Raw genomic sequence first — 56,520 nt, 5'->3', positions numbered from 1 at the left:
GATCACCTTGATCTCACCACGGTACCCGGCGTCGACCGTCCCCGGGGCGTTCACCAGTGCAACGCCGCACCGGGCCGCGAGGCCGGAACGCGGGTGCACGAAGGCGGCGTAGCCGTCGGGCAGGGCGATCGCCATGCCCGTCGGCAGCACGGCACGCTCGCCCGGGGCCAGCTCGGCGTCCTCGGTGGTGCGCAGGTCGGCGCCGGCGTCGCCGGGGTGCTCGTACGCGGGGAGGGGGAGCTCCGGGTCGAGCCTGGTGATCAGGACGTCTACCGGCGGGCGGGCGGTGGTGCTCACGGGTTCACCTCAAGGGCTCGGGCGCGTTTGAACAGGTCCGGGTCGTCCATGGCCTTCTTGATGTCCTCGGGACGACCGTGCGTTGTGAAGTGTTCCAGCTTCACCTGGATGAAGAGTGCCTGGGCGCGTATCGCGACCGGTCCGTCAGGTCCGCCGATCCGGCCCTCGGCGGCGCTGTAGATCTTGCGTCCGTGCACGCCGGTGACCCGGGCGTGGATGTGCAGCTCGGAGTCGACGGGCACCGGGCGGACGAAGTCGCACTCCAGCCGGCCGGTCACGGCGGGGGCGTTCAGCAGCCAGTTGAGGGTGCCGATGGTCTCGTCCATGGCGGTCATCAGGACGCCCCCGTGGGCCAGTCCCGGGCCGCCCTGGTGGCTGGGGCGGACGGTGAACGTGGCGGTGACCTCCAGGCCCTCCCCGGCCACCGCGTCGAGCTGGAGGCCCTGGGGGTGCTGCGGGCCGCAGCCGAAGCAGTGGTCGTAGTGCGAGCCGAGGTGGGTGCCCGGCGCCGGCGCCTCGGGGGCGCGGGGCGGCAGCACAGCCTCGGCGGGCGGGGTGGTGGGCGGCAGCGCCGGTGGGGCGGGTGCCGCGGTGGGGGTGTCGGTGGAGGCGTTCACGCCCGCGACCCTACCGGCGGGTAGCTTTCGGCGCACGGGGTTGTCCGCCGTCGCAGGCAGGGGCGCACGGGAGCCCCTGGGAGGGCCCTCGCGGGGCCCCCGCGGGCCTCGGGCGGCGTCGGCGCACCCACAATGGAGCCATGTACGACGAACGCCTCACCGTCCCGCGCAGCTGGTGGCTGCTGCCCGTCGCGCTCGGCCTCACGCTGGGCCTGATCATGATCCGGTTCGACGCCGTCGCGGCACTGGTCGCGCTGGTGATCGGCCTGGTGATCGGAGCGGCCGCGCTGAGCAGCTACGGCTCCGCCCGGATCCGGGTGGTGCAGGGCTCGCTGGTGGCCGGGCAGGCCCGGATCCCGGCCGAGGCGCTGGGCACCGCGCACGTGCTGAACCCCGCCGAGACGGTCGCCTGGCGGACCAGCAAGGCCGATCCGCGCGCCTTCATGCTGCTGCGCAGCTACGTCCCGACGGCGTTGCGGGTCGAGGTGACCGACCCGGCCGACCCGACGCCGTACGTCTACCTGTCGACCCGCTCGCCGCAGAAGCTGGCCGACGCGCTGGCCGACGCCCGCCGGATCGGGCGCACCAAGTAGGCACACGCCGAGCGGGCGCGCGCCGAACGGGCCCGTGCCGAACGGTGCCCGGAACGGAGGAGGGACGGCTCCGCGTGGTGTCACGCGGGACCGTCCCTGTGTTCCGGTACTGCTGCGGCCCGGCCGGAAGGACCGGCCGTGCTGCGGTGCGGGCGCGGCTGCCGGAGCGGCCGCTGCTGCTGCCTCCGGCCTTGCTGCCCAAGGCCGGGCGGGGTGGTGTGCCGGGCCGGCGGAGACCGTCGGACCCGGGCCGTTCCCGCTCGGGCTCAGGCGCCGCAGTCCACGCAGATGGGCTGGCCGTTCTTCTCGCCGGCCAGCTGGCTGCGGTGGTGCACCAGGAAGCAGCTCATGCAGGTGAACTCGTCGGCCTGGCGCGGCAGCACCCGGACCGAGAGCTCCTCGTTGGACAGGTCGGCGCCGGGAAGCTCCAGGCCCTCGTTGGCGTCGAACTCGTCGACGTCCACCGAGCTGCCGGACTTCTCGTTCCGGCGAGCCTTGAGCTCCTCGATGCTGTCTTCGTTGACGTCGTCGTCAGTCTTGCGTGGGGTGTCGTAGTCCGTTGCCATTGTTCGCTCTCCCCCTTTGGGTGTGTGCGGGTATCTCCAGCGCACGTAACGCATGGGGGGCCGGTCTTGTGCCCGACCCGAGGCCGAGAGTTTGCCTTACTTCAAGCCCTGTTACTCAATCGACACCCTCAAACGGCCCCCTCGGGTGCGTCCGAGGGGGCTGTCGGAGGTTCACGGAGAGCTCCTGCCGTCAGTCCGGCAGGGCACTCGAGCGGCCACGCTGGGTAGCCACCCCCGGAGGGGTGATTCGTCAACTCGCCTGCAACGCCATGGGTTTGACGCTACGTCGACAATCACTGCCGCCCGGCGTGCCGTCACCCTGCGAAGTCGGTTCACCCGCATCGGTGATCACCAAGAGAGATCATCCGAACGGGTCGACCAGGTGAATGTGATATCAGTCACAGTCTGAACTTTTCGGGCAAATCCCGAAGAATCCACCTGCCCCGAGACTACTTCCGGGCCGCCGCGGCGGCCCGGCGCGCGAGCAGCGCGGCCTGCCGCTCGTCGAACTTGGTGGCCTGCGCGTCGAGGCCGTCCAGGAAGGCGCCGAGCTCCTGCTGGGCGAGCAGACCCTCGGGGCCGAGGCCGCCGATCTCCATCACCTTGAGGTGGCGCAGCACCGGCTGCAGCACGTCGTCGTGGTGGATCCGCAGGTTGTAGACGCCGCCGATCGCGATCTGGGCCGCCGCGCGCTCGAAGCCGGGGATGCCGTGGCCGGGCATCCGGAAGTTGATCACCACGTCGGCGACGGCCCGCATGGCCTGGTCCGGGGCGATCTCCAGGGCGGCCTTGAGCAGGTTCCGGTAGAAGATCATGTGCAGGTTCTCGTCGTTCGCGATCTTCGCCAGCAGCTGGTCGGCGAGCGGCTCGCCGGCGGACTTGCCGGTGTTGCGGTGCGAGATCCGGGTGGCGAGCTCCTGGAAGGCCACATAGGCCACCGAGTGCAGCATGCTGTGCGCGTTGTCGGACTCGAAGCCCTCACCCATGTGCGACATCCGGGCCCGCTCCAGCTCCACCGGGTCGACCGCGCGGGTGGCCAGCAGGTAGTCACGGATGGCTATCCCGTGCCGGCCCTCCTCGGCCGTCCAGCGGTGCACCCAGGTGCCCCAGGCGCCCTCGCGGCCGAACATGGACGCGATCTCGTGGTGGTAGCTGGGGAGGTTGTCCTCGGTCAGCAGGTTGACCACCAGCGAGACCCGGCCGAGCGGGGTCACCTGGGACTGGTCCAGCGACCAGGCCTCGCCGCCCAGCACGCCGTCGAAGTCCCGGCCCTGGCTCCAGGGCACGTACTCGTGCGGCATCCACTCCTTGGCCACCTTCAGGTGCCGGTTCAGCTCGGTCTCCACGACCTCCTCGAGCGCCATGATCAGTCGCGCGTCGGTCCAGCCGGCAGTGGCGAGCGGGGCGGCGGCGGGGGCGGCGACGGTGCGCTGCTCGGGTGCGATGGTCACGGCGGTGCTCCTGACGGGCGGGGCAGGGACGACGGCGGTCGCGGTCGGGCCTGGGTGGCTGCGACCAACCTTACGGCTGCGTAGGTTACGACACCGTAAGTTCTTCCGGCGGCAAAAGACAAGCCGCCCCCGCCAGGGCATATGTCGGCTGACTTGCCTGGCGGGGGCGGCTGTTGGGCGATCGTGGACGTAACGGACTGCTCCGGACACGGAGCGAGGCGGAGGCGGGCGGCGCCGGGGCCGGGGTCGGCTCGGGGCTGCGGTCAGGCGCCGGGGATCCGGACCCGGATGGTCAGCCCTCCCCCGGGGCGCGCGGTGGCCTCGATGGCGCCTCCGTGCGCTCTGACGACCGACCTGACGATGGAGAGGCCGAGGCCGACCCCCTTGTCGCTCCTGGTCCGGTCCGCGCCCTTGACCCGGCGGAACGGCTCGAAGATGTGCTCCAGCTCGTAGCCGGGCACCACCGGACCGGTGTTGCTGACGGTCAGCTCTCCGCCGCCGCCCGGGGCGGGGGCGGTGGTGATCTCCACCCAGCCGCCGGGGGTGTTGTAGCGGATGGCGTTCTGCAGCAGGTTGAGCGCGATCCGCTCCAGCAGCACGCCGTTGCCGCCGACCACGGCGGGGTGCAGCTGGGAGCGCACCTCCACCTCGCGCCCGGCCGCCTCCGGCTTGGTCACCTGCACCGCCCGCTGGGCCACCTCGGACAGCTCGACCGGGCGGCGCTCGGTCAGCTCGTTGTCGCTGCGGGCCAGCAGCAGCAGGCCCTCGACCAGCTGCTCGCTGCGCTCGTTGGTGGCCAGCAGGGTCTTGCCGAGCTGCTGGAGGTCGGGCGAGGCCGCCGGATCGGAGAGCTGGACCTCCAGCAGGGTGCGGTTGATCGCCAGCGGTGTCCTCAGCTCGTGCGAGGCGTTGGCGACGAACCTCCGCTGGGAGTCGAAGGCCCGGTCCAGCCGTTCCAGCATCTCGTCGAAGGTGTCGGCGAGTTCCTTGAGCTCGTCGTCCGGGCCGTCCATGTCGATCCGGCGGTGCAGGTCGGAGCCGACCACCTCACGGGCGGTGCGGGTGATCCGGTTGAGCGGCTGGAGCACCCGGCCGGCCAGCGCGTAGCCGAGGATGAAGGCGATCACGGCCAGGCAGACCATGACCGTCAGCGACTTGCGCAGCAGGGTGGTGAGCGAGGCCGCGGACTCCTGCTGCTGGAACTCCCGGATCTGCTGGTTGAACGTGCCCTCGGTGGCCACCTGGCCGTTCGGCAGCACGACCTGGACGTTCGGCCCGAGCTTGATGTACGGCAGCGAGGCGTCGTGGAAGGCCTGCTGGACGAAGTAGTACATGAGCAGCAGCAGCACCACGCCGGCCATCAGGAACATCCCGCCGTACAGCAGGGTGAGCCGGATCCGGATGGTCGGGCGCAGCTGGAGCCAGCCGAACAGGCCGCCGCCCCGCACCGGGTCGGACGGCGACGGCGACGGAGCCGGGGCGACGGCCGGGGGCCCGGTCGGGCGCGGCGGTACCGGGGTGCCTCCGGGCGCGCCGGAGGCCCCGCCGGGCGAGGGCGGGGTGGTCATGGCTGTCCTCTCGGGTGCGGTCCGGGGCCGAGGTGGTCCGGGGCCTGTGGTGGGTGGGGCCGACTGGCCTGACGTGGTGTCAGATCCGGTAGCCGGAACCGGGGACGGTGACGATGACGGCCGGGTCGCCGAGCTTGCGGCGCAGCGTCATCACCGTCACCCGGACCACGTTGGTGAACGGGTCGGTGTGCTCGTCCCAGGCCTTCTCCAGCAGCTGCTCGGCCGAGACCACGGCGCCGCCGGCCCGCATCAGGACCTCCAGCACGGCGAACTCCTTGGGGGCCAGCTGGATCGGCCGGTCGTCCCGGAGCACCTCGCGGCGGCCCGGGTCCAGGGAGATGCCGGCCCGCTCGAGCACCGGCGGCAGCGGGACGGTGGCCCGGCGGCCGAGGGCCCTGACCCGGGCCACCAGCTCGCTGAAGGCGAAGGGCTTGGGCAGGTAGTCGTCGGCGCCGATCTCCAGGCCCTCGACCCGGTCGCTGATGTCGCCGGAGGCGGTCAGCATGATCACCCGGGTGGCCAGGCCCTGCTCCACGATGCTGCGGCAGACGTCGTCGCCGTGGACCAGTGGCAGGTCGCGGTCGAGCACCACCACGTCGTAGTCGTTGACCGCGATGCGCTGGAGCGCGGCCTCCCCGTCGTAGACCACGTCGACTGCCATGGCCTCCCGGCGCAGGCCGGTGGCCACTGCTTCGGCGAGCAGCTGCTCGTCCTCCACGACGAGAACCCGCACGGTGGTTGTCCCTTCTACGGCTTGGCTACGGCCCACCGTGCGCGAGCCCGGGCGGGCCGTGCTGCGGCCGGGCGCGGACACCGGCCCGGGCTCCGGCCTGCCTTGCGGCGGCTGGGCCGGGCACAGCGGTCCGACGGTGCCCCCATCCTGCCTGGTCCGGTGGTAAAGCAGCGATAAGCCAGGGCACGTCAGGTCGTACGGTTCCGTGTGCGGACTGTGACGCGGGCAACTTTCCGGGCGCGTCAGGTTTCCCCGCGCCGGTGGCGGGGAGGACAGGTGCACACCCACGATGGCGCCGAGCGCCGATCGTGGTCACCACCCGCCGTGCGTTCATCCGCACCGGTCAGGGTTTTCGGAGTCACATCGGGCGGCCGCAGGCCGTTGTCGCACCAGCCGGGGGAGCAGGGAGCCCGGCTGGGGCGTTTCCGTTGGCGCCGTCACCCGATCGGGGAACGCCGGACCGTGCCCGTCCGACACCGTAAGGGGGCCCGAATGGACGCCTTCACCGCCGGGATCATCCAGCGCATAAGGAACGCCGAGGAAGACCTGCACCGCGCTCTCGCCTCCGGGGACGAGTTCCTCGCCGAGGTCGAGCAGTCCGAGCTCGACGACCTCCGCCGGCTCGCCGCCGAACACGGCGTCGACCCGGTGCAGGAGCTGCACCGCTCCGCCGCCTGACCCAGCACCACCCGCGCCACCAGCACCACCCGCGCGACCCGCACAGACCGAGCCCTGGCACCCCCCGTGTGCCAGGGCTTCGTGCTGCCCCGGCACACGGGGAGGACCCGGTACCCGCGGCGGAGCCGGTCAGGCGCCGAGCTCGGCCAGCCGGGCGGTCAGCCGCTCGAAGGTGGCCGGGGGCGCGGCCACGGTGAGCGCGTCGCCGGCCGGTTCGCCGGGGCGGCCGCCGGAGAGGCCGCCGGCCTCGGCGACGACCAGCAGTCCGGCGGCCCGGTCCCAGGCGTGCAGGCCGCGCTCGTAGAAGGCGTCCAGCCGGCCGGCCGCCAGGTCGCAGAGGTCCACCGCGGCGGCGCCGCCCCGGCGGATGTCCCGGACCTCCGGGAGCAGGCCGAGCAGCACCCGGGCCTGCTCCTCCCGGACGGCCTGCACGTAGTTGAAGCCGGTGGAGACCAGCGCCTGGCCCCAGGGCGGCGCCGGGCGGCAGTGGATCGGGGCGCCGTCCAGGTACGCGCCGCGGCCGAGCACGGCGTGGAAGAGCTCCCGGCGGGCCGGGACGGCGACCACGCCGACCACCGCGTGCCCGTCCAGTTCGGCGGCCACGCTGACGCCCCAGGAGGGCAGCCCGTAGAGGTAGTTGACGGTGCCGTCGAGCGGGTCGACCACCCAGCGGACCCCGCTGGTGCCGGGGCGGTCGGCGCCCTCCTCGCCGAGGTAGCCGTCCTGGGGGCGGCGGGTGCCGATCAGCTCCAGGACGAGCTTCTCGGAGGCGAGGTCCATCTCGGTCACCACGTCCACCGGGCTGCTCTTGGTGGCGGCCACCCCGAGGTCGGCCGGGCGGCCGTCGTGCAGCAGGGCGCCGGCCTTGGTGGCGGCCTCCAGTGCCACGTCGAGGAGTTCGTCGAGCAGGGCGGGATCGGGCACGGGGTTTCCTTCCGACGGTCCGTCAGTTCGATCCGGCGTCAGCTGACGCCGGGTCAGTTCAGCGCTCGGCGGCGGCCGGACGCGGGGCGCGCGGGTTGGGGCAGCAGGCGACGGCGCACACGTCGTGGCTGGGGCCGAGCGCCCCGAGCGCACAACGGTCGGGGCGCGCCCCGCGTTCGGTGGCCGCGCGCTCCAGCACCAGCTCGCGCACGGCGGCGGTGAAGCGGGGGTCGGCGCCGACCGTGGCGGCCCGGGTGACCGGGAGCTCCAGCTCGGCGGCCTTGGCGGTGGCCTCGGTGTCGAGGTCGTACTTGACCTCCATGTGGTCGGAGACGAAGCCGATCGGCACCATCACGGCGGCCGGGGCCCCGGCCGCCTTCAGGCCCTCCAGGTGGTCGCAGATGTCGGGCTCCAGCCACGGGATGTGCGGAGCGCCGCTGCGGCTCTGGTAGACCAGCTGCCACGGCCGCTCCGCGACCCCGGTCCGCTCGGCCACGGCCTCGGTGACCAGCCGGGCCACCTCCAAATGCTGGGCCACGTACGCGCCGCCGGGCTCGCCGCGGGCCGGGTCGCCGGGGGCGCCGGAGCTCTCGGCCATCGCGTCCGGGATGGAGTGGGTGGTGAAGGCGAGGTGGGCGCCGTCGCGGACCTCGCCGGGCAGCGCCTCCAGGGCGGCCAGGGTGGCGTCCACCATCGGCCGGACGAAGCCGGGGTGGTTGTAGAAGTGGCGCAGCTTGTCCACGCTCAGGCCGGTGACGCCCTCGGCCTCCAGGGTGGCCAGCGCGTCGGCCAGGTTCTCCCGGTACTGGCGGCAGCCCGAGTAGCCGGCGTAGGCGCTGGTGGCCAGCACCAGCACCCGGCGGTGACCGTCGGCGGCGAGCTCGCGCAGGGTGTCGGTCAGGTAGGGCGCCCAGTTCCGGTTGCCCCAGTAGACCGGCAGGTCCAGGCCGTGGTCGGCGAAGTCCTTGCGGAGGGCGGCCAGCAGCTCCCGGTTCTGCTCGTTGATCGGGCTGACCCCGCCGAACAGGAAGTAGTGCTTGCCGACCTCGGCCAGCCGCTCCTTCGGGATGCCCCGGCCCCGGGTGACGTTCTCCAGGAAGGGGACCACGTCCTCGGGGGCCTCCGGGCCGCCGAAGGAGAGCAGCAGCAGGGCGTCGTACGGGGCCGGGCCGGAGCCGGGCGTGAGGGTGCGCGAGTCGGGCATGGCACCGATCCTGCCACCAAAGGGCCCGCGCCCCGGTACGGGTCCACAGAACGGAAATATCGGTTGCCCAGGCTCGTAAGCTGTGTATGCGATCCGTGTTCCTTACCCCACCAGCGGAGCTCCCCCGTGCTGTCCAGCTACCGCCAGATCTTCGCCGCCCCCGGCACCCTGGCCTTCTCCTTCTCCGGCTTCATAGCCCGGATGCCGATCTCGATGACCGGGATCGGCATCGTCACCATGCTGTCCCAGCTGCGCGGCTCCTACGGGCTGGCCAGCGCGGTCTCGGCCGCCATGGCCGTCTCGGCGGCCGTACTCGGCCCCCAGGTCTCCCGGCTGGTCGACCGGTACGGGCAGCGGCGGATCACCCTGCCCGCGACGGCGGTCACCGTCGCCGCGGCGGTGACCCTGCTGCTGCTCGCCCGGGCCGGGGCGCCCAGCTGGACGCTCTTCCTGCCCGCGGTCGGCATGGGCGTGATGCCCAGCGCCGGTTCGATGGTCCGGGCCCGCTGGGCCAACCTCTACAGCTCGGCCCCGCCGAAGCTGCACACCGCGTACTCCTTCGAGGCGGTGGTGGACGAGGTCTGCTTCATCATCGGCCCGATCCTCTCCGTCACGCTGGCCACCAGCGTCTTCCCGGAGGCCGGCGTGCTGCTGGCCGGGGTCTTCCTGACCATCGGCGTGCTGCTCTTCACCGCCCAGCGGCGGACCGAGCCGCCGGTGCGGACGGATGAGCACCGGGCCGGCCGGTCGGCGATCTTCTCCAAGGGGCTCCAGGTGCTGGTGGCCACCTTCGTGGCGACCGGCGCGGTCTTCGGCTCGGTCGAGGTGGTCACCCTGGCCTACGCCGAGGCCGAGGGGCACAAGAGCCTGACCGGTGTGGTGCTGGCGGTCTACGCGCTCGGCTCCTGCCTGGCCGGGGTGGTGTTCGGCACGCTGAAGCTCACCGGCTCGATGGCCACCCGCTTCCTGGTCGGGGTGGCGGTGATGGCGGCCAGCATGGTGCCGCTGGTGGTGGTCGGCTCCCTGGTGCACGGCACCGCCGGGCTGGTCGCGATCAGCGCCGCGCTGTTCGTGGCCGGCATCTCCATCTCGCCGACCCTGATCACCGCGATGGCGCTGGTCGAGCGGCTGGTCCCGGCCAACCAGCTGACCGAGGGGATGACCTGGACCACCACCGGCCTGGCCCTGGGCGTGGCGCTCGGCTCCTCGGCCGGCGGCCTGGTGGTGGACGCGGCCGGTGCCTCGGCCGGGTACTGGGTACCCGTGGCCTCCGCAGCCTTCGGCGCGCTGGTCGCCCTCGGCGGGTTCCGGCGCCTGCGCGCCGGGCTGCCCGCCCCCGAGGCGCAGCACCCCGTGGCGGTCTGACCCGCCGTCACCCGCCCCGCCGCCACCCGCCGGCAGGATGATCGCCGAGCTGCCCCGGACCTCTGTTTTCCGGGGCGCCCGGCGACTACGCTCCCCCTACCCACCGGTACGGAACGGGCCGAGGCCCGGAGCGGAGGCACCCCCATGCCCCAGGCCACCTGGCGGAACTGGGCCGGCAACCAGAGCGCCCGGCCGAGCCGGACCGCGACGCCGCGCTCGGTCGAGGAGCTGTCGGCCCTGATCGGCCACGCCGCCGGGCAGGGCCGGACGGTGAAGGCGGTCGGCTCCGGCCACTCCTTCACCTCGATCGCCTCCGCCGGGGACGGCCTGCTGATCCACCCCGACGGCCTCTCCGCGCTGCGCGGCATCGACCGCGAGGCCGGCACCGTCACGGTCGAGTCCGGCTTCCCGCTCTGGAAGCTCAACCGGACCCTGGAGGCGGCCGGCCTGTCGCTGACCAACATGGGCGACATCGAGGTGCAGACCGCCGCCGGGGCGACCAGTACAGGCACCCACGGCACCGGCCGGGACTCCGGCTCGCTGGCCGCGCAGCTGCGGGCCGTGGAGATCGTGCTGGCCGACGGTTCGGTGCGGCACTGCTCGGCCGAGCAGGACCCTGAGCTGTACCAGGGCGCCCGGCTGGGTCTGGGCGCGCTCGGCGTGGTCAGCGCGCTGACCTTCGCGGTGGAACCGCTCTTCCTGCTCACCGCGCACGAGCGGCCGATGGGCTTCGAGGAGGTGCTCGGCTCCTTCGAGGAACTGGCGGCCGTCAACGAGCACTTCGAGTTCTACTGGTTCCCGCACACCGACAACTGCTCGGTGAAGCGGAACAACCGCAGCCAGGGCCCGGCCGCCCCGCTGCCCCGCTTCAAGGCCTGGCTGGACGACGAGTTCCTCTCCAACACCGTCTGGGAGGGCGCCTGCCGGGTCGGCCGCCGCTTCCCCGCCTCGATCCCCACCATCGCGCAACTGGCCAGCCGCGCCTGGTCCGAGCGGACCTACACCGATGTGGCGTACCGGGTGTACACCAGCCCGCGCACGGTGCGTTTCACCGAGATGGAGTACGCCGTCCCGCGCGCGGCGGCCACCACCGTGCTCCGCGAGCTGAAGGCGCTGGTCGAGCGCTCCGACTGGAAGGTCAGCTTCCCGGTCGAGGTGCGGGTGGCGCCCGCCGACGACCTCTGGCTCTCCACCGCGAACGGGCGGGACAGCGTCTACATAGCCGTCCACCTCTACCGGGGCACCCGGGAGCAGGGCTACTTCACCGAGGTGGAGAAGCTGATGACCGCTCACCAGGGCCGCCCGCACTGGGGGAAGCTGCACACCAGGGACGCGGAGTACCTGTCCTCGGTCTATCCGCACTTCGGCGACTTCACCGCGCTGCGCGACAAGGTGGACCCGGGCCGGCTGTTCGCCAACGACTACCTGCGCCGGGTGCTCGGGGACTGACGGCCGGTCAGGGCGAGGGGCTGCCGGACGGGACGCCCGCGGCCGGCTCCCCGGAGGGCGAGGTGCTCGGGGGCGTCGGCGACGGCGAGGTGCTCGGACTGGAGCTCGGGCTCGGTGACGGGCTCCCCGACGGACTTCCCGACGGCGAGGACGACGGGCTGCCGGACGGCGACGGGGAAGGACTGCCCGACGGCTTCCCGCTCGGCGTCGCGGACGGGCTGCCGCTCGGGGTGGCCTTCGGCTGCTCCTCCTGGGAGGAGGTGTCGGGCGGCGGCGTGGACTTCTGGACCGTGCCGCCGAGGGAGGTGCCGTTCCCCTGCTCCCCCTTGACGGTGGCCGCCACCGGCTTCCCGGTGATCAGCTCGAAGGACACGATCGGCACCATCGCCAGCACGAACATCAGTCCCGACGCGGCCAGGTACGTCTTCCAGGTCCAGCGCCGCCTGGCCCGCACCGTGGTCGGCTCGTTCCACTCCCCCGAGACCTCGGTGGTCTCCGGCAGCGGCTCCTGGTTCAACCCCTGGGTGCGGTCCACGACCTGACGGAGTTGCTCCCCGCCGCGCCGGAACCAGTGCTGGAAGACCGCGCTGCCGGTGGTGGCCCCGACCGAGACCACCGCCGCGCCGAGGATGGTGCCGTAGACACCCAGCTCGGAGGCGAGCAGTGCCCCGACGATCGCCGCCAGTGCGCCGGCGGCCACCTGAGCCACACTCAGGTCGATCCGCCGTCGCTCGGTGCGCTGCTGGGGCATCGACATCCCTCTGTCGGTACGGCTGTTCATCCGGAAAAGTCCCTCCATCTTGCACAAAGGAGGACACAAGGGGCCAAAATCTGGTTCTCGGCCGCCGATATATGTGAAGATGATCACCGCGCACTGACCGACCGTCGGCTGTTGGAGCGCTCACCCTTGAGAATCCCCTGAATCGGGGGAGACTTGAGCGGCGAGCCGCCCCTCCGGATGCCACGAATGGAGTACTGTTCGTGGAGCCTGAGCCTCGGTCATCAGTGTCGGCTGTCCAGCGGACGGCGGCCGGGGACCCCGGGCGCGACGTCGACCGGCGACGTGGCAAACAGGCAACCGTGCCACAACGGTGCGTCAGGGCCAAAGCCCGACACGCCGAGTAACTCTGCAAGGTTGTGGCCAGTCGTGAGTGGGCAGGCCACACTCAGTACGGGAGCAGCGACGCAGGTGACGTCGGCAGGCACCACCCGGGAGGTAACCGTGCCCGAACTGCGCGTCGTGGCCGTCAGCAACGACGGCACACGGCTGGTGCTCAAGGCTGCCGACAGCACGGAGTACACCCTCCCCATCGACGAGCGGCTGCGCGCCGCCATCCGCGGTGACCGCCCGCGTCTCGGCCAGATCGAGATCGAGGTCGAGAGCCACCTGCGCCCGCGTGACATCCAGGCGCGGATACGAGCCGGTGCCTCCGCTGAGGAGGTCGCGCAGGCGGCCGGCATCTCGGTGGACCGGGTGCGCCGCTTCGAGGGCCCGGTGCTGGCCGAGCGCGCGTTCATGGCCGAGCGCGCCCGCAAGACCGCGATCCGCCGGCACGGCGAGACCACCGGCCCGCAGCTCGGCGAGGCCGTCGCCGAGCGCCTCGCGCTGCGCGGGGCGGAGAAGGACACCGAGCGCTGGGACTCCTGGCGGCGCGACGACGGCACCTGGGAGGTCATCCTCGCCTACCGGGCCGACGGCGAGGGCCGCAGCGCCAGTTGGACCTACGACCCGCCGCGTCGGCTGGTGCAGCCGAACGACGACGAGGCTCGGGCGCTGATCGGCGAGAGCGTCGAGCGGGAAGAGGACTCCGTCTTCCCGTTCATCCCGAGGATCGCCCGGCTGCCCCAGGACCGTCCGTCCCGCCCGATGATCGAGCGGCCCTCGGCCGACCGGATCATGGCCCGGGAGGTGCGCGAGGTCCGGGAGGTCACCGCCGCGGCGGCCACCGCCGAAGTCCGGGACCCGCTGACCAGCCTGCTGGACGTGGTGCCCTCGTTCGTTCCGGCCATCGAGCCGGTGGTGGCGGCCGAGAGCGAGCCGGACGAGGTGGAGGAGGCCGCTCCGGCGGCCAGCGTCGGCGCCGGTTCGGCGTACGCGGACATCCTGATGCCGCGGGCGGTCTCACCGCACCGCGAGCGGCTGGTCGGCACCACCGACCGGCAGGCCGAGGCGGACGGGGTCCGGCCCGGGCGCCGGGCCACGGTGCCGAGCTGGGACGAGATCGTCTTCGGTTCGCGCCGCAAGAAGCAGGACTGACCGGCCGTCAGGCCGGTGGAGGGGTGGGGCCCGTGACGGGCTCCACCCCTCCGGCGTCTCAGGCGCCGGTCGCGGCCGGGTTGGCCGGGTCGGCGGACCACTCGCTCCAGGAGCCCGGGTAGAGCGCGGCCCCGGGGTGGCCGGCCACCGTGAGGGCCAGCAGCTCGTGCGCGGCGGTGACGCCGGAGCCGCAGTAGACCGCCACCCCGGCGGCCTCGCCGACGCCGAGCGCGCGGAACCGCGCGGCCAGCTCGGCGGCCGGCCGGAAGCGCCCGTCGGCGGCCAGGTTCTCGGTGGTCGGGGCGGAGACCGCGCCGGGGACGTGCCCGGCCCTCGGGTCCACCGGCTCTACCTCGCCCCGGTAGCGCTCCCCCGCCCGGGCGTCCAACAGCAGCCCGGTGCGGGCGAGTTCGGCCGCACCGGCGGCGTCCACGGTGGGCAGCGCGCCCGGCTCGGGCTTGAAGTCGCCGCCGCCGTCGGCCGGCGCCTCGGTGGTCAGCGGGCGGCCCGCCGCCGCCCAGGCGGCCAGGCCGCCGTCGAGCACCCGGACGTCCTGGTGGCCGGCCCAGCGCAGCAGCCACCAGGCCCGGGCGGCCGAGGTGGCCGGCCCGGCGTCGTAGACCACCACGGGGCGGTCGGCGCGCACCCCGGCGCGGCGCAGCGCGGCGGCGAACACCTCCGGGTCGGGCAGCGGGTGCCGCCCGGCCGGGCCGGGCGGGGCGGCCAACTCCCGGTCCAGGTCCACGTAGTGGGCGCCGGGCAGGTGGCCGGCCGCGTACTCCTCGGCGCCGGGCGGGCCGCCGAGGGCCCAGCGGACGTCCAGCAGGGCGGGCGCGGTCCCGGAGCCGAGGGCCGCGGCCAGCTCCTCGACGTCGATCAGGGGGGAAGGGGTGCTCATGCGCGCCATTCTTCCTCCGAAACTCCCTCCTTTGTACGGTCTTTGCGCGGCTCGCCGGGGCATGTACACCACGACTCCGCCCTCGCGGTGGAACCATTCCCCTGCGACCGGAGCACTCCGAGGAGGACCGCCATGACCGCGGTGAAGGCACGGCTTGCCCAGGGCACGCCCTGCTGGGTGAGCCTGATGACGGGCGATCCGGAGGGCGCGCAGGAGTTCTACCGCGCCCTGCTGGGTTGGGAGTTCGAGCCGGGGCCGGCTCCGTTCGGCGGCTATGTGCGGGCCACCCTGGGCGGGGCCCGGGTAGCCGGGCTGGGCGTCACCCCGCCCGGCTCGGGGCACGGGGTGGAGTGGACCACGTACTTCGCGGTCGACCACGCGGACGACGTGGCGCAGCGGATCCGGGAGTGCGGCGGCACCGTGGCGGTCGGCCCGGTGCAGGCCGAGCGGGCCGGGCGGGTGGCGATCGCGGCGGACGTGACGGGTGCGGTGTTCGGCCTCTGGCAGGGCGAGGAGCACACCGGGTGGGAGCTGGTCGGCGTGCCGGGCGCCCCGGCCCGGGTGGAGCTGCTGACGCCGGACCGGGAGGGCGCCGGGTACTTCTACGACGCGGTCTTCGGGACCGGGCCGGAGCGGACCTACCGGGGCGGCGAGGAGCTGCGGGACGGGCCGCCGCGTTGGCGGGTCCACTTCGGCGTCACCGACCCGGACCTGACGGCCCTTCGGGCCGAGCGGCTGGGCGGCCGGGTGCTGGTCTCCCCGCACGACACCGAGCACGGGCGGGTGGCCCGGCTGGCCGATCCGCAGGGCGCGCGCTTCTCGGTGATCGCGGTCTCCTGAGCCCGGCCTCCTGGAACAGGTCTCTGACGGAGCCTCAGCGGCCGGGCGGCTCAGCCCTGTTGGGCGCCGGCCTCGCCGAAGGGCAGCACGTCGGGCGAGAGCACCGAGACACGGGCGGTGGCGGCGGTCAGCCGGCGCCGGTGGTGGCGGCGGCAGAGCACCTCGTAGCCGACCTCGGCCTCGCTCTTGGCGATGTCGCCGACCACCACTTGGGCGCCCTCGACCACCATCACGCCGCCGACCGTGCGGGCGTTGTGGGTGGCCCGGGCGCCGCACCAGCAGAGCGCCTCGACCTGGAGCACCTCGACCCGGTCGGCCAGCTCGATCAGGCGCTGCGAACCGGGGAACAGCCGGGTGCGGAAGTCGGTGGTGATCCCGAAGGTGAAGACGTCGATGGAGAGCTCGTCCACCACCCGGGCCAGCTGGTCGACCTGCTCGGCGGTGTAGAAGTTGGCCTCGTCGCAGATCAGGTAGTCGACCTTGCCGCCGGCCGACAGCAGGTGCACCACGTGGGCGTGGAAGTCGAAGCCGTCGGCCACCTCCTGGGCCTCGGCGCGCAGGCCGAGCCGGCTGGAGATGGTGGAGGCGCCGGCCCGGTCGTGCCGGGAGAAGATGATGCCCCGTCGGCCCCGGGCGGCGTGGTTGTGGTCGAGTTGGAGCGCGAGCGTCGACTTGCCGCAGTCCATCGTGCCCGAGAAGAACACCAGGTCAGCCATGGGTGGAACGGGGGCCTTTCGGTCGGAAGGGGTCGGTCAGCTGCGGACTTCGAGCAGCGGCACGATCTGCTCGACCGAGGTCATCGAACCGTGCAGGCCGATCATCGAGGACTCGCCGGGCTCGCTGCGCGAGGCGGTCACCGCGACGTCGTCCCGGGCGGCCGCCACCACGTCGCCGATCCGGTGGTACACCCGGTCCTCGACCACGGGGCCGAACCAGCCCGCCGCGATGGCCTGGTCCCGGGTGGCCACCCAGAACCTGTCCCCCAGCACCTCGCTCCAGACCGTGAAGACGTCGCCGGCCGCGCCGGGCACCGCGTACACGTGCCGGGCCCGGCCCTCGCCGCCGAGCAGGGCGACGCCCGCGCTCAGCTCCCAGTCCTCGTCGTAGTCGATCCGGTTCTCCGGGGTGACGTCGATCATGCCGTGGTCGGCGGTGACGTACATCGCCGAGCGCGGCGGCAGCTGCTCGGCGAGGCGCTTGGCCAGCCGGTCCACCGCGAACAGCGTCATCCGCCAGTCGTCCGAGTCCACCCCGAAGCGGTGCCCGGCGCCGTCCAGCTCGCTGACGTACGTGTAGACCAGCGCCCGGTCGTGCTCGGCCAGCCACTGGGCGGCCAGGTCCATCCGCTCCTCGCCGGTGGTGCGGCCGAGGAAGGTGCCGCCGGAGAGCGCCACCTGGGTGAGCGGCGTCTGGGCGAACAGCGGGGAGGAGACCTGCGCGGTCGCCACGCCCGCCTGGTGCACCCGCTCGAAGACGGTGGGGTGCGGCTGCCACTCGCGCGGCGGCACCGGGGGCTGCCAACGCAGCTGGTTCATCAGCTGGTTGCGCCCCGGCACCGCCACCGTGTACCCGGCGAGGCCGTGCGCGCCGGGCGGCAGGCCGGTGCCGACCGAGGCCAGCGAGGTGGCGGTGGTGGACGGGAAGCCGCAGGTGACCGAACGCCCGCCGGCCGCGATCAGCCCGTTCAGGAAGGGCGCGTAGTCCGGGTGACGCTTGATCAGCTCGAACCCCATGCCGTCGACCAGGAAGACGCAGACCCGGTCGGCCGGCTCCAGGGCCAGGCCGTTCCCGAAGCCGGCCAGGCCGAAGCCGGCCGCCACGGAGGGCAACAGGTCGGCCAGCGATCCCGTCCCGTAGTGCGGCACGGGGGCGTCGGAGGGGTCGAGGATCTCGAAGTCGTCGTACCCGAGGTGCGTGGTCATGAAGGTGCGTCAGCCCCGGTTGGCGATGGTGGCCTCGGACAGCGCCCGGGCGAAGACCAGCGACTGCGCCACCGTCTCCGGGCCGTCGCCGGCCTCGCTGACCCGCAGCGAGAGGTCGTCGGCGGTGGCCGAGCCGGTGTAGCCGTGGTCGGCCTCGCAGTTCGGGTCCGAGCAGCCGGCCGGCTCCAGGTCGATCCGCTGGACGGCGCCCCAGCCGATGGTGAGCACCACCTCGCGCGGCAGGGTGCCGGGGGTGTACGTCTCCGGGTTGGCGACCATCCGGGAGAGCACCACGGAGTTGATCCGGTCGATCCGGACGCACTCGGTGGAGGTGGTGGCGTACGGCACCGGGTTGGTCCCGTCGGCGTTCTGCTCGTCGGTGTGGCTGACCACGAACCGGCTGGGCGTCAGCACCAGGACGGTCACGTGACGGCGCACCTCGTTGGAGTCGAAGGTGGTCTCCTGGTGGACCAGGTAGGAGACGATCGGCTCGGGGCCCACCGCGGACTCCACGGCCTCCGACACCAGCGCCGGGTAGTACCCGCTGCGCTCGATCGCCGACCGCAGGTCCTGAGTGGTGGTGGTACCGGTCTTCGCCATAGCTCCATCCTGGCATGTCCCGCCGACGAAGCGGGCGGCACTGCGCCGAGCTTCTGGCCTTCTCGCGTCCGGAGTCGGACACAACCAAGGAAGGTTACAGGGTGCTCATGGCGCGCGGCCCCAGATCGCTGCGGACCGGCAGCGGCGCGATCCGCACCCGGGCCGCCAGCACGGCCAGTCCGTGCGGGGCCACCACCACCGGGTCGAGGTCCACCGAGGCCACCTCCGGCAGGTCGTCCACCAGCCGGGACACCCGCAGCAGCAGCTCCTCCAGCGCCCCGGTGTCCACCGGCTCGGCACCCCGCCAGCCGAACAGCAGAGGGGCCGCCCGGACCTCCCGGACCAGCGCCGAAACGTCCTGGTCGGTGGCCGGAACCAGCCGGTGCGCGACGTCCCCGAGCAGCTGGGACGGGGCGCCGGCCAGGCCGAAGGAGAGGATCGCGCCGACCGCCGGGTCGACCGTGGCGCCGATCACGGTGTCCACCCCGCGCGGTGCGAGGCGCTGCACCACCAGCTGGGCCGTGGCCGCACCGCCCAGCAGCGCGTCCAACTCCCGGAAGGCGCGCCGCAGTCCGGGCTCCCCGGTGAGGTCCAGGCGGACGCTGCCGAGGTCGGCGCGGTGGCGCAGGTGCTCGGCGGTGGCCTTGAGCGCGACGGGGTAGCCGAGCGCGGCGGCGGCCCGCAGCGCGCTCTCCTCGTCGAACGCGGGCAGCGCCGGGTGCACGTCGATGCCGTAGTGGCCGAGCAGCTCGGCGGTCTGCCGGTCGGAGAGCGGGATCCGCGCGCCGCCGGGCTGGGTCCGGGCCGCCACCGCCACCCTGGTCCGCAGCGCGGACTCCACCAGCGCGCGGGCCTCGCGCTCGGCGATCCGGTCCAGCTCGGGCACCCGGGCGGTCTGCTCGGCCTCGGTGGTGCGGCGGCGCCAGTCGGCGTAGCCGACCGCCCGGGCCAGCGCGTGGACGGCCCGCTCGGGGGCCGGGTAGGCCGGGATCCGGGCGGCCTTGAGCCGCTCGGGCAGGTCGGTCAGCGCCAAGTGCGCGAGCAGCAGCGGCTTGCCCAACTCCCTTGCCCTTCCCGCCACTTCGATCAGGGCGTCGGCGAACTCCGGCTCCTGGGCGCCCCGTTCGGTCGGCGGCCGGTGGGTGGCGATCGGCGGGATGGTCACCGCGATCACCGAGTCCACCGCCGGGTCGGCCAGCGCGGTGTCCAGGGCGATCCGGAAGTTCTCGCCGGTGGCGGCGGTGGTCAGGTCCACCGGGGTGCCGGGGCGCAGGCCCGCGCTCAGACAGGCGTCGTGGGTGAGCAGCCCGAGCGAGTCCGAGTTGCCCACCACCGCGACCCGGTCGCCGGCCGGGAGCGGCTGGAAGGCCAGCAGCTCCCCGGTGTCGAACAGCTCGGTGATGGTCTCCACCCGGACCACCCCGGCCTGCTGGAACAGCGCGTCCACGGTCTCGTCCCGCAGCCCGGTGGAGGCCGGCTGGACGGCGTGGCCGGGAGGCAGGCTGCCGGTGTGCCGGGCCCCCTTGACCACCACCACCGGCTTGCTGCCGGCCAGCCGCCGGGCGATCCGGGTGAACTTCCGCGGGTTGCCGAAGGACTCCAGGTAGAGCAGCACCACCTCGGTGGCCGGATCGTCCTCCCAGTACTGCAGCCAGTCGTTGCCGGAGACGTCGGCGCGGTTGCCGACCGAGGCGAAGGAGGAGACGCCGAGGCCGCGGCGGTGCGCGGTCTCCAGCAGCGCCACCCCGATCGCGCCGGACTGGCAGAACAGGCCGAACGGGCCCCGGCCGGGCAGCGCCGGCGAGAGCGAGGCGTTCAGCGGCCGCTCCGGGTCGGTGTTCACCAGCCCGAAGGCGTTCGGCCCGATCACCCGCATCCCCGCCGCCCGGGCCTGCCGCACCAGCGCCCGCTGGCGGTCCCGCCCCTCCGGGCCGGTCTCCGCGTACCCGGCGGTGACCACCACCAGGCCCTGCACGCCGTGCGCCCCGCACTCCGCGACGGCCTGCGGCACGGCGGGCGCCGGGACGGCGATCACCGCCAGGTCGACCGGGCCGGGGATCTCCAGCACCGAACGGTGACTGGGCACGCCGTCGATCACCGTGCCCGGCTCCGCGTTCCGGTTCACCGCGTACAGCTCGCCGCGGTCACCGTCGGCCTCGTCCGGCCCGCCCGCGCTGCCGAAGCCGCCCGCGCGCAGGTTGCGCAGCAGGGAGCGGCCGACCGACTGCGGGTTGCGGGAGACCCCGATCACCGCGACCGAACGGGGCGTCAGCAGCCGCTGCACCGAACGGGCCTCGGCCCGGTGCTCCCGGGCCCGCATCACCGCGAGCGCGGAGTCGGTGGGACCCAGGTCGAACTCCAGGTGCACCACGCCGTCGGCGAAGGACCGCCGCTGGACGTAGCCCGCGTCGGTGAAGACCTTCACCATCTTCCGGTTCTCCGGCAGCACCTCGGCCTGGAAGCGGCGGATGCCGCGCTCCTGGGCGACGGCCGCGATGTGCTCCAGCAGGGCGGACGCCACGCCGCGGCCCTGGTGCGCGTCCTGCACCAGGAAGGCCACCTCGGCGTCGGTCCCGGTGGTGGAGGGGCGGCCGTCGGGGTCGATCCGGTCGTAGCGGACGGTGGCGATGAAACGGTCCCGCACGACGACGGCCAGGCCGACCCGGTTCACGTAGTCGTGGTGGGTGAAGCGGCGGACGTCCTTGGCGGAGAGCCGGGGGTACGGCGCGAAGAACCGGAAGTACTTCGACTGGTCCGAGACCTGTTCGTAGAACTCCACCAGCCGGTCGGCGTCGGCCTCGGTGATCGGGCGGATCCGGGCCGTGCCGCCGTCGCGCAGCAGGACGTCGGCCTCCCAGTGCTGGGGGTAGCTGTGCTCGTCGCCGTGCGGCGCACCGTCTTCCACAGCGTCAGGTTAGACGCTCCCGCCCCACACCGAGCGGGCCACTCACCCCTCCGCACCGGCGAGCCTCACCACCCCCGCCGTCGGTCCCGGGCAGGGTGGGACTTTGGCCACCAAAGAGTCCCGCAGCGGCGCGACCTCGCTGTTCGCATGCGACACTGGTCTAGACAACCCAGCTCCACCAGCACCACCTGAAAGGCACGTCACATGGCTGAGCGCCGCGTCACCATCGGTTGGGCCGAGGGCCTGCACGCCCGTCCCGCCTCCGTCTTCGTCCGGGCGGCGACCGCCGTGGGCGTGCCCGTCACCATCGCCAAGGAGGGCGGCAACCCGGTCAACGCCGCCTCCATGCTGGCCCTGCTGGGCCTCGGCGCCCAGGGCGGCGACCCGGTCGTCCTGGCCTCCGACGCCGACGGCTCGGACGAGGCGCTGGACCGCCTGGCGAAGCTGGTCCAGGAGGGCCTGGACGAGCTCCCCGCCGCCTGACGGATCCTCATGCGGAAGGGGCGCGCCACCGGTCTCACCGGCGGCGCGCCCCTTCCGCGTTCCCGCGTCCATCAGGCCTAGAAGACCGACCATCCGGTCGCCGTGGTCAGCGCGTCCAGCGCCGCCACGCCCAGCACCGAGTTCCCCGCCCGGTCCAGCCCCGGGCTCCACACGCAGACCGCGCCGCGCCCCGGCAGCACCGCCAGGATCCCGCCGCCGACCCCGCTCTTGCCCGGCAGCCCGACCCGGAACGCGAACTCCCCCGCCGCGTCGTACGTCCCGCAGGTGAGCAGCACCGCGTTCACCCGCTTCGCCTCGCTCCGGGTCAGCAGCCGCGACCCGTCCGCCCGCACCCCGTGCCGGGCCAGGAACCGCCCGACCAGCGCCAGGTCCCGGCAGCTCGCGGTCATCGCGCAGTGCGCGTAGTAGTGCGCCAGCACGCTCTCCACCGGGTTGCGCAGGTTCCCGTAACTGGCGATGAAGTGCGCCAGCGCCGCGTTCCGGTGCCCGTGCCGGGCCTCCGAGGCGGCCACCGAGTCGTCCACCTCGATCGCGTCGTTGCCCGACTCGGCGCGCAGGAAGTCCCGGACGGCACCCACCGCGTCCCCGGTCAGCTCCAGCAGACGGTCCGTCACCACCAGGGCCCCGGCGTTGATGAACGGGTTGCGCGGGATGCCCTGCTCCGTCTCCAGCTGCACCAGCGAGTTGAACGGGTTGCCCGAGGGCTCGCGCCCCACCCGCCGCCACAGCGCGTCCCCGCCTTCGGCGAGGGCCAGCGCCAGGGTGAACAGCTTCGAGACGCTCTGCACCGAGAACGGCGTCTCCCAGTCCCCCGCCCCGAACACCTCACCGTCCACCGTCGCGATGGCCATCCCGAACCGCGTCGGGTCGACCGCCGCGAGGGCCGGGATGTAGTCGGCCGGCCGGCCGCGCTCGGGCGCGCTCAGCGCCGTCCCCATCGCCTGGTGCAAGAGCTGCTGGTAGTCCACTCGGCCATTGTGCCGACCTGTCCCACCAGGCGAAACACCGGTTCGCCTTCTTGTGGACCACCACCTACCGTGCCTGGTGGTGGGCCCCGGTGTTCTCGGTGCTGATCTACACCGGCTCGCTGGAGTTCCTGGCGATCGGCCTGCTGCCGGCCGTCACCCCGCTGGCCTCGCTCGCCCTGACCACCTTCCTGGTCAACTTCCGGCACGTCTTCTACGGGCCCTCCTTCCCGTCGAACCTGGACCGCGGAGGAGACCGTGCTCCTGCTCGCCACGCCCGACCCCGAGGTGGCAGCCGCGCTCCTCAACCGCTCGGTGCAGAGCTGCAAGATGCGGCGCTGGCGGATCGTCGGACCGCAGAAGGCCAGGGTGCGCTTCCCGCGCACCCTGGCCTGAGAGACCGTCAGCCCTTGACGGAGATGACCTGCTTGATCTGGGCGACGACCTCGACCAGGTCCCGCTGCTGCTCCATGACCTTCTCGATCGACTTGTAGGCGCCGGGAATCTCGTCCAGGACACCGCTGTCCTTCCGGCACTCGACGCCCCGGGTCTGCTCCTCCAGGTCCCGCACCGTGAACCGCTTCTTCGCCGCCGTCCGGCTCATCTTCCGACCGGCGCCGTGCGAGGCCGAGTTGAAGGCCGCCTCGTTGCCGAGGCCACGGACGATGAACGAGCTGGTGCCCATCGAACCGGGGATGATTCCGTACTCCCCGGAGCCGGCCCGGATCGCGCCCTTGCGGGTGACCAGCAGGTCGACGCCGTCGTACCGCTCCTCGGCCACGTAGTTGTGGTGGCAGCTGATCTCGTTCTCAAAGGTCATCTTCGCCTTCGGGAACTCACGGCGCATGACGTCCTTGAAGAGCGCCATCATGACCGCGCGGTTGTTCTGCGCGTACTCCTGCGCCCAGTAGAGGTCCTGACGGTAGGCCGCCATCTGCGGGGTGTCCGAGATGAACACCGCCAGATCACGGTCGATCAGACCCTGGTTGTGCGAAAGCGAACGGGCAACACCCATGTGATGCTCCGCCAGCTCCTTGCCGACGTTCCGCGATCCGGAGTGCAGCATCAACCAAACAGAACCGGTCAGATCAAGGCACACCTCAATCATATGATTTCCGCCGCCGAGCGTCCCCATCTGCTGCATGGCCCGCTCCCGCCGCCACTTCACCTCGGAAGCGACCCCGTCGAAGCGCCCCCAGAAGTCGTCCCACCCCGCCGTCGCGAAGCCGTGCAGCTTGCCCGGGTCGACCGGGTCCGAGTGCAGCCCCCGCCCCACCGGGATCGCCTGCTCGATCTTCGAGCGCAGCCGCGAGAGGTCATCCGGCAGGTCCTTCGCCGTCAGCGAGGTCTTCACCGCGCTCATCCCGCAGCCGATGTCCACCCCGACCGCCGCCGGGCAGACCGCGCCCTTCATGGCGATGACCGACCCGACCGTCGCGCCCTTGCCCAGGTGGACGTCGGGCATCACGGCGAGGCCGTGCAGCCACGGGAGGGAGCTGATGTTGCGCAGCTGCTGCATCGCGGCGCCCTCGACCGTCGAGGGATTGGTCCACATCCGGATCGGGACGCGGATGCCGGGTACTTCGGTGTACGACATGGTGAACGACCTCCACGGGTCGGTGAGTTCAAGCGTAGGCACGCTGGAAGGGAGAACGAACTGCCACGCGAAGCTTCCGGCGTGGCTCGGGGAAGACCGAGGGGCTCAGAGAGCCGCACAGGGGAAGTACGGCCTCGGGGAGCCAGTTCGTCGCTCGACCCGCATGGTGACCGCCTCCTCTCCCGTGCTGAATGGCCGCCCGTGTGGCGACGTGAGCAATCTAGCCACAGCCCCCGACGACGCGGCAACGCAATAAAGAAGGCCCGGCGGAGCCGAAGCTCCACCGGGCCGCGAACCGACGGGGCGTCAGCTCACCACGGTGACCTCGCCGATCCCCAACTCCCGCACCGCATCCGCGAATTCGGAAGCGTCGCCGACCAGCACGGTGACCAGCCGGTCCGGCGGGAAGGCGGCCACGACGGCTGCGGTGGCGGCGTCCGTGCCGAGGGCGGCGAGCTGCCGGTAGACCTCGGCCTGGTAGTCGTCGGGGAGGTACTGCTCGACCTGGTCGGCCAGGGTGGCGGCGACCGAGCCGGCCGTCTCGTACTTGAGCGGGGCGACCCCGACCAGGAACTGCACGGCCTCCTCGCGCTCGGCGTCGGTGAGGCCCTCGGCGGCGAGGGTGCGCAGGATGGTCCAGGTGTCGGCCAGGGCGGGGGCGGTGGAGGCGGTGTCCACCGAGCCGCTGATGGCGAGCAGGGCCCGGCCGGTGCCGGCCGCGTTGGAGCGCAGCGGCTGGGCGAAGGCCCGGACGCCGTAGGTGTAGCCCTTCTCCTCGCGCAGGACGCGGTCCAGGCGGGAGGTGAGGGTGCCGCCGAGGCAGTAGGTGCCGAGGATCTGGGCGGCCCAGTCGGCGTCGTGGCGGTCGGGGCCGATCCGGCCGATGAGCAGCTGGGTCTGGACGGAGCCGGGGCGGTCGACGATGACGACCCGTCCGGTGTCGTCGGCGGTGACGGGGGCGTGCTCGGTGGCCTCGGCGGGGGTGCCGGTCCACTGGCCGAGGGTGGCCTCCAGCAGGGCGGGGAGGTCGACGCCGGTGAGGTCGCCGACCACGACCGCGGTGGCGGTACCGGGGCGGACGTGCTCGGTGTAGAAGGCGTGGACGGCGGCCCGGGTGATGTTCTTGACCGTCTCGGCGGTGCCGCTGCGCGGGCGGGAGAGGCGGTCGGCCTCCTCGAAGAGGTCGGCGTAGAGGGCCTTGGCGGCGCGGCGGGCCGGGTTGGCCTGCTCGTGCTGGATCTCGTCGAGGCGGTTGGCGACCAGGCGCTCGATCTCGTCCTCGGGGAGGGCGGGGGTGCGCAGGGCGTCGGCGACCAGACTGAGGCCGCGCTCCAGGCGGGAGGCGGGGACTTCGAGGGAGACCCGGATGCCGGGGTGGTCGGCGTGGGCGTCGAGGGTGGCGCCGGCCCGCTCCAGCTCACCGGCGAACTGCTCGGCGGTGAGGGTGTCGGTGCCCTCGCTGAGGGCGCGGGCGAGGATGTTGGCGATGCCGTCGAGCCCGTCGGGCTCGGCGGCCAGCGGGGCGTCCAACTGGATCTCCACGGCGACCAGTTGCTGGCCGGGGCGGTGGCAGTCCAGCACGGTGAGGCCGTTGCCCAGGACGGACCGCTCGGGGGCCGGGAAGGCCCACGGGGTCGGGTCCCCGGCGGTCGGCTTGGGGTGGAAGGTCATGGTGGGGGTGGGGTCGGTCATGCCGCCGCCTCCTCGTCCTGGGTGTCGTCGGCGGCTTCGGGAGCGGTGGGCTCGTAGACCAGTACGGCGCGGTTGTCCGGCCGCAGGCGGGCGGCGGCCACGGCCTTGACCTCCTCGGCGGTGACGTCGAGGACCTTGCCGAGCGCCTCGTTGAGCAGCTTGGGGTCGCCGAACAGGACGGCGTAGCGGCAGAGTTCGTCGGCGCGGCCGGCCACGGTGGTGAGGCGGTCGAGCCATTCGCGCTCGATCTGGGCCTGGGCGCGCTCGAGCTCCTCGGTGGTGGGGCCCTCGGCGGCGAAGCGGGCGAGCTCCTCGTCGACGGCGGTCTCGATCTGCGCCAGGGTGGCGTCGCCGGAGGTCTTGACGTCGAGCCAGCCGAGCGAGGGGGCGCCGGCCAGGCGGAGCAGGCCGAAGCCGGCCGAGACGGCGGTGCGGTCGCGGCGGACCAGCCGGTTGTAGAGGCGGCTGGACTCGCCGGAGCCGAGGATGGTGAGCGCCAGGTCGGCGGCGTCGGCCTCGCGGGTGCCGTCGTGCGGCAGGCGGTAGGCGGCCATCAGGGCGCGGGACGGGACGTCCTCGCGGACCAGCTCGCGGACCTCGGTGCCGATCACCTCGGGCAGGGTGCCGTCGCGCGGGGGCTGCTTGCCGTCGTGGGCGGGGATGGTGCCGAAGTACTTCTCCACCCAGGCGATGGTCTGCTCGGGGTCGAGGTCGCCGACGACGGAGAGCACCGCGTTGTTGGGCGCGTAGTAGGTGCGGAAGAACGCGCGGGCGTCCTCCAGGGTGGCCGCGTCCAGGTCGGCCATCGAGCCGATCGGGGTGTGGTGGTACGGGTGGCCGTCCGGGAAGGAGAGCGCGGTGAGCTTCTCGAAGGCGGTGCCGTAGGGCACGTTGTCGTAGCGCTGGCGGCGCTCGTTCTTGACGACGTCGCGCTGGTTCTCCATCGAGGTGTCGTCGAGGGCGGCCAGCAGGGAGCCCATCCGGTCGGCCTCCAGCCAGAGCGCGAGCTCCAGTTGGTGGGCCGGCATGGTCTCGAAGTAGTTGGTGCGCTCGAAGCTGGTGGTGCCGTTGAGCGAGCCGCCGGCGCCCTGGACCAGTTCGAAGTGGCCGTTGTTGGAGACGTTGGCGGAGCCCTGGAACATCAGGTGCTCGAAGAGGTGGGCCAGGCCGGTGCGCCCCTTCACCTCGTGGCGGGAGCCGACGTCGTACCAGAGGCAGACGGCGGTCACCGGGGTGAGGTGGTCCTCGGAGAGCACGACGCGCAGGCCGTTGGCCAGTCGGTGCTCGGTGATGGCGAGTCCTCGGGTGGAGGCGGGGGCCGGGTTGGCCATGCTGGGTCCTTCCCGTCTTCGATCGGTCGCGGCCGGGTGGCTGGTCCGGGTGGCAGGGATGCCGTTCCTCATTCTGGTGCAACGCACGGCGCGTCCGGTTGTGCCCGCGCCAACGATGCGTTCGCCACGGGCGGAAGAGGCGTCGGGGGGAGGGGGTTGACGAAGGCTGTCAGCCTTAGGGTTCACAATGGGGGGCGCCGTACCCCGGCGCCGAGCCCGGACGTTTACCGAAGTACCGTCAGAGACGCAAGGGAGCCAAGCCGCGATGGCCCGCCGCAGTTCGCCCACCCCGCCGCCCGGAGACTACGAGGAGCGCATCCTCGACGTGGACGTGGTGGACGAGATGCAGGGCTCCTTCCTGGAGTACGCCTACTCGGTCATCTACTCCCGTGCCCTGCCCGACGCCCGCGACGGCCTCAAGCCGGTGCACCGCCGGATCCTGTACCAGGCCAACGAGATGGGCCTGCGCCCGGACCGCGCGCACGTCAAGTGCGCCCGTGTGGTGGGCGAGGTGATGGGCCGTCTGCACCCGCACGGCGACGCCTCGATCTACGACTCCGTGGTCCGGATGGCGCAGCCGTTCTCGATGCGGCTGCCGCTGATCGACGGTCACGGGAACTTCGGTTCGCTGGGGAACGACGACCCGCCGGCCGCGATGCGGTACACCGAGTCGCGGCTGACGGCCGCCTCGATGGCGATGGTGGAGTCGATCCACGAGGACACCGTCGAGTTCGGGCCGAACTACGACGGCAGCGAGCAGGAGCCGACGGTCCTGCCGGCCGCGTTCCCGAACCTGCTGGTGAACGGTGCCACCGGCATCGCGGTCGGCATGGCGACCAACATGCCGCCGCACAACCTGGCCGAGGTGGTGGCCGCCGCCCGGCACCTGATCAAGCACCCGCAGGCGGACCTCGAGACGCTGATGCGTTTCGTGCCCGGTCCGGACCTGCCGACCGGGGGCCGGATCGTCGGCCTGTCGGGCATCCGGGACGCGTACGAGTCGGGCCGCGGCACCTTCAAGATCCGGGCGACGGTCTCGATCGAGGCGGTGTCGGCCCGGCGCAAGGGCATCGTCGTCACCGAGCTGCCGTTCAGCGTCGGCCCGGAGAAGGTGATCGGCAAGATCAAGGACCTGGTCGGCGCGAAGAAGCTCCAGGGCATCGCCGACGTCAAGGACCTGACGGACCGTGAGCACGGTCTGCGCCTGGTCATCGAGGTGAAGAACGGTTTCGTTCCCGAGGCGCTGCTGGAGCAGCTCTACAAGCTGACGCCGATGGAGGAGACCTTCGGCATCAACAACGTGGCGCTGGTGGACGGCCAGCCGCTGACGCTGGGTCTGAAGGAGCTGCTGGAGGTCTACGTCGACCACCGGTTCACCGTGGTCCGGCGGCGCAGCGACTTCCGCCGTCGCAAGCGGCAGGAGCGGCTGCACCTGGTCGAGGGCCTGCTGGTCGCCCTGGTGGACATCGACGAGGTCATCGCGCTCATCCGCTCCAGCGACAACGCGACCCAGGCCAAGGAACGGCTGATCGAGCGCTTCTCGCTGTCGGAGACGCAGACCGCGTACATCCTGGACACCCCGCTGCGCCGCCTGACCCGCTTCGACCGGGTGGAGCTGGAGGACGAGAAGGCCAAGCTGCTGACCGAGATCGCCGAGCTGACCGAGATCCTGGACTCGGACACCAAGCTGCGCTCCGTGGTCTCGAACGAACTCGCGGCGGTGTCCAAGCAGTTCGGCACCGAGCGGCGCACCGTGCTGCTGGAGGCCGGGGCCGCCCCGGCGGCGTCGCTCACGGTGCCGCTGGAGGTCGCGGACGACCCGTGCCGGGTGCTGCTGTCGGCGACCGGCCTGCTGGCCCGCACGGCGGACGGCGAGCCGGTGGAGTTCTCCGAGTCGCGCTCCAAGCAGGACGTGGTGGTCTCGGCGGTGCCGGCCACCGCGCGGGCCGACGTCGGGGCGGTCACCACGGCCGGGCGGGTGCTGCGGCTGCCGGTGATCGACCTGCCGGCGCTGCCGCCCTCGCCGTCGTTCTCGCTGGCCGGGGGTGCGGCGGTGGGCGAGTTCCTCCGGCTGGACGACGGCGAGCGGGTGATCGCGCTGACCACCCTGGACGAGTCCTCGCCGGGGTTGGCGCTGGGCACCGCGCAGGGCGTGGTGAAGCGGGTGGTGCCCGAATGGCCCGCCAACAAGGACGAGTTCGAGGTGATCGCGCTCAAGGACGGCGACGAGGTGGTCGGGGCGGTGGAGCTGCGCACCGGCGAGGAGGACCTGGTCTTCATGACCTCCGACGCCCAGCTGCTGCGCTACCCGGCCGGCCAGGTCCGCCCGCAGGGCCGCCCGGCGGGCGGCATGGCCGGCGTCAAGCTCGCCGACGGCGCCCGGGTGCTCTCCTTCACCGCGGTGGACCCGGCGGCGGACGCGGTGGTGGTCTCGGTGGCCGCCACCTCGGGCACCCTCTCCGGCTCCGAGCACAGCAGCTGGAAGGTCACCCCCTTCGAGCTCTACCCGCGCAAGGGCCGCGCGACCGGCGGTGTCCGGGTCCAGCGCTTCCTGCGCGGCGAGGACCGCCTGGCCTTCGCCTGGGCCGGCCCCGCCCCGGCCCGCGCCTGCACCACCAACGGCATCCCGGTCACCCTCCCCGAGCGGGACCCGCGCCGCGACGGCTCCGGCACCCCGGTCACCGGCACCATCGCCGCGGTCAGCGGGCCGACGGCGTAGCCGCTCGATCGTCTGACGGTCCGACAGGAACGGGAGGGGCACCGGCAGTCCGGTGTCCCTCCCGTCGTCGGCGGGTCTGCCAGCCGGATCCTCAGCCGAAGGCCTCCGCGACCCGAGCGGCCGACTCCACCTGCTGGGCCGGGATGACCGGCTCGCTGCCGTCGGCGAGCCGCACCGACTCCGCCATGCTGGACAACATCTGCACGTAGTCCGGGAGTTCGGGGAGGGACGAGGTGGTGAGCGAGAGGACGAGCAGCGCCGACGCCTCGGGCAACGGAAGATAGACCTCCGCCTTGGCCAGTTCCAACGGCGGCGGCTTCGGCTGGTCCGGTGCCAGGGCGTTGAACTGCACGACGGAGCCGGTGAACACGACCACCGCGGGGCCGCACTCGACCTCGGTGCGGTGCACCGAGTTGTCCGGATCCAGGGAGAGCGTGTCCTGAAGCGTCGAGGCGATCAGCTCGGCTTCGCCCGGCCCGATCGGATCGGCCCGCGCGATCAGTGACGCCGTACTGATCCGGTCGTCCTCGGTGGCGAAGACGCAGATCCCGGCGTACAGCGCGCCGTCGGCCGCCGCCGCGTCGGCCACGTCAGCGTAGAGCTGCTGGACGCCCTGGCGCTGGTAGCCGGTTCCGCCGTTCCAGATCTCGCAGGAGATCTCCTCCAGGTGAGCCCGACGCTCCTCGTCGGTCAGCTGCATCCCGAGGTCGTGGAAGAGGACCGGGGCGTCGAAGGTGAAGTACGTCTCGTCGGTGTGGGGCGTGCTCACGCTGCCAGCCTTCCCATCGGTACCAGGCTCACTCCGAACGGGTGAGCTCCCGCCGTCAGACCACGGGAACGGGCGATGCCGTCGACCCGCTCGGTCGACAGTCCCCGGTAGTACTTGCGGGGAAGGATGAAGGTGTCGGCGCTGCTCTCGTATCCGATCAACGTCCAACCCGAGAAGCCCCGTCCGCCGCGGTCCTGGCGCTGGTAGGCACGGAGCGCGACCTCGCAGACCCTGTGCATGTAGGCGTCCCACCGGTCCTGGTCGCTGCCCCATTCCCGGACGAACCGGGCCGGACCGACCCAACGGGTCAGCGGACGGAACAGTCCTCGCAGGTCTTCGCCGTCGGGCCACTGGAAGTTGCTGAACAGCTCCGTCAGCAGCAGGAGCGGCAGGAGGAGCAACCAGCGCCACAGCAGGTCGAGCGGCACCAGCACCCACTGGAGGACGGCCCACAGGACCAGGCCGACTCTGGAGCGCCGACCGGGCGACGGGGTGAGCGAGGTGTCCGGGGTCCCGGCACGCATCTAGTTGCCTCCCTTGAGCTGATCCGCGATGTCGAAGGGGATGCCGATGGCACTCGGTGCGCCCATGATCCCCCGGCTCCACCACGACATCGGGTCGAGCGTGCCGTCGGCGAGGATCGCGCTCTTGAAGGAGTTGAGGTTGCGCAGCCCCGGAAGCTTGGCCAGATGAGTGCCCGCGATGGAGTCCACCAAGGTGCCGTGCAGGGTCTCCCCCACGTGGGCCTGGAAGGCGACGTTCAGACGGTTCCCAAGCCCACCGGTCGCCTTGAAAGTGGTCACGGTCTTCTCGCCCACCTGACGGACCGTCTTGTTCGCGGCCGCGCCGAGAGCGTCGTCCATGTGCTGGACGATGCGCGTCTTGCCGACCTCCATGACCTTGTCGGCCGTCTTGACCCCGTTGACGACCTTGGGGACGGCCTTGGCCGTGATCTTGGCACCTCGGAACACGCCGACCCCGACCTTGCCGAACGGAAGCGCACCCAGCCCGTCACCGACCAGGTCCATCGCGCTGACCTTGGCACCGCCGAGCTTGGCCATGCCGTGGGCTCCGAGAGCGCCCAGCGACAGCCCGGCGCTGGCCAGGGCCAACCCGCCGGAGAGCGGAGGGAACCAGACGGTGCACAGCGCCAGCACGCCCAGCACGGTAGAGGCGATCCCCATCCAGTCGCCGATCTTCTTGAGCAGGTCGGCGTGCTTGGTGGCCCACTCCTTGATGGCGTGGCCGGCCCGCTTGAGGGAGTCCTTGAACTTGTCCCACATGCTGGTCTCGGGGGCGTTCTGGTTGGCCTTGCGGAGGGCCTTGGCGATCTTCTCGGCGGAGTCCTGGTGGTCCTCCTTGAGTTCCTTGGCCTGCTTGACGATCGCTTCGAAGGCGTCCTTCGCGTCGTCCAACGCCCGCTTGGCGTCGTCCAGTTCGTCACCGGCCCGGACCAGCTCGCGCTGGGCGGAGTCGATCCGGGTCTGGGCGTCCTGGAGGGCCGCGTCGTCGGTGAAGAGCTGGCCGGCCAGCCGGAAGGCGGGGGCGTCGGCGGCCGAGTTGTAGTGGTTCTTGGCCTGGTCCTTGGCCGTCTCGCACTGCTCGCAGCGCTGCTTGGCGGCCTGCGCCTCGGCCTCGTACTTGCGGGCGGTGGCCTGGTAGGAGAGCAGTTGGCCGTGCCAGGCGTTGAGCTGCTGGGCGGCGGTGCGGACGGCGTCGTCGCTGTCGCGGAGCATCGCGGGCAGTTCGCCGACCTTGCCGGCGAAGGCGGTGGCGGCGTCGCCCTGCCAGGCGCTGCCGCCGCGGGTGAGCGAGGAGAGGCTCTCGGAGGCGCTGGAGAGTGCGCCGGCGGCGGTGTTGAGACGGCCGACCAGGGCGTCGACGTTGCCGGGGTTGCCGGGGGCGGGGTCGAAGCCGAGGGCGGGGAAGTCGGCGGCGTCGCTCATCACTTGCCTCCGGTGAAGGCGTCGCGGATGGCCTGCTCGGTCTCCTCGTAGGCCTGCTTGGTGATCTTCAAGCCCTCCTCGATCTGCTGGGTGCCGTCGGCGATCTTCTTGATCGCGTCGTCCCAGCTGTCGTGGAACTCGTCGCAGGCGTGGTCCAGCGCCTTGCTCCCGGTGGTCTTCGGTCCGGTGTCACGCATCGCGTTGAGCGCGGTCCGCATCTCGTCCTGACTGCGGTGCAGATCGGCGATCAACTTGTCCAAGCGGCCGGTCTCGACCCTGAACTGACTCCCCACAACTCCCCCATGGATCCGCTCACACAGTCGTGCGAATGCGAATCAGCATAACCAGCCCCCCCGGTCCCGTCCGTCACTCACTCACCCAGCTACCAGGACCCGACGGACCCGGGGCGTGGCCGGTGCGGCCGCGAGGACGGGAAGCGTAGCCTTACCAACGTGAGCACCTGTGCGACGCTGTCCCGCGAACTGACCGAGCCGCTGTCGGCGACGGCGGCCACCGCCGCCACCTGGCTGCTGGTCGAGCAGGTCGGCCCCTGGGGCGCCAAGGCCCTGACGGAGAGCCACCTGGATCCGGCGGTCGGCCGGGCGCTGGACGCGGCGGCCGCGGGCACCGGGGTACGGGTGGCGCTGATCCGGCGGCCGGGGCGGCACGCGGACTGCCTGCCGACCGCCCGGCACGAGGTGGTCGTCGCGCACACCGGCCCCGGCCGTTCCTGGGTGCGCCGCACCAGCGTGGCCGACCCGGCGGAGCTGCTCGCCCTGGACTTCGCCGCCCTCGGGGCGGGCGAGCACGGCGGCTTCGGCGACGACCACCGCGGCGACCCGCTGGCCCTGGTGTGCACCAACGGCCGCCGGGACCGGTGCTGCGCGATGCTCGGCCGCCCGCTGGCGGCCGAGCTGGCCGCGGCCGGCCACGCGGAGGTCTGGGAGGTGACCCACCTGGGCGGGCACCGCTTCTCCCCCACCATGCTGGTGCTGCCGTTCGGCTACGCGTACGGGCGGCTGAGCGCGACCGCCGCCAAGGAGGTGCTGGCGGCGACCGCCGTCGGCCACGTGGTGCCGGAGTTCTCGCGCGGCCGCTCGTACTGGGACCGGCCGGGCCAGGCCGCCGAGCAGGCGGTGCGGCTGCTGACCGGCGAGACCGCCGCGGACGCCCTGACGGTCGGTCAGGAGCCGCACGGCGAGGGCTGGCGGGTGACGGTCCGTCACCAGGACGGCCGGGCCTGGCTGGCCGAGGTGGCGGCGGGCGTGAGCGAGCCGCCCCGGGCGGAGAGCTGCGGCAAGGCCGCGGCCACTCCGTCCCGGATGGACGTCACCTCGGTGACGGCGCTCAGCTGACCTTGGAGACGAACTCCGTGGTGTAGGTGCGGGAGAGGTCGATCGAGCCCTCCTTGCCCTGGACGTCCGGGTGGAAGGCGCCGAGGACCGCGAGCACGGTCTTCGGCCCCTCGGCCGGCATCACCCCGTCGGTGGTGAACATCGGCAGGGTGGCCTTGATCGCCGCGGCGTACTGCTCTGCACCGCCCTGGGCGTAGTCGGCGGGCATCTTGGCGGCGATCTCCTCCGGGGTGTGGGTGTCCATCCACTTGAGGGTCTTCACGAAGGCGTTCGCCAGCTTCTGCACGGTCTCCTTGTTCTGTCCCACCCACGCGGTGTTCATGTAGAGCGAGGAGGAGGGGTAGAGGCCGCCGAGGGCGGCGCGCGAGCCCTCGGGGGTGCGCATGTCGTAGAGCACGGTGCCGATCTGCTTGGCCAGGATGTTCGCCACCGTCGGGTCGGTGGTCATCCCGGCGTCGATCGAGCCCTGCTGCATGGCGGCGATGAAGGTCTGCCCGGCGCCGACCGCGATCGGGCTGAACTCGCTGACCGCGACGCCGTTCTTGACGGCCAGGTACTTGGTAAGGAAGTCGGTGGAGGAGCCGAGGCTGGTGACGCCGAGCTTCTTGCCCTTGAAGTCGGCGCCGCCGCGGATCGCCCCGGCCTGCTTGGCGGAGACCACCTCCACCTCGCCGGGCGCCTGGGAGAACTGGACCACCGACTGCACCTCCTTGCCCTTGGCCTGGAGGTCGATGGTGTGGTCGTAGAAGCCGACGGCGCCCTGCACGTCCCCGGCGAGCAGGGCGGTGGTGGCGTTCACGCCGGCGGGCTCGGTGAGGAGTTCGACGTTGACCCCGGCCTCGGCGAAGTGGCCGAGCCGCTGGGTGAGCATGGCGGGCAGGTAGATCACCTTGTCCAGCCCGCCGACCATGATCTTGACCTTGGGGCCCTCGACCACCTGGCCGGAGCCGGCGCTGTGCGAGGAGGAGGCGTCGTTGGCACAGGCGGTGAGGGGGAGCAGCAGGGCGACGGCGGTGAGGAGAGCGGTTCTGCGCACGGGTGGGTGCCTCTCTGACTGAGGGAGTTGACGGAGGGTCAGCGGCCGTCGCCGGAGTCGGCCGGCTTCCAGCGGAAGAGCCGCTTCTCGGCGAAGGTGAGCAGCCCCTCGGTGAGCAGCGCGACCACCGCGAGGATGGTCATCGCCGCGTACACCCCGGCCGCGTTGAAGGTGCCCTGGGCGGCGGCGACCAGCAGGCCGAGGCCCTTGGTGGCGCCGATGTACTCGCCGACGATGGCGCCGATCAGGGCGAAGCCGAAGGAGACGTGCAGGCTGGTGAAGATCCAGCTGGTGGCGGCCGGGATGACCACCCGGACGGTGACCTGGCGGTGGGAGGCGCCCAGGATGCGGGCGTTGGCGATCAGGTTGCGGTCCACCTCGCGGGCGCCCTGGAAGGCGTTGAAGAAGACCGGGAAGAAGACCAGCACCACGGCGGAGGCCACCTTGGAGGCAGGGCCGAGGCCGAACCAGATCAGGAAGATCGGGGCCAGCACGATCCTGGGGATCGCGTTGAGCACCTTGATGTAGGGCCCGAACACGTCCGCCAGGAAGCGGACCCGGCCGAGCGCGATGCCCAGCAGCACGCCGCCGATCACGCCGATCACCCAGCCGGTGAGGGCCTCGTAGAGGGTGTAGCCGATCTGCTCCCCGAGCGAGCCCTGCGCGGTGCCGTGGGTGGTCCACTGCCAGATCTGGGCCCAGATCCTGGACGGCTGGGAGAAGTTGAACGGGTCGACGACCCCGGTGCGGGCGGCCAGTTCCCAGAGGCCGAGGAAGCCGGCCAGTACGGCGGCGCGGGCTCCGGCGACGGCCGAGCGGCGCTGCCGGGCGGCCCGTTCGCGGGCCTCGGTGCGGGACCCGGCCACCGGAGGGGCGGCGGGGGCGAGGGTCTCAGGCGGCACGGTCGGCTCCTCGTTCGCGGGTGATCCGGACCTCTTCGCCGAGGGAGGACCAGATCTCCCGGTAGAGCTCGACGAAGCGGGGCTGCAGACGGACGGCCTCGACGGTGCGCGGCCGGGGCAGGTCCACGGTGAAGACCTGCTTGACGGTGGCGGGGCCGGCCGTCATGACCACCACCCGGTCGGCGAGCGCGATCGCCTCGTCCAGGTCGTGGGTGACGAAGACCACCGAGCAGCCGGTGCCGGCCCACAGCTCCAGCAGCTGATCGGACATCAGCGCCCTGGTCTGCACGTCCAGCGCCGAGAACGGCTCGTCCATCAGCAGGATCCGGGGGTCGTTGACCAGGGTCTGGGCGAGCGCGACGCGCTTGCGCATGCCGCCGGAGAGCTGGTGCGGGTAGCGGTCCTCGAAGGCCGCCAGGCCGACCCGGGCCAGCCAGTCCCGGGCCCGCTCCTTCGCCTCGGCGGCGGGCACGCCCCGGAACCGGGGGCCGGCCGTGACGTTGGAGAGCACCGTCCGCCAGGGGAAGACGGCGTCCTGCTGGAAGACGAACCCGACCTCGGGGTCGATCCCGGTGACCGGGCGCCCGTGCACCAGCACCTCGCCCTCGGTGGGCTCCTCCAGCCCGCTGACCAGGGTCAGCGTGGTGGACTTGCCGCAGCCGGTCGGGCCGACCACGGCGACGAACTCGCCGGGGGCGACGGTCAGGTCGAGGCTCTGGACGGCGGTGTGCAGGGTGCCGGACGGGGTCCGGAAGCGTTTGGTGGCGCCGATCAGCTCGATCGCCGGTGGGGTGCTGCTCATGGGCCTTCGGCCTCCACGGGTGGGTGGTGGTGCGGTGCTCCGCTGTGGTGCTCCGGGAGGCTAGGAGCGGGCGGGCCGCGGCCGGGAGGCTTGCGGGCGTTGCGCGGGTTCTGCGCGCAGGGGGCTGTTCTGCTCGTTCTGCTTCCGGATACTCGGCGGACGGGGGCTGACAGGACACACGGGCGAAACGTAGGGTGCCCGTCACCGTGCCGACCGCCGCAGGAGAGGAGCCCCGGATGAGACGTCCGCACTGGCCACGCCGGGTCTTCGCCCAGCTGCTGCTCGGCCAGACCGTGGTCACGCTCGGCGTGACGACGCTGACCGCCGGGCTGCTGCTCGCCCCGGTCAGCCACGAGCTGGACCGGGACGCGATGGCCCGGGCCCTGTCCATCGCCCAGGCCACCGCCGCCGACGAGACCGTCGCCCGGGCCGCCGCCGAACGGGACTCGGTCACCGCCCAGCGCAACGCCGAACAGATCCGGCTGGCCACCGACGCCTACTTCGTGGTGGTCACCGACGTGGACGGGCTGCGGCTCTCGCACCGCGACCCGGCCCGGATCGGCCAGCGGGTCTCCACCGACCCGGGGCCCGCGCTGAGCGGACGCAGCGTCACCGCGATCGAGCACGGCACACTGGGCCGCACCGCCCGGGGCAAGGTGCCGCTGAAGCTGGCCGACGGCCGGATCGTCGGCGAGGTCTCGGTCGGCATCAGCGACAAGTCGATACGTCGTCAACTGCTCGGCATGACCGACGGGATCGCCCTCTGCGCGGGCACCGGCCTGGTGGCCGGGACGGCCGCCACCCTGCTGCTGGCCCGGCGGCTCAAGCGGCGCACCCACAACATCGCGGTGGCCGACATCTCCGCCCTGCTGATCGAGCGGGAGGCGATGCTGCACGGCATCCGCGAGGGCGTGGTGGCGCTGGACGCCCGGGGCCGGATCCGGCTGGCCAACGACGAGGCCCGCCGCCTGCTGGCCCTCCCGGCGGACTGCACCGGGCGCCCGGTGGACGAGGTGCTGCCGCCGGGCCGCACCGCCGACGTGCTGGCCGGACGGGTCACCGGGGCCGACCTGCCGGCCGTCCGGGGCGAGCAGGTGCTGCTGATGAACCGGATGGCCACCGCCGACGGCGGGGCCGTCACCACCCTCCGGGACCGCACCGAACTCGAATCCCTGGTCCGCGAGTTGGACCACACCCGGAGCCTGACCGAGGCCCTCAGGGCGCAGGACCACGAGCACGCCAACCGGCTGCACACCCTGCTCGGCCTGCTGGAGCTCGGCCTGCACGACCAGGCCGCCCAGTACCTCTGCGAGGAGTCCGGCAGCCAGGCGGCGGTGGCCGCCCGGATCGCCGAACAGGTCCAGGACCCGCACGTGGCGGCGCTGCTCGCGGGCAAGACCGCGGTCGCCGCGGAGCGGGGCGCCCGGCTGACGGTCACTCAGGACAGCCACCTGCCGGACGCGGCGGCCGACGCCCGGATGCTGGCCGCCGTGCTCGGCAACCTGCTGGACAACGCCCTGGAGTCCACCGCCCGCTCGGTCGAGGTCTCGCTGCTGGCCGACGGGCCCCGGCTCCGGCTCACCGTCTCCGACGACGGCCCGGGCGTACCGCCCGAGCTGCACGAGCGGGTCTTCGAGGAGGGCTGGAGCAGCAAACGGGCCCCCGCCCACCGCCCGCGCGGCCTCGGCCTCCCCCTGGTGCGCCGTCAGGTGGAGCGCGCCGGCGGCCGGGTGACGGTCGGCGGGTCCGCCTCCGGCGGGGCGACGTTCACCGTCGACCTCCCCGAAGCCCTGCTGACCGCCACCCCACCGGGCCCCTCCCCCTCCCCCACCCACCTCGCAGGAGCCCCCCGTTGATCGACGTGCTCGTGGTGGACGACGACTTCCGGGTGGCCCAGGTGCACGCCGCGTACGTCGCCAAGGTCCCCGGCTTCCGGGTCTCCGGGCAGGCGCACAGCGCCGCCGAGGCCGCGGCCGCGCTCCGCCGCACCCCGGCCGACCTGCTCCTGCTGGACCATCACCTCCCGGACCGCACCGGCCTGGAGCTGATCCGCGACCTCCAGTCCGCCGGGATCGGCTGCGACGTGATGATGGTGACCGCCGCCCGGGACGTCTCCACCGTGCAGGCCGCGATGCGGCACGGCGCGCTCCAGTACCTGGTCAAGCCGTTCACCTTCGCCGGCCTGCGGGAGAAGCTCACCGCCTACGCCGAGCTGCGCCAGGCGCTGACCGGCCCGGCCGCCCGGGAGACCTGCCAGGCCGAGGTGGACCGGCTGTTCGCCACCCTCCGCACCGCGGCCCCCACCGCCATCACCCTCCCCAAGGGCCACTCCGCCCCCACCAACGACCTGGTCCTGGCCGCCCTGCGCCGCACCCCGGGCCCGCTCTCCGCCCAGGAGGTCGCCGACCGCACCGGCCTCAGCCGCTCCACCGCCCAGCGCTACCTCAAGCAGCTCGAACGCGACGGCCGCCTGCGCCTCTCCCTCCGCTACGGCGACACCGGCCGCCCCGAACACCGCTACCTGCTGGCCGGCCCGCCCGCCCGCTGAACGGTCCCTCGCTCCCTCGCTCCGTCAGGCGGCCCCGGCGCCGGTCAGGGCGCGGACCTCCAACTCGGCGTAGCCGTCCGGGTCGGCGGGCTCGCGGGAGGTGACGGTGCCGAGCCAGCCGGCCAGGAAGCCGACCGGGATGGCGACCAGCCCCGGGTTCTCCAGCGGGAACCAGTGGAAGTCCACGCCCTGGAGGACGGCCGTGCGGGAGCCGGAGACCACCGGGGAGAAGAGCACCAGCAGGACCGCCGTGGTCAGCCCGGCGGCCACCGACCAGACCGCGCCCCGGGTGGTGAAGCGCCGCCAGAACAGGCTGTAGAGCAGGGTCGGGAGGTTGGCCGAGGCGGCCACCGCGAAGGCCAGGCCGACCAGGAAGGCGACGTTCAGCCGCTGGGCGAAGAGGCTGAGCACGATCGCCAGCGCCCCGATCAGCACCGCCGCGCCCCGGGCCACCAGCACCTCCTGACGCGCCGTCACCTCGGCCCCGCCCCGGGCCCGCCGCCAGACCCCGAGGTAGAGGTCGTGGGCGAAGGCGGCGGAGGAGGCCAGCGTCAGCCCGGCCACCACGGCCAGGATGGTGGCGAAGGCGATGGCCGAGATCAGCGCGAAGAGCAGCAGGCCGCCGGTGGAGGAGGCCCCGCCGCCGAGCACCTGGGCGAGCAGCGGGACGGCCGTGTTCCCCGCCGGGTTGTCGGCCCGGACGGCGGCGCTGCCGACCAGCGCGGCCGCGCCGAGGCCGAGCACGATGGCCATCAGGTAGAAGCCGCCGATCAGGCCGATCGCCCAGACCGTGGAGCGCCGGGCGGCCCGGGCAGTGGGCACGGTGTAGAAGCGGGAGAGGATGTGCGGCAGCCCGGCGGTGCCGAGCACCAGGGCCAGGCCGAGCGAGATCAGGTCGAGCCGGCTGGCCGTGGTGGCCCCGTACTTGAGGCCGGGGCGCAGGTAGGCGGAGCCCGCGCCGCTGTGCTCGGCGGCGGAGCGCATCAGCCCGGCCAGGTCGCCCCGGAAGCGGACCAGCACCAGCAGGGTGAGCAGCACCGAACCGGCCACCAGCAGCACGGCCTTGACGATCTGGATCCAGGTGGTGGCCTTCATCCCGCCCACCGTGACGTAGACGATCATCAGCCCGCCGACCGCGACGATCGCCCAGGTCTTAGCCGCCCCGCTGCCGGTGCCCAGCAGCAGCGCGACCAGACTGCCCGCCCCGACCATCTGGGCCACCAGGTAGAGCAGGGAGACCACCACGCTGGCGCTGCCCACGGCGGCCCGCACCGGGCGGCGGCGCAGCCGGACCGCCAGCACGTCGGCCAGGGTGTACTTCCCGGCGTTGCGCACCAGTTCGGCGACCAGCATCAGCACGGCCAGCCAGGCCACCAGGAAGCCGACGCTGTACAGCACCCCGTCGTAGCCGTAGAGCGCGATCAGGCCGGTGACGCCGAGGAAGGAGGCGGCGGAGAGGTAGTCCCCGGAGAGCGCGAAGCCGTTCTGCAGCGGGCTGAACTCCCGGCCGCCGGTGTAGAACTCCTCGGCCGCCTGGCCGCGGCGCCCGGCCCAGAGCGTGATGCCGAGGGTGACCAGCACGATCACGGCGAACAGGCCGACCGCCAACTGGTGCTGGGTGCCGGTCATCGGAGCTGGTCCTGGGTGTCCCAGCGCAGCTCCAGGGCGGCGGCGTCCCGGCTGGTGCGGGCGTGCCGCACGTAGAGCCAGGTGAGCAGGAAGGTGGAGGCGAACTGGAGCAGGCCGAGCAGCCAGGCCACGTTCACCGGCCCGGCCAGCTGGTGCGCCATCAACCCCGGCGCGGCGGCCTGGGCCACCAGGTAGAGCAGGTACCAGCCGAGGAAGGCGGCGGTGGCCGGGAAGACGAAACCCCGGTAGCCGCTGCGGATCCGTTGGAAGGCCTCGCTCTCCTGGACCTCCCGGTACACCTCGGCCTGCGGTCGTGTTGCCCGTTCTCGGACCTGCTGCTGTGCCACGGGCTGCTCCACGATCGGTGTCGGCGCCGGAGGGTGACCCTCCGGTACGCCCGGATCGTTCCAGGATGGGACGGTCCGTCCCGTGCTCGCCGGTGCTTTGCAGATACGTTCACCCAAACAGGTGAGCCCCCGTCAGCTGACGGGGGCTCACTTCGCGTGCGGGGGCTCAGGCGTCGATGCGCGAGCGGTCCATGGTGGCCGCCGAGTCCACGATGAACTCCTTGCGCGGGGCGACGTCGTTGCCCATCAGCAGGTCGAAGACCTTCTCGGCCTGCTCCAGGTCGCCCAGGTTGATCCGCCGCAGGGTGCGGTGGCGCGGGTCCATGGTGGTCTCCGCCAGCTGGTCCGCGTCCATCTCGCCGAGGCCCTTGTACCGCTGCACCGGCTCCTTCCAGCGCTGCCCCTTGCGCTGGAACTCCAGCAGGGTGGAGCGGAGTTCGCCGTCCGAGTAGGTGTAGTGGTACTTGTCCTGGCCGCGCTTGGGGCTGGTCAGCTCGATCCGGTGCAGCGGCGGCACCGCGGCGAACACCCGGCCCTGCTCCACCATCGGCCGCATGTAGCGCTGGAACAGCGTGAGCAGCAGGCAGCGGATGTGCGAACCGTCGACGTCGGCGTCGGCCATGAAGATGACCCGGCCGTAGCGGGCCTGGTCGATGTCGAAGGTCCGACCGGAGCCCGCTCCTATCACCTGGATGATCGAGGCGCACTCGGCGTTCTTCAGCATGTCCGAGACCGAGGCCTTCTGGACGTTCAGGATCTTGCCGCGGATCGGCAGCAGCGCCTGGAACTCGGAGTTGCGGGCCAGCTTGGCGGTGCCGAGCGCCGAGTCGCCCTCGACGATGAAGAGCTCGCTGCGCTCCACGTCGTCGCTGCGGCAGTCGGCCAGCTTGGCCGGCAGCGAGGAGGTCTCCAACGCGGTCTTCCGGCGCTGCGCCTCCTTGTGCTGACGGGCCGCCACCCGGGTGCGGGCGGCCGCCGCGACCTTCTCCAGCACGGCCCGGGCCTGGAGCTTCTCGTCCTTCTTGGTGGAGGCCAGGAAGTTCTTCAACTCCTTGGCCACCACGGCCGCGACGATCCGGTTGGCCGCCGAGGTGCCGAGCACCTCCTTGGTCTGGCCCTCGAACTGCGGCTCGGCCAGCCGGACGGTGACCACCGCGGTGAGACCCTCGGTGGCGTCGTCCTTGGTGACGTCGTCCTCGGCGACCCGCAGCACCTTGGCCGCGCGCAGCGCCTCGTTGACCGTCTTGGCCAGCGAACGCTCGAAGCCGGTGACGTGGGTGCCGCCCTTGGGGGTGGCGATGATGTTGACGAAGGAGCGCAGCGTGGTGTCGTAGCCGGCGCCCCAGCGCAGCGCGATGTCCACCCCGAGCTGGCGGGTGACCTCGGTCGGGGTCATGTGGCCGAGCTCGTCCAGCACCGGGACGGTCTCCTTGAACGAGCCCTCGCCCTGGAGGCGCAGCACGTCGCAGACCGGCTTGTCCGGGGCGAGGTACTCGCAGAACTCCCCGATGCCGCCGTCGTAGCGGAAGGTGTCCTGCTGGACCTTCTCACTCTCCGTCAGACGTTCGTCACGGATCACGATGGTCAGGCCGGGCACCAGGAAGGCGGTCTGCCGGGCCCGGGCGTGCAGGGTCTCCAGGGTGAGCCTGGCTTCCTTGAGGAAGATCTGCCGGTCGGCCCAGTAGCGGATCCGGGTGCCGGTGCGGCCGCGCGGCGCCTTGCCCTTCTTGGTCATCCCGCTGCCGGCCTCGAACGGGGCGTCCGGGCTGAGCTCGGTGAAGATGCCGGGGGTCCCGCGCCGGAAGCTGATCGCGTGGACGTGCCCGCCGCGGTCCACCTCGACGTCCAGCCGGGCCGACAGCGCGTTGACCACCGAGGCGCCGACACCGTGCAGACCACCGGAGGCCGCGTACGAGCCGCCGCCGAACTTGCCGCCGGCGTGCAGCTTGGTCATCACGACCTCGACCCCGGAGAGCCCGGTCTTGGGCTCCACGTCGACCGGGATGCCGCGGCCGTTGTCCTTCACCTCGACCGAGCCGTCCTCGTGCAGGACGACGTCGATCTTGTCGCAGTGCCCGCCCAGGGCCTCGTCCACCGCGTTGTCGATGATCTCCCAGAGGCAGTGCATCAGACCGCGGCTGTCGGTGGAGCCGATGTACATGCCGGGGCGCTTGCGGACCGCCTCCAGCCCCTCCAGGACGAGCAGGTGCCGAGCGGTGTAGTTGGAACCGTCGTCTCCGGCCAGCAGGGCGGACGACGCGGTCGGTTCGGCGCTCACGCGGTGTGCACTCCTCAATGACGTTCTGACTCGTCTTACTTCGGCCCGCTCTCCGGCGGCCGACCCCCACAGTGTTCCCAATGCCTGAGACACATCGGGCCCGGCCTCCGCAGCTTGTACGCGCTGCGCGAACAAGAGCCTGGCCGTTTCCGGCGGCGCCGGAACGCCATCTCCTCCCGCCACCACGGCTCCTGTCGGACCGTCGGCCCCGGGACAGGCGCCGGAGCAGCCGTTATGCAGGCTACCGGTGTCGCGGACGGGGCTTATGCTCCAACCCAGCAGAGGATTATGCTACGCGGACCTCGACCCCCGGCCCGTTCGGGAGTTCGAGCCGAATGGCGAGTCCTGGAAGTCGACAGGCATGAACCGCCGACGCCCTGGGCACGTCCTCATCAACAACACAGCAGAATCCTCAGAGAAGAAAAGCCACGAGCGGGAACGTTTTCGGCCTGGTTGGATGTTGACCCTGGTACGACAGCTCGTCGAGCTAGAGAAGAGGCGACGTGACTACTGTTCTGACCCCTGCGAGCCCGCTCACCGCGGCTGACCGCTGCGACCGCTGCGGCGCCCAGGCCTACCTGCGCGTCGTACTCGCGAGCGGCGGAGAGCTGCTCTTCTGTGCCCATCACGGGCGGAAGTTCGAGCCGGAGCTGAAGAAGCTCGCCGTCGAGATACACGACGAGACCGGTCGCCTCACCGAGACCAGCAACAGCGCCTCCCAAGAAGAGCGCTGAGCCCGAGGGCTCGCACAGGCGGGCCCTGCTGGCTGACCGACGGAGCCGGACGGCACCCCTTCTTCCGGAGGGTGGCCGTCCGGCTCCGCTGTGTTCCGAGCCGGGCGCCGAGTGATGTCCGACGCTCCGTCAGCTCTCCGCCCCGCGCGGAGCTGACGCCGCGTCGGAGCGTGTCCGGCCGGACACGTTCCGCTGTTCCCGCGAGGCCGCCGTGAGCTCGCCGGTGCTCAGATCCGGGAGTGCACCGCATCCGAGACGGCGGCGACCCGGGTGTAGACCCCGGGGTAGCGGGCGTCCGCGCAGCCGGTGCCCCAGGAGACCAGCCCGGCCAGCCGGCCGTGCACCACCAGCGGCCCCCCGCTGTCCCCCTGGCAGGCGTCCTTGCCGCCCTTCTGCTCACCGGCGCAGACCATCACCCGGGGGTCGTACGAGCCGTCCGTGCCGTGCGCGTACGCGTCCCCGCAGACCTGGTCCGAGACGACCGGCACGTCCACCGACCGCAGGGTCCGCGAGTAACTGCCGTTGCCCTGGGTGTCCCCCCAGCCGAAGACGGTGGCCCTGGTGCCCGGCGCGTACGGCTCGGTCTCGCCCTGGTGCAGCAGCTCGATCACCGGGCGGTCGCCCTGGTTCTCGGCCAGCGTGAGCACCGCCACGTCGTTGAGGTTCCGGGAGAAGTCGTACTCGGGGTGCACCCAGACCTCGCGCACCTCCACCTCGCGGCCGGCGCCGGTACGGCCGAGGTCGTCGCGGCCGACGATCACCCGCAGGCCGGGGCGGTTCACCCGCTGGCCGTTGGACTCGTCGTAGAAGCAGTGCGCGGCGGTGGCCACCTTGGTCGGCGAGATCAGCGCGCCGCCGCAGAACTGGCCGGACCGCGCGCTCCCGAACTGCTGACGGCTCGCCAGGGCGACCATCCAGGGCACCTGTTGGGTGCTCACGGTCTGGCCGCCGACGATGCGGCGCTGCGCGTGCGCCGGGCCGGCCGCGCCCAGCGCGATCAGCGGGGCCGGCAGGGAGGCGAGCAGCGCCAGGGCGACCGCCCGGCGGTGGTGGCGACGGGTCGGCGGGGTCGGGCGGGCGTCCGTGATGGGCGGCACCGAGGTCTCCAAGATCGGTCGGCGGACAGCAACCGGCACAGCGTAGTGGAGTGATCACCCACCGTGCGGCCGCCCGCGCCGGGTGTACCCGGACGGGCGACCTGACGCTCCCTCTGCTGACGCAGCGTCTTCCTGCGAACGCCGGAAGGCCCGGAGCGGTGGTGAACCGCTCCGGGCCTTCCGGTGTGCGTGGCTTGCTTCTCCCCGGATCAGTCCAGGTAGTCGCGCAGGACCTGCGAGCGCGAGGGGTGGCGCAGCTTCGACATGGTCTTGGACTCGATCTGGCGGATCCGCTCGCGGGTCACGCCGTAGACCTTGCCGATCTCGTCCAGGGTCTTCGGCTGACCGTCCGTCAGGCCGAAGCGCATCGAGACCACGCCCGCCTCACGCTCGCTGAGCGTGTCCAGGACGGAGTGCAGCTGCTCCTGGAGGAGGGTGAAGGAGACCGCGTCGGCCGGGACGACCGCCTCGGAGTCCTCGATCAGGTCACCGAACTCGCTGTCGCCGTCCTCGCCGAGCGGGGTGTGCAGGGAGATCGGCTCGCGGCCGTACTTCTGGACCTCGATGACCTTCTCGGGGGTCATGTCGAGTTCCTTGGCCAGCTCCTCCGGGGTGGGCTCGCGGCCCAGGTCCTGGAGCATCTGGCGCTGGACGCGGGCCAGCTTGTTGATGACCTCGACCATGTGCACCGGGATGCGGATGGTGCGGGCCTGGTCGGCCATCGCGCGGGTGATGGCCTGGCGGATCCACCAGGTCGCGTAGGTCGAGAACTTGTAGCCCTTGGTGTAGTCGAACTTCTCGACCGCACGGATCAGACCGAGGTTGCCCTCCTGGATCAGGTCCAGGAAGAGCATGCCGCGGCCGGTGTAGCGCTTGGCCAGCGAGACCACCAGGCGGAGGTTGGCCTCCAGCAGGTGGTTCTTGGCGCGGCGGCCGTCCTCGGCGATGATCTCCAGCTCGCGCTTGAGCTTCGGGGCGAGCTTGTCGGCGGCCGAGAGCTTGTCCTCGGCGAACAGGCCGGCCTCGATGCGCTTGGCGAGCTCGACCTCCTGCTCGGCGTTGAGCAGCGGGACCTTGCCGATCTGCTTCAGGTAGTCCTTCACCGGGTCCGCGGTGGCACCGGCGACGGCGACCTGCTGGGCCGGGGCGTCGTCCTCGTCGTCGTCGGAGAGCACGAAGCCCTGGTCCGACTCCTCCTCGGGCGTCTCCGCGCCGGCTTCCTTGTCGGCGGGCAGGGCGGCGTCCTCGAGCAGCTCCTCCTCGCCGAGCAGCTCCTCCCCGCCGTCCTTGGAGGTGGACTTGGTGGCGGCCGTCTTCTTGGCGGCCACCTTCTTGGCGGGGGCGGCGGCCTTCTTGGCCACGGCCTTCTTCGCGGGGGCGGCCACCTTCTTGGCCAGGGCCGCGCGGACCTCGGTGCCCTCGCCGAAGCCCTCGATGGACTCCACCACGCGCACCTCGGCCACCACCGGGGCCGGCGCGGACGAGGTGGCGGACGGCGCGATGCGCACCGGCGGCTTGGTCGGCGCCGACGGGTTACGGGTGGTGACCGTCTTGGCGGCGGCGCGCTTGGTGGTGCTCTTGGTCGCGGCCGCCTTGCGCTTCGCGGCGGACGGCTCCGCCGCGCTGACCATGAGGTCCACACCCTCCTCAATCAGAACCTGATTGAGGCTGCGCATGACGTTCTTCCACTTGGTGACCGGGATCTGGTCCGCCTCGAAAGCCTGACGCACGTCGTCACCGGCGATCTGCCCCTGGGCCTTGCCCCGCTCGATGAGCGCCAGCAGAGCCGCGGACTCGGCGATCTCGGGGGGGAGCGAACGGGATGTGCTGGCCGACACGAACAACCTCTCGGACGATGAGTTAACTCGACACCAGTACCGGCCGCCGAGCCGACGGGAGCGGCCACGCGGCACGCGCGCGGACCCGGATCCGACCGGCTCGGGCTTGGGGACTGGGGTGTGCAGGACGGCAGCGGCGCCGCAGACCAACACAGCATTCTGACACGGTGGTGGTATTCCGGAGCCGCTTCCGCTCCGTACACATCGCCGCCGCTCCTCAAGTGTTACGCATGCCCTTGGTGGCGCCCGTCACACCGGGGCCCCGGGAGGGGCCGGAGCGGGGGTGCCGGGAGGTCCGGGAACGGCCATGGCCCCTCAGCCGCAGGGAAAGGCGGCTGAAGGGCCATTGGGTACCGATGGATTTCCGTGCTCGGATCGTTGTCTTCGGCGCGGGTCAGCGGCCGTGGTGAGCAGCTGTGGTGGGCTGCTCCGGTGAGCAGCTGCGGTGTGCGGCTCCGTCAGTGCTCGCGCGGGGCCGGGACGGAGTGCTCGACCTCCGGGTGGACGGTGAGCAGGGCGCGGATGGCGGCCTCGGCGGCGGTGCCGTCGCCGGTGCCGAGGGCGTCGACCAGGCGGGCGTGCAGGCTGACCGCCGAGTCGGAGGGCCGCTCGCAGGCGGTGGTCGGGCCGCCGGAGACCTGGAGGGCGCAGCCGACGATGCTGGAGAGGTGCTCCAGCATGCGGTTCCCCGCCATCTGCAGCACCAGCGCGTGCAGTTCGATGTCGGCGCGGGCGTAGCTGACCATGTCGCCCTGGGCGGCGGCGTGGCCCATCACGTCGGCCAGCTCGACCAGGCGCTGCTGGACGTCCTCCCGGCCGTGGCCGGCCGCCAGCCGGGCGGCCAGCGGCTCGATCGCCCAGCGCAGCTCGAAGAGCTCGCGGCGCTGCTCGTCGCGCTGCGGGCCGAAGGCGCGCCACTCGATGATGTCCGGGTCCAGCAGGTTCCAGTCGCTGACCGGGCGGACCCGGGTGCCGACGTTCGGCCGGGCGCTGACCAGGCCCTTGGCCTCCAGGACCCGGAGGGACTCGCGGACGACGGTGCGGGAGACCTCGAACCGCTGGCCGATCTCCTCCGGCACCAGCGGGCGGTCGGCGCCCAGGTCACCGGAGACGATCATCTGGCCGAGCTGCTGGACCAGTTGGCCGTGCAGGCCCCGGCCCCGGCTGCTGGTGGTCTTTCGGCCGACCCGCAGGTCGACCTCGGAGCCCTCCCAGCGGGGGGCGGGCGGGGTGGGCCGTTCTGCGTAGGAGAAGCGGTCCAGCTCTCCGGGGGCGACTGCGTCGGAGGAACGAGCTGCGTTCATGGTGGGGTGCGCAAGGGTACTCACAGCTCCTTTGTCGGCGATCGGCGGGCCCGCCTTGAGAATTCTCGTGAAAAGCACACGAAAGGGTGATCGCCCGTGACCGGATAATTGACTTCTTATCAGGCAGAATCCCCCAAATCGACTTGGCGGTGCGGACCTTGGTGACGGGGCGTCACCAAGTCTCCGGCGAGCGGTCGTTCGCCCACCCGCACGAGTGGGTCCGGGGCGCTCCACTGACCCGGGGCGGAGGCTCAGAGCGCGCGACGGCGGAGCTGGGCGAGGACCGCCGCGAGCAGGAGCAGGGCGAGCGGGGCCAGCACCGCGGCGGCGAAGGTGCCGTCCACGGCCGGCACCGCCCCCAGACGCTGCGGGTCGACGCCCCGGACCAGGTCGAGGCCGTACTGGAACGGGAGGAGCTCGCGGGCCTGGGCCGGCCAGCCCCGGCCGCTCCGGCGCAGCAGCAGGGTGAGCGCCGGTTCGAGCAGGGCGGGCACCGCGCACAGGACCAGCAGACCGGCCGCCGCACTCCGGAGCAGCGAGGTAAGCAGCAGCCCGGCCCAGCCGGCCAGCACCGTGAGGCCGGCGAAGAGCGCGAGCGGGCGGAGCAGATCGCCGAAGGCCGCCGCGGACGGGTCGGTGAGCACCCCCGTCCGCGCACCCGGGGCGGCGGCCGCGAGCAGCACGGCCGCGTCCACGGCGACGGTGACGGCGGCCAGCAGCAGCGCCACCGGACCGGTGACGGCCAGCTTCGCGAGCAGCAGCCCGAGCCGTCGGCCGAAGGCGACCCGGCCGGCCACCAGGCCGGGGTGCCGGACCTCGTGGCCGTAGGAGAGCGCGCCGAGGGCACCCGCGCCGAGGGCGGCGATCGGGAGCGGGAGCAGCGGGACGACGGCCGTCAGACAGCGGACGGCGGCGGCCGGACCGAGCTGCCCGTCGGGCAGCTGCCGGGCCAGCACGGCGGCCACCGCCGCGTCGACCAGCAGGACGGCGGCCAGGATCAGCCAGGTGGAGCGGAGGCCGCGCAGGCGGCGCAGCTCGTAGGCCAGTACGCGCACGGTCACTCGCTCCGGGGCTCGGGGGTGGTCTGGGGGTGAGGGGTGGTGGAGGTGGTGGGGACGGTCGGGGTGCCGAAGGCCGGGGCGGCGCCGGGGACTTCGTCACGGAAGAGCTGACGGCCGCTCAGGGTGATGGCGCGTGGGGTGACCCCGGGCTCGGCGGGGCCGGGCGGCCGGGTGGCGCGGGTGGCGCCGACGGGAGCGGAGGAGGAGGCGGTGGGCTCCGCCTGGGTGGGCGCCGGGACGGGGTGGACCCCGGGAGCGACGGGGTGAGCGAGCAGGACGGCGGTCTGCTCCTGGGCCGACTCCGTGTACGCGGAAGGCTGCGGCGACGACGGAGCATGGGCGTTGGCGGCGACCGAGGCGAGGACCGGAGCCGCTCCCGAGGTCGGGGTCGGGGCAGGGGTCGGGTCGGTGGCAACGGGGCCGGGGCCCGGGACGGGGTGGACCTGGCCGGAACGGCCGGAGGCGGCGGGGAGGACCGGGTACGGGACGGGCTGCTCGACCACCCGGTCGGCCAGCTCGTGCAGCAGGATGCCGTTGCGGTAGGCGAGTTCACCGATCTCGGTCCGGGTCAGGCCGCTCACCGCGAGGCCGGTTCCCCCGTCGCGGCGGACCTGGTGGCCCTGCTCGGTCAGCAGGTCGGCCAGCCGGGCCATCTGCGGGCCGCGGACCGAGACCTCCGGGTGCAGACGGGTGCGGCGGAACTCGGAGACCGGCTGGTCGGCCACCAGGCGGCCCTGATCGAGCGTCACCACCCGGTCGGCCAGGGCGGCGGCCTCCTGCGGGGTGCGGGTGGTGACCAGGACGGTGCCGCCGGAGACGCCGAAGGAGCGCAGGAAGGAGTGGAACCACTCGATGTTGCGCGGGGAGAGTCCCTCGGTCGGCCCGTCCAGCAGCAGGGTGCCGGGCGAACCGAGCAGGGCTGCGGCCAGGGCGAGACGGCGGTGCATGCCGGGCGAGAAGGAGTGCAGGCGGTGGCCGGCGACACCGGCCAGCCGGGTCTGCTCCAGGAGTTCGTCGGCCCGGGAGGCCGGTACGCCCGCGGCGGCGGCCAGCATCCGCAGGTGGGACCGGGCCCGCATGCCCGGGTGACCGCTGCCGCTCCCGTCCTCGGGCAGCAGCACGCCGACCTCGCGCTCGGGGTGGCGGAGCCTCCGGTACGTCCGGCCGCTGAAGAGCGTGATGCCCTGGCCCCGCTCCAGCTCGACCATCAGCCGCAGTGCGGTGGTCTTGCCGGCTCCTTCGGCGCCGAGCAGGGCGGTGACCACACCGGGGCGGGCGTCGAAGGTGAGGTCGAGGAGGGCCGGGGGGCGGCCCCGGCGGTAGACCTTGGTCAGTCCGGTGATCTGGATCATCGCTGCCTGCTCCTGTCTCGGCCGACCGGGCAGCGGAGCTCTTGCGCCCCGCTGGAGCACAGTAGGGCGAGCAGGCAGGGAAATCGGGCATTACGGACGTGGAGCGGGCGGCGTGGCCGCCCACCTCACTCGATCAGGGGACAGTCCGCGCACGGAGCCCGGTGGCCGCGGCTCAGGACTCCGGGCGGAGCATCGGCGGGTTGAGGACCGTGGCGCCGCCGGCCTTGAACAGCTGGGCGGGGCGGCCGCCCTGACGGGTCGTCGTGCCGCCGGTGGGCAGCAGGAAGCCGGGGGTGCCGGTGACCTTCCGGTGGAAGTTCCGGGGGTCGAGGACCACGCCCCAGACCGCTTCGTAGACCTGGCGGAGCTCGCCGACGGTGAACTCCGGCGGGCAGAAGGCGGTGGCCAGCGAGGAGTACTCGATCTTCGAGCGGGCCCGCTCCACGCCGTCGGCGAGGATCTTCCCGTGGTCGAAGGCGAGCGGCACGCCCTCGGCCGGGCTGGGACCGAGCAGGTCGCCGACCGGCGCCCAGCGGGCGCCGCTGGCGTCGCCGCCGGGGCGGGGCGTCGGCAGGTCGGGGGCCAGGGCGAGGTGGGCCACGCTGACCACCCGCATGCGGGGGTCGCGCTGCGGGTGCCCGTAGGTCGCGAGCTGCTCCAGGTGGGCCCCGACCGTGCTCGGGCCCTGGCCGGGGGCGGAGAGGGCGCGCAGGCCGGTCTCCTCGGCCAGTTCGCGGGAGGCCGCCTCGGCCAGGCCCTCGTCCAGGCGGACGAAGCCGCCGGGCAGTGCCCAGTAGCCCTGGAACGGCGGCTCGCCCCGGCGGACGAGCAGGGCACAGAGCGCGTGCTCCCTGACCGTCAGCACCACCAGGTCGACCGTGACAGCGAACGGGGGGAAGGCCGACGGGTCATAGCGAGACATGGCGACGATCATAGTCGTCTCTCTGACGATAAGCACAGGGCCCGAACGAGGGTCCATCAGATCGTGCTCCGTCCACGGAGGAACGGGGCCGGGCGGTGCCGGCAGCGGGCCCCGCGAGCCTCACGGCGCGCCGGGCCCCGGCCTCAGCGGGTGCCCAGCTGGAGCGTCGGTGAGGCCTCCTCCACGACCGCGACGCCGATCCGGCTGATCCGCACCGAGAAGGGCTCGCCGGCCACCCGCAGCCCTCCGAGCTCCAGCTCGCCCAGCGGGGCGGTGCTGGCCGGACGGACGGTGACCCGGCCCGACGGGACGTCAGGCCGGACCCCGGCCAGGCCCGCGACCAGGTACACGGCCGCGGCGGAGGAGAGTGCCGCCGGGCGGCAGGCGGACGGGTGCGGCACCGGCGGGCAACCGGCAACCCGCTGCTCGCCCGCGTACATCTCGGGCAGCCGCCCCTCGAAGTGGGTGGAGGCGTCGAGCAGACCCTCCAGCAGTATTCCGGCCTCCCGCTCGAACCCGGCCTCGGTCAGGCCGACCACCGCGAGCGCCGTCTCGTGCACCCGGACCGCCCCGCTCCGGTGCCCGAGGGGGTTGAACCGGGGCGACCTAGCGCTGAGCGTGCGCAGGCCCCAGCCGCAGTCGAACTCCGGGGTGACCAGGCGCTGGGCCAGCACCCTGGTCTGCTCGCGGTCGAGCAGACCAGGGTGGCGGTCACCCTCGGCGGCCAGGCCGAGGTCCAGCAGGTGGACGAAGGAGGAGGCGACGGCGGGCAGCGGCCGGTCGGGAGCGAGCAGGGCCGCCGCCGGGCGGCCGCCCGACAGGTCGTCGATCCAGAACTGCTCGCGGAACCGCTCCCGCAGCCCGGCCGCCCAGGACCGCCACTCCGCGGCACCGGGACGGCCGAAGGCCTCCAACAGCTCGGCCCCGTGCAGGGCCGCCCGGTGGGCCTGGGCCTGCACCTCGCAGCGGGCGGGCACCGGTCTGGCCGCCCGCTCCTCCGGGGACCGGCCCAGGTCGGTCACGAAACCGACCGGGCCCGGCAGGGCGCCTTCGGCCTCCGCGCCCGCGGAACCCCCGTGGAGAAGGCCGGCTGACGGGCCGCCGGCTGACGCACCGTCCGCCCCGGCGGTGGCCGGGGCGTCGGTGACGTTGCTCCGCAGTGCGGCCAGGGCCCGCTCGGCGGCGGGCAGCAGCTCGGCCACCTCCTGGCGGGGCAGGCCCCAACGCCACGCCTCCGCCAGCACGGTGACGAAGAGCAGGGTGGCCTCGGTCGCGGTGCAGGAGGGCGGCAGCTCGGGCCCGCCGTGCCGGAGCGGGCCGGGGATCACCCCGGCCTGCGGACCGGTGGCCGCCTGGCGGCGGGCCAGGGCGCGGAGCGTTCCGGCGGCGAGCCGGGTGCCGAGCGGCAGGGTGAGCCGGGCCGCCCAGAGCGCGTCGGCGGCGGTCAGCCCGAACCGCCAGGGCGCGCCGGAGACGGCGTACAGGTCGGTGGGCCGGTCGGCGTCGGCGATCAGCAGACCGCCGAGGGCGTCCAGGGAGCGCGCCACGAGCGGACCCGTCCGGGTGTCGTCGCAGCGGACCTCGGGCTCCGACCAGGGCAGCGGCACTCCGGGGCCGCGGCCCGTGGGCGGGCGCGGACCGGCCTGGGCGGAGGTCTCCAGGGTGGTGCTCAGCTCGACCGACCAGCGGGCGCCGGGCTGCACCTCCAAGTCCCAGCGCAGCACACCCGCTCCGGCCAGCACGGCGTGCGGCGACGGCCGGGCCGCCACGGTAGCGCTGTGCTGGGGGCCGACCCAGCGCAGACCGGCCGATTGGACCTGCCCCGGCAGGTCCGCCAGGCGCTGGCCGGCCGAGATCTCGGCGAGCTGGCCGAGGTCGGTGCCGAGGGTGATCTCCAGCGGTATCCGGGCGGGCCTGCTCCCCGTGTTCCGCACCGTCACGGTCTCGACGCCGTTGGCGTGACGGAGCCGTTCGACCGTCAGGGCCGGGTCGGGGTCAGGGTCTCCGGGGACCCGGACGGCGCCGATGAAGCGGGCCTCCGCCGCCGAGGTCAGCGTGCCCTGGAGGGGCAGCGGCTCCATCCCGCCGAGGCGCAGCTCCATCCGGGCAAGGGTGCGGACGCCCGAACGGTAGAAGCCGTGCAGGGCCTGGCCACGGAGCTGACCGTCCAGGCCGGAGAGGGCCATCGCCGGGGCACTGACGCAGAGGACGGTGGCGTGGGTGGCGGCCGGCTGCGGGCGGAAGGGGGCGGACGCACGCGGCGCCCCGGCCGCTCCCGGCGGCGGGACCGGGGTCCCGCCGGGCGGCGTGTGTGACAACCCGCCAGGACCGGCAGGCCCGGCGGGAGCGGCAGGGCCAGCGGGGCCGCCGGCGGGACTGCCGAAGAATCCGCCGGGAGCCGTGCCCGGCGGGGGGCCGTAGGGCGATCCGGGGGCGCCGGGCGGTGTGTGCGGCAGCCCGATGGCGGGGGTGCCGATCCCGGCGCCGGGCATCGGGGCGGCCTGGTGCTCCGGGTGGGGAGGTACGGTCCTCGACGGGGTGTCAGCGGGTGCGCCGTAGGCGGACGGTGGGCCCCACGGTGAGGCCGCGGGCGCGGCCGGGGCAGCAGACCGGGGTGCGCCGGAGAAGGGGGCGGAGGAGACCGGCGGAGTTGCGCCGGGGGCGCGCGGGGGTACGTCGTACCCCCCTGCCGGTGGTCCGAAGGACGGAGCGGCCGACCCGGCGCCCGGCCGGCCGGCACTCGCCGCCGCGGTGGCGAACGAGGATGCCGCGCCTTCGGCCCCGGCAGAAGTCGGGGCGGGGGCGGGAGCTGACGGTGCGGCAGACCCGATGGTGGGCGGTGCGTCCCGCAGCGGCCTCGGGTCGTTCACCTGACTCTCCTTCTTCGACCGGGCGACGGCGGTGCTGCCGGTCGGCCGGATATGTCCTCGATCACGGTCTGGTGCTGCTTGCTCGTGCCACCGGGCGGGCAGCCCGTCGGCAGGTCGGCCGGAGCCGGTGGGGCGCGGCGCTCCCCCGCGCCGGGCCCTGCTCCCGGTGGCCGGTCCTTGGTGCCCGGCCGGACGCCAGGGCGGCGGTACGGTCGGACGCGGCCCCGACGGGGCCACCGGCGCGGCCCGTCGGCGCGGGGACGGCGGGCTTCCCACGGGTGGTGCCGCCGGTCGAGTGCGTGCTCCGGCCCGGGCCACCCGGGACGGCCGTGGCGCCGGCCGTACGAATCCGGTCGGGACCGGCGGTCGCGGGTGCCGCCCAGCAGATTGAACGCACCGCCCCTCCCCCAGGTCACGCCGTACCGGTCCGTGGACAGGTCTTCCCTGGTCGGCCGCTCCCCGCACATCCCCCGGTGGTGCGGACGGCGACGGCTCCCCGTGCGGTGCCGGTGCGGCTCGCGCCTGCCGTTCCGCCGTCCGGTCACTCCCTGCCCGCGTCAGGATACGGTGCGAGGGCAACGGCGGGCGCACCGGGAACACCGTGGACGCCCGCCGCTGAGCGTCTGTGACCAGCACGTACCGAGGAGTTGTATGTCCACCCCCAGCCGGCTGCCCGGGACCGTCACCACCGACCACGTCTTCCGCGTCCCGCTCGACCACCAGGCGCCCGAGGGAGAGCAGATCGAGGTGTACGCCCGCGAGGTGGTCGCCTCCGGCCGTGAGCACGACGAGCTCCCGTGGCTGCTCTTCCTCCAGGGCGGGCCGGGCGGCAAGGCCAACCGCCCGATCGGCCGGGACGGCTGGATCGACCGCGCCCTGGACGACTACCGCGTGCTGCTGCTCGACCAGCGCGGCACCGGCCGGTCCACCCCCGCCACCCGGCAGACTCTGGCCCGGCGCGGCGGCCCCCGCGAGCAGGCCGACTACCTCACCCGCTTCCGGGCCGACTCGATCGTCCGGGACGCGGAGCTGATCCGCCGTCAGCTGCTCGGCGAGGCGGGCCGGTGGAGCCTCCTGGGGCAGAGCTACGGCGGCTTCTGCACCCTCACCTACCTCTCGATCGCCCCCGAGGGCCTGCGCGAGGCCTTCGTGACCGGCGGCCTGGCCGGGCTGCGCAGCTCCGCCGAGGACGTCTACCGGGCGGCCTACCCCCGGACCGCCCGGAAGAACAGGGCCTACTACGCGCGCTACCCGCAGGACGTGGCGGCGGTGCGGCGGATCGCCGCCCACCTGGTCGAGCGGCCGGCCGAACTGCCGGACGGCGGGCTGCTCACCGTGCAGGCCTTCCAGGGCCTCGGGATGCTGCTGGGCACCGGCAGCGGCGCGCACGTGCTGCACTACCTGCTGGAGGAGGCCTGGGTGGAGGGGACGGAAGGGCCGGTGCTCTCGGACACCTTCCTGGCCGGGGTGCAGTCCCACCTCTCGTTCGCGCAGGGGCCGCTCTACGCGGTGATGCACGAGTCCATCTACGGGCAGCGCTCGGTGGACGCCGGCGGGACGGAGTGGGCGGCGGAGCGGGTGCGCAAGGAGTTCCCCGAGTTCGACGCCGAGGCGGCGCTGAGTGGTGGTCAGGCCGTCTTCTTCACCGGGGAGATGATCTACCCCGCGCTGTTCGACACCGACCCGGCACTGCGGCCGCTGCGGGAGACCGCGCAGCTGCTCGCCGAGCGGACGGACTGGCCCGACCTCTACGACCCGGCCCGGCTGGCAGCCAACCAGGTGCCCGTGGTGGCGGCCGTCTACCACGACGACATGTACGTGGACACCGCCGACTCTCTGGCCACGGCGGACGCGGTGACCGGCACCCGGGCCTGGGTCACCAACGAGTGGGAGCACGACGGGCTCCGGGTGAGCGGTGGCGCGGTGCTCGACCGGCTGATCAGGATGGCGCGCGGGGAGGTCTAGTGCCGTGCCCGGCAAGGTTTGCCCCGTCGCGTCGTTCGGTGCGTGCTGTCGGCGTGCCGGGCGAAGGCCCGTCGTAGCGGAGCTACCCGG

The 56,520-nt window shown here is 73.0% G+C and carries 49 protein-coding genes and 1 pseudogene (1 of these 50 only partly in view); 15 read left to right on the top strand and 35 right to left on the bottom strand.

What is annotated here, in order from left to right:
• Positions 1–297, bottom strand: the 5' portion of a protein-coding gene (gene dut / locus ACZ6ZR_RS33285; protein ID WP_465648828.1) for a dUTP diphosphatase. 192 nt of this gene lie to the left of the window's left edge; only the first 297 of its 489 coding nucleotides appear in the window; the start codon lies at positions 295–297; its stop codon lies beyond the left edge, outside the window.
• Positions 294–914 (bottom strand): PaaI family thioesterase, encoded by a 621-nt coding sequence (locus ACZ6ZR_RS33280; RefSeq protein WP_465648827.1) that lies wholly within the window; start codon positions 912–914, stop codon positions 294–296. Before ACZ6ZR_RS33280 ends, dut begins: the two co-directional genes overlap by 4 nt.
• Positions 915–1,054: 140 nt before the next feature.
• On the opposite strand from ACZ6ZR_RS33280, the gene ACZ6ZR_RS33275 reads away from it, so the two are divergent.
• Complete coding sequence (locus ACZ6ZR_RS33275; RefSeq protein ID WP_465648825.1) at positions 1,055–1,507, top strand: DUF3093 domain-containing protein; 453 nt, start codon at positions 1,055–1,057, stop codon at positions 1,505–1,507.
• A gap of 266 nt (positions 1,508–1,773) precedes the next feature.
• Here ACZ6ZR_RS33275 and ACZ6ZR_RS33270 read toward each other — a convergent pair whose 3' ends face one another.
• The 4 genes from ACZ6ZR_RS33270 to ACZ6ZR_RS33255 form a co-directional block, all read right to left on the bottom strand.
• The gene (locus tag ACZ6ZR_RS33270; RefSeq protein WP_345288514.1) at positions 1,774–2,073 is read right to left on the bottom strand and encodes a DUF4193 domain-containing protein; all 300 of its coding nucleotides are present in this window, start codon (positions 2,071–2,073) and stop codon (positions 1,774–1,776) included.
• A gap of 449 nt (positions 2,074–2,522) precedes the next feature.
• A complete protein-coding gene (locus tag ACZ6ZR_RS33265; RefSeq protein WP_465648823.1) occupies positions 2,523–3,524 on the bottom strand; it encodes an acyl-ACP desaturase in 1,002 nt (333 codons plus the stop codon).
• 263 nt (positions 3,525–3,787) lie between these two features.
• Positions 3,788–5,092, bottom strand: coding sequence for a sensor histidine kinase (locus tag ACZ6ZR_RS33260; RefSeq protein WP_465648821.1), 1,305 nt, complete (start codon positions 5,090–5,092; stop codon positions 3,788–3,790).
• A gap of 79 nt (positions 5,093–5,171) precedes the next feature.
• Positions 5,172–5,825 carry a response regulator transcription factor gene (locus ACZ6ZR_RS33255; protein WP_465648819.1) on the bottom strand — a complete coding sequence of 218 codons (654 nt, stop codon included), beginning with the start codon at positions 5,823–5,825 and terminating at the stop codon, positions 5,172–5,174.
• 492 nt (positions 5,826–6,317) lie between these two features.
• On the opposite strand from ACZ6ZR_RS33255, the gene ACZ6ZR_RS33250 reads away from it, so the two are divergent.
• Positions 6,318–6,503: a hypothetical protein gene (locus tag ACZ6ZR_RS33250; protein ID WP_345288508.1), complete on the top strand. Its 186-nt coding sequence runs from the start codon at positions 6,318–6,320 to the stop codon at positions 6,501–6,503.
• Between the two features lie 129 nt (positions 6,504–6,632).
• On the opposite strand, the gene ACZ6ZR_RS33245 is transcribed toward ACZ6ZR_RS33250, so the two are convergent.
• Both ACZ6ZR_RS33245 and ACZ6ZR_RS33240 read right to left on the bottom strand, forming a co-directional pair.
• On the bottom strand, positions 6,633–7,427 hold the full coding sequence (locus ACZ6ZR_RS33245; RefSeq protein WP_465648817.1) for an inositol monophosphatase family protein: 795 nt from the start codon (positions 7,425–7,427) through the stop codon (positions 6,633–6,635).
• A 58-nt stretch (positions 7,428–7,485) separates the two neighbouring features.
• Complete coding sequence (locus tag ACZ6ZR_RS33240) at positions 7,486–8,631, bottom strand: ferrochelatase (protein ID WP_465648816.1); 1,146 nt, start codon at positions 8,629–8,631, stop codon at positions 7,486–7,488.
• Between the two features lie 126 nt (positions 8,632–8,757).
• On the opposite strand from ACZ6ZR_RS33240, the gene ACZ6ZR_RS33235 reads away from it, so the two are divergent.
• Positions 8,758–9,996 (top strand): MFS transporter, encoded by a 1,239-nt coding sequence (locus tag ACZ6ZR_RS33235; RefSeq protein WP_465648815.1) that lies wholly within the window; start codon positions 8,758–8,760, stop codon positions 9,994–9,996.
• 144 nt (positions 9,997–10,140) lie between these two features.
• Positions 10,141–11,445, top strand: coding sequence for a D-arabinono-1,4-lactone oxidase (locus ACZ6ZR_RS33230; protein ID WP_465648813.1), 1,305 nt, complete (start codon positions 10,141–10,143; stop codon positions 11,443–11,445).
• 7 nt (positions 11,446–11,452) lie between these two features.
• Here ACZ6ZR_RS33230 and ACZ6ZR_RS33225 read toward each other — a convergent pair whose 3' ends face one another.
• Positions 11,453–12,226, bottom strand: a complete 774-nt coding sequence (locus ACZ6ZR_RS33225; protein WP_465648811.1) for a hypothetical protein — start codon at positions 12,224–12,226, stop codon at positions 11,453–11,455.
• 408 nt (positions 12,227–12,634) lie between these two features.
• Here ACZ6ZR_RS33225 and sepH point away from each other — a divergent pair, with 408 nt between their 5' ends.
• The gene (gene sepH, locus ACZ6ZR_RS33220) at positions 12,635–13,702 is read left to right on the top strand and encodes a septation protein SepH (RefSeq protein ID WP_465648809.1); all 1,068 of its coding nucleotides are present in this window, start codon (positions 12,635–12,637) and stop codon (positions 13,700–13,702) included.
• A 58-nt stretch (positions 13,703–13,760) separates the two neighbouring features.
• Here sepH and ACZ6ZR_RS33215 read toward each other — a convergent pair whose 3' ends face one another.
• Entirely contained in the window at positions 13,761–14,600 is an 840-nt protein-coding gene (locus ACZ6ZR_RS33215) for a sulfurtransferase (RefSeq protein ID WP_465648807.1), read from the bottom strand.
• Between the two features lie 132 nt (positions 14,601–14,732).
• Between ACZ6ZR_RS33215 and ACZ6ZR_RS33210 the strand changes: the two genes are divergently transcribed.
• Positions 14,733–15,440, top strand: a complete 708-nt coding sequence (locus tag ACZ6ZR_RS33210; RefSeq protein WP_465648805.1) for a VOC family protein — start codon at positions 14,733–14,735, stop codon at positions 15,438–15,440.
• A gap of 50 nt (positions 15,441–15,490) precedes the next feature.
• On the opposite strand, the gene ACZ6ZR_RS33205 is transcribed toward ACZ6ZR_RS33210, so the two are convergent.
• From ACZ6ZR_RS33205 to ACZ6ZR_RS33190, 4 genes are all read right to left on the bottom strand, one after another.
• Positions 15,491–16,156: a thymidine kinase gene (locus tag ACZ6ZR_RS33205; protein ID WP_465648804.1), complete on the bottom strand. Its 666-nt coding sequence runs from the start codon at positions 16,154–16,156 to the stop codon at positions 15,491–15,493.
• Positions 16,157–16,192: 36 nt separating this feature from the next.
• On the bottom strand, positions 16,193–17,362 hold the full coding sequence (locus ACZ6ZR_RS33200; protein WP_465648802.1) for an alkaline phosphatase family protein: 1,170 nt from the start codon (positions 17,360–17,362) through the stop codon (positions 16,193–16,195).
• A gap of 9 nt (positions 17,363–17,371) precedes the next feature.
• Complete coding sequence (locus ACZ6ZR_RS33195; RefSeq protein WP_396298672.1) at positions 17,372–17,962, bottom strand: DUF5998 family protein; 591 nt, start codon at positions 17,960–17,962, stop codon at positions 17,372–17,374.
• Between the two features lie 94 nt (positions 17,963–18,056).
• Entirely contained in the window at positions 18,057–20,867 is a 2,811-nt protein-coding gene (locus ACZ6ZR_RS33190) for a bifunctional acetate--CoA ligase family protein/GNAT family N-acetyltransferase (protein ID WP_465648799.1), read from the bottom strand.
• 204 nt (positions 20,868–21,071) lie between these two features.
• Here ACZ6ZR_RS33190 and ACZ6ZR_RS33185 point away from each other — a divergent pair, with 204 nt between their 5' ends.
• On the top strand, positions 21,072–21,350 hold the full coding sequence (locus tag ACZ6ZR_RS33185; protein WP_465648797.1) for an HPr family phosphocarrier protein: 279 nt from the start codon (positions 21,072–21,074) through the stop codon (positions 21,348–21,350).
• 77 nt (positions 21,351–21,427) lie between these two features.
• On the opposite strand, the gene ACZ6ZR_RS33180 is transcribed toward ACZ6ZR_RS33185, so the two are convergent.
• Entirely contained in the window at positions 21,428–22,339 is a 912-nt protein-coding gene (locus ACZ6ZR_RS33180; RefSeq protein WP_465648795.1) for a glutaminase, read from the bottom strand.
• A 50-nt stretch (positions 22,340–22,389) separates the two neighbouring features.
• Between ACZ6ZR_RS33180 and ACZ6ZR_RS33175 the strand changes: the two are divergent.
• Both ACZ6ZR_RS33175 and ACZ6ZR_RS33170 read left to right on the top strand, forming a co-directional pair.
• Positions 22,390–22,572: pseudogene (locus ACZ6ZR_RS33175) on the top strand (AzlC family ABC transporter permease); the annotation flags it as partial.
• A gap of 22 nt (positions 22,573–22,594) precedes the next feature.
• Complete coding sequence (locus tag ACZ6ZR_RS33170) at positions 22,595–22,732, top strand: hypothetical protein (RefSeq protein WP_465648831.1); 138 nt, start codon at positions 22,595–22,597, stop codon at positions 22,730–22,732.
• Between the two features lie 7 nt (positions 22,733–22,739).
• On the opposite strand, the gene ACZ6ZR_RS33165 is transcribed toward ACZ6ZR_RS33170, so the two are convergent.
• The 3 genes from ACZ6ZR_RS33165 to ACZ6ZR_RS33155 form a co-directional block, all read right to left on the bottom strand.
• On the bottom strand, positions 22,740–23,933 hold the full coding sequence (locus tag ACZ6ZR_RS33165; RefSeq protein WP_465648793.1) for an RtcB family protein: 1,194 nt from the start codon (positions 23,931–23,933) through the stop codon (positions 22,740–22,742).
• A gap of 306 nt (positions 23,934–24,239) precedes the next feature.
• Positions 24,240–25,625 carry a M16 family metallopeptidase gene (locus tag ACZ6ZR_RS33160; RefSeq protein WP_465648791.1) on the bottom strand — a complete coding sequence of 462 codons (1,386 nt, stop codon included), beginning with the start codon at positions 25,623–25,625 and terminating at the stop codon, positions 24,240–24,242.
• Entirely contained in the window at positions 25,622–26,956 is a 1,335-nt protein-coding gene (locus ACZ6ZR_RS33155) for a M16 family metallopeptidase (protein WP_465648790.1), read from the bottom strand. Before ACZ6ZR_RS33155 ends, ACZ6ZR_RS33160 begins: the two co-directional genes overlap by 4 nt.
• Before the next feature lie 265 nt (positions 26,957–27,221).
• Here ACZ6ZR_RS33155 and ACZ6ZR_RS33150 point away from each other — a divergent pair, with 265 nt between their 5' ends.
• A complete protein-coding gene (locus tag ACZ6ZR_RS33150) occupies positions 27,222–29,675 on the top strand; it encodes a DNA gyrase/topoisomerase IV subunit A (protein ID WP_465648788.1) in 2,454 nt (817 codons plus the stop codon).
• 91 nt (positions 29,676–29,766) lie between these two features.
• Here ACZ6ZR_RS33150 and ACZ6ZR_RS33145 read toward each other — a convergent pair whose 3' ends face one another.
• The 4 genes from ACZ6ZR_RS33145 to ACZ6ZR_RS33130 are packed head-to-tail and all read right to left on the bottom strand — an operon-like array spanning position 29,767 to position 32,650.
• Positions 29,767–30,444: a hypothetical protein gene (locus tag ACZ6ZR_RS33145; RefSeq protein ID WP_465648786.1), complete on the bottom strand. Its 678-nt coding sequence runs from the start codon at positions 30,442–30,444 to the stop codon at positions 29,767–29,769.
• On the bottom strand, positions 30,441–30,968 hold the full coding sequence (locus ACZ6ZR_RS33140) for a hypothetical protein (RefSeq protein WP_465648784.1): 528 nt from the start codon (positions 30,966–30,968) through the stop codon (positions 30,441–30,443). The genes ACZ6ZR_RS33145 and ACZ6ZR_RS33140 overlap by 4 nt, the downstream gene beginning before the upstream one ends.
• Positions 30,969–32,390: a putative T7SS-secreted protein gene (locus ACZ6ZR_RS33135; protein WP_465648782.1), complete on the bottom strand. Its 1,422-nt coding sequence runs from the start codon at positions 32,388–32,390 to the stop codon at positions 30,969–30,971.
• Entirely contained in the window at positions 32,390–32,650 is a 261-nt protein-coding gene (locus ACZ6ZR_RS33130) for a hypothetical protein (protein WP_465648780.1), read from the bottom strand. Before ACZ6ZR_RS33130 ends, ACZ6ZR_RS33135 begins: the two co-directional genes overlap by 1 nt.
• 192 nt (positions 32,651–32,842) lie before the next feature.
• Here ACZ6ZR_RS33130 and ACZ6ZR_RS33125 point away from each other — a divergent pair, with 192 nt between their 5' ends.
• Positions 32,843–33,745, top strand: a complete 903-nt coding sequence (locus ACZ6ZR_RS33125) for a sucrase ferredoxin (RefSeq protein WP_465648778.1) — start codon at positions 32,843–32,845, stop codon at positions 33,743–33,745.
• On the opposite strand, the gene ACZ6ZR_RS33120 is transcribed toward ACZ6ZR_RS33125, so the two are convergent.
• Genes ACZ6ZR_RS33120 through ACZ6ZR_RS33110 form a run of 3 tightly spaced genes read right to left on the bottom strand, consistent with a single transcriptional unit; the run spans position 33,738 to position 36,485 of the window.
• The gene (locus tag ACZ6ZR_RS33120; RefSeq protein ID WP_465648776.1) at positions 33,738–34,781 is read right to left on the bottom strand and encodes an ABC transporter substrate-binding protein; all 1,044 of its coding nucleotides are present in this window, start codon (positions 34,779–34,781) and stop codon (positions 33,738–33,740) included. The two genes, ACZ6ZR_RS33125 and ACZ6ZR_RS33120, sit on opposite strands and share 8 nt — an antisense overlap.
• Before the next feature lie 38 nt (positions 34,782–34,819).
• A complete protein-coding gene (locus ACZ6ZR_RS33115) occupies positions 34,820–35,683 on the bottom strand; it encodes an ABC transporter permease (protein ID WP_465648774.1) in 864 nt (287 codons plus the stop codon).
• A complete protein-coding gene (locus ACZ6ZR_RS33110) occupies positions 35,673–36,485 on the bottom strand; it encodes an ABC transporter ATP-binding protein (RefSeq protein ID WP_465648772.1) in 813 nt (270 codons plus the stop codon). The genes ACZ6ZR_RS33115 and ACZ6ZR_RS33110 overlap by 11 nt, the downstream gene beginning before the upstream one ends.
• Before the next feature lie 236 nt (positions 36,486–36,721).
• Here ACZ6ZR_RS33110 and ACZ6ZR_RS33105 point away from each other — a divergent pair, with 236 nt between their 5' ends.
• The gene (locus ACZ6ZR_RS33105; RefSeq protein ID WP_465648770.1) at positions 36,722–38,341 is read left to right on the top strand and encodes a sensor histidine kinase; all 1,620 of its coding nucleotides are present in this window, start codon (positions 36,722–36,724) and stop codon (positions 38,339–38,341) included.
• A complete protein-coding gene (locus ACZ6ZR_RS33100) occupies positions 38,338–39,033 on the top strand; it encodes a response regulator (protein ID WP_465648768.1) in 696 nt (231 codons plus the stop codon). Before ACZ6ZR_RS33105 ends, ACZ6ZR_RS33100 begins: the two co-directional genes overlap by 4 nt.
• Positions 39,034–39,057: 24 nt before the next feature.
• On the opposite strand, the gene ACZ6ZR_RS33095 is transcribed toward ACZ6ZR_RS33100, so the two are convergent.
• From ACZ6ZR_RS33095 to ACZ6ZR_RS33085, 3 genes are all read right to left on the bottom strand, one after another.
• Positions 39,058–40,662, bottom strand: a complete 1,605-nt coding sequence (locus ACZ6ZR_RS33095; RefSeq protein WP_465648766.1) for a solute symporter family protein — start codon at positions 40,660–40,662, stop codon at positions 39,058–39,060.
• On the bottom strand, positions 40,659–41,009 hold the full coding sequence (locus tag ACZ6ZR_RS33090) for a DUF485 domain-containing protein (protein ID WP_465648764.1): 351 nt from the start codon (positions 41,007–41,009) through the stop codon (positions 40,659–40,661). The genes ACZ6ZR_RS33095 and ACZ6ZR_RS33090 overlap by 4 nt, the downstream gene beginning before the upstream one ends.
• Before the next feature lie 166 nt (positions 41,010–41,175).
• The gene (locus ACZ6ZR_RS33085) at positions 41,176–43,287 is read right to left on the bottom strand and encodes a DNA gyrase/topoisomerase IV subunit B (protein WP_465648762.1); all 2,112 of its coding nucleotides are present in this window, start codon (positions 43,285–43,287) and stop codon (positions 41,176–41,178) included.
• A 503-nt stretch (positions 43,288–43,790) separates the two neighbouring features.
• On the opposite strand from ACZ6ZR_RS33085, the gene ACZ6ZR_RS33080 reads away from it, so the two are divergent.
• Positions 43,791–44,021, top strand: coding sequence for a DUF7455 domain-containing protein (locus ACZ6ZR_RS33080; RefSeq protein ID WP_465648760.1), 231 nt, complete (start codon positions 43,791–43,793; stop codon positions 44,019–44,021).
• 227 nt (positions 44,022–44,248) lie between these two features.
• On the opposite strand, the gene ACZ6ZR_RS33075 is transcribed toward ACZ6ZR_RS33080, so the two are convergent.
• From ACZ6ZR_RS33075 to ACZ6ZR_RS33045, 7 genes are all read right to left on the bottom strand, one after another.
• Positions 44,249–45,118 carry a S1 family peptidase gene (locus tag ACZ6ZR_RS33075; protein WP_465648758.1) on the bottom strand — a complete coding sequence of 290 codons (870 nt, stop codon included), beginning with the start codon at positions 45,116–45,118 and terminating at the stop codon, positions 44,249–44,251.
• 209 nt (positions 45,119–45,327) lie between these two features.
• On the bottom strand, positions 45,328–46,962 hold the full coding sequence (locus ACZ6ZR_RS33070; RefSeq protein WP_465648756.1) for an RNA polymerase sigma factor: 1,635 nt from the start codon (positions 46,960–46,962) through the stop codon (positions 45,328–45,330).
• A gap of 452 nt (positions 46,963–47,414) precedes the next feature.
• The gene (locus ACZ6ZR_RS33065) at positions 47,415–48,284 is read right to left on the bottom strand and encodes a FadR/GntR family transcriptional regulator (protein WP_465648754.1); all 870 of its coding nucleotides are present in this window, start codon (positions 48,282–48,284) and stop codon (positions 47,415–47,417) included.
• 227 nt (positions 48,285–48,511) lie between these two features.
• Entirely contained in the window at positions 48,512–49,315 is an 804-nt protein-coding gene (locus ACZ6ZR_RS33060; protein ID WP_465648752.1) for a hypothetical protein, read from the bottom strand.
• Between the two features lie 2 nt (positions 49,316–49,317).
• Complete coding sequence (locus ACZ6ZR_RS33055) at positions 49,318–50,673, bottom strand: ATP-binding cassette domain-containing protein (RefSeq protein ID WP_465648751.1); 1,356 nt, start codon at positions 50,671–50,673, stop codon at positions 49,318–49,320.
• Positions 50,674–50,845: 172 nt separating this feature from the next.
• Positions 50,846–51,595 (bottom strand): NUDIX hydrolase, encoded by a 750-nt coding sequence (locus ACZ6ZR_RS33050; protein WP_396298643.1) that lies wholly within the window; start codon positions 51,593–51,595, stop codon positions 50,846–50,848.
• A 143-nt stretch (positions 51,596–51,738) separates the two neighbouring features.
• The gene (locus tag ACZ6ZR_RS33045; RefSeq protein WP_465648749.1) at positions 51,739–54,087 is read right to left on the bottom strand and encodes a glycogen debranching N-terminal domain-containing protein; all 2,349 of its coding nucleotides are present in this window, start codon (positions 54,085–54,087) and stop codon (positions 51,739–51,741) included.
• Positions 54,088–55,116: 1,029 nt separating this feature from the next.
• On the opposite strand from ACZ6ZR_RS33045, the gene ACZ6ZR_RS33040 reads away from it, so the two are divergent.
• On the top strand, positions 55,117–56,430 hold the full coding sequence (locus tag ACZ6ZR_RS33040; protein ID WP_465648747.1) for an alpha/beta fold hydrolase: 1,314 nt from the start codon (positions 55,117–55,119) through the stop codon (positions 56,428–56,430).
• Positions 56,431–56,520: the final 90 nt, after the last annotated feature.

It is taken from the genome of Kitasatospora sp. NPDC088742 (assembly GCF_055584905.1).
Note: the sequence above shows the minus strand (reverse complement) of the source record. Positions and strands in the feature narration are given on the sequence as shown.

What these genes read in the sequence shown, in the direction of transcription:
- ACZ6ZR_RS33275 (WP_465648825.1), top strand. Translation starts at nt 1,055, where the DNA reads ATGTACGACGAACGCCTCACCGTCCCGCGCAGCTGGTGGCTGCTGCCC.
- ACZ6ZR_RS33270 (WP_345288514.1), bottom strand. Translation starts at nt 2,073, where the DNA reads ATGGCAACGGACTACGACACCCCACGCAAGACTGACGACGACGTCAAC.
- ACZ6ZR_RS33260 (WP_465648821.1), bottom strand. Translation starts at nt 5,092, where the DNA reads ATGACCACCCCGCCCTCGCCCGGCGGGGCCTCCGGCGCGCCCGGAGGC.
- ACZ6ZR_RS33250 (WP_345288508.1), top strand. Translation starts at nt 6,318, where the DNA reads ATGGACGCCTTCACCGCCGGGATCATCCAGCGCATAAGGAACGCCGAG.
- ACZ6ZR_RS33240 (WP_465648816.1), bottom strand. Translation starts at nt 8,631, where the DNA reads ATGCCCGACTCGCGCACCCTCACGCCCGGCTCCGGCCCGGCCCCGTAC.
- ACZ6ZR_RS33230 (WP_465648813.1), top strand. Translation starts at nt 10,141, where the DNA reads ATGCCCCAGGCCACCTGGCGGAACTGGGCCGGCAACCAGAGCGCCCGG.
- ACZ6ZR_RS33225 (WP_465648811.1), bottom strand. Translation starts at nt 12,226, where the DNA reads ATGAACAGCCGTACCGACAGAGGGATGTCGATGCCCCAGCAGCGCACC.
- ACZ6ZR_RS33215 (WP_465648807.1), bottom strand. Translation starts at nt 14,600, where the DNA reads ATGAGCACCCCTTCCCCCCTGATCGACGTCGAGGAGCTGGCCGCGGCC.
- ACZ6ZR_RS33210 (WP_465648805.1), top strand. Translation starts at nt 14,733, where the DNA reads ATGACCGCGGTGAAGGCACGGCTTGCCCAGGGCACGCCCTGCTGGGTG.
- ACZ6ZR_RS33205 (WP_465648804.1), bottom strand. Translation starts at nt 16,156, where the DNA reads ATGGCTGACCTGGTGTTCTTCTCGGGCACGATGGACTGCGGCAAGTCG.
- ACZ6ZR_RS33200 (WP_465648802.1), bottom strand. Translation starts at nt 17,362, where the DNA reads ATGACCACGCACCTCGGGTACGACGACTTCGAGATCCTCGACCCCTCC.
- ACZ6ZR_RS33195 (WP_396298672.1), bottom strand. Translation starts at nt 17,962, where the DNA reads ATGGCGAAGACCGGTACCACCACCACTCAGGACCTGCGGTCGGCGATC.
- ACZ6ZR_RS33185 (WP_465648797.1), top strand. Translation starts at nt 21,072, where the DNA reads ATGGCTGAGCGCCGCGTCACCATCGGTTGGGCCGAGGGCCTGCACGCC.
- ACZ6ZR_RS33165 (WP_465648793.1), bottom strand. Translation starts at nt 23,933, where the DNA reads ATGTCGTACACCGAAGTACCCGGCATCCGCGTCCCGATCCGGATGTGG.
- ACZ6ZR_RS33160 (WP_465648791.1), bottom strand. Translation starts at nt 25,625, where the DNA reads ATGACCGACCCCACCCCCACCATGACCTTCCACCCCAAGCCGACCGCC.
- ACZ6ZR_RS33155 (WP_465648790.1), bottom strand. Translation starts at nt 26,956, where the DNA reads ATGGCCAACCCGGCCCCCGCCTCCACCCGAGGACTCGCCATCACCGAG.
- ACZ6ZR_RS33150 (WP_465648788.1), top strand. Translation starts at nt 27,222, where the DNA reads ATGGCCCGCCGCAGTTCGCCCACCCCGCCGCCCGGAGACTACGAGGAG.
- ACZ6ZR_RS33140 (WP_465648784.1), bottom strand. Translation starts at nt 30,968, where the DNA reads ATGCGTGCCGGGACCCCGGACACCTCGCTCACCCCGTCGCCCGGTCGG.
- ACZ6ZR_RS33135 (WP_465648782.1), bottom strand. Translation starts at nt 32,390, where the DNA reads ATGAGCGACGCCGCCGACTTCCCCGCCCTCGGCTTCGACCCCGCCCCC.
- ACZ6ZR_RS33110 (WP_465648772.1), bottom strand. Translation starts at nt 36,485, where the DNA reads ATGAGCAGCACCCCACCGGCGATCGAGCTGATCGGCGCCACCAAACGC.
- ACZ6ZR_RS33105 (WP_465648770.1), top strand. Translation starts at nt 36,722, where the DNA reads ATGAGACGTCCGCACTGGCCACGCCGGGTCTTCGCCCAGCTGCTGCTC.
- ACZ6ZR_RS33095 (WP_465648766.1), bottom strand. Translation starts at nt 40,662, where the DNA reads ATGACCGGCACCCAGCACCAGTTGGCGGTCGGCCTGTTCGCCGTGATC.
- ACZ6ZR_RS33055 (WP_465648751.1), bottom strand. Translation starts at nt 50,673, where the DNA reads ATGATCCAGATCACCGGACTGACCAAGGTCTACCGCCGGGGCCGCCCC.
- ACZ6ZR_RS33050 (WP_396298643.1), bottom strand. Translation starts at nt 51,595, where the DNA reads ATGTCTCGCTATGACCCGTCGGCCTTCCCCCCGTTCGCTGTCACGGTC.
- ACZ6ZR_RS33045 (WP_465648749.1), bottom strand. Translation starts at nt 54,087, where the DNA reads ATGCCCGGCGCCGGGATCGGCACCCCCGCCATCGGGCTGCCGCACACA.
- ACZ6ZR_RS33040 (WP_465648747.1), top strand. Translation starts at nt 55,117, where the DNA reads ATGTCCACCCCCAGCCGGCTGCCCGGGACCGTCACCACCGACCACGTC.